Annotated in this window: 49 protein-coding genes and 1 pseudogene (1 of these 50 only partly in view); 27 read left to right on the top strand and 23 right to left on the bottom strand. The window is 55.8% G+C overall.

Features of this window, described 5'->3' with window-relative positions; all coding sequences use genetic code 11:
• The first annotated feature begins 262 nt into the window (after positions 1-262).
• Positions 263-2,299 (top strand): site-specific integrase, encoded by a 2,037-nt coding sequence (locus HPDFL43_RS21270; RefSeq protein WP_156970196.1) that lies wholly within the window; start codon positions 263-265, stop codon positions 2,297-2,299.
• A 302-nt stretch (positions 2,300-2,601) separates the two neighbouring features.
• On the opposite strand, the gene HPDFL43_RS04845 is transcribed toward HPDFL43_RS21270, so the two are convergent.
• From HPDFL43_RS04845 to HPDFL43_RS04825, 5 genes are all read right to left on the bottom strand, one after another.
• On the bottom strand, positions 2,602-2,946 hold the full coding sequence (locus HPDFL43_RS04845) for a hypothetical protein (RefSeq protein WP_040449662.1): 345 nt from the start codon (positions 2,944-2,946) through the stop codon (positions 2,602-2,604).
• Between the two features lie 685 nt (positions 2,947-3,631).
• On the bottom strand, positions 3,632-4,411 hold the full coding sequence (locus HPDFL43_RS04840; protein WP_007196147.1) for an ATP-dependent metallopeptidase FtsH/Yme1/Tma family protein: 780 nt from the start codon (positions 4,409-4,411) through the stop codon (positions 3,632-3,634).
• On the bottom strand, positions 4,404-6,512 hold the full coding sequence (locus HPDFL43_RS21265) for an ATP-binding protein (protein WP_169743226.1): 2,109 nt from the start codon (positions 6,510-6,512) through the stop codon (positions 4,404-4,406). Before HPDFL43_RS21265 ends, HPDFL43_RS04840 begins: the two co-directional genes overlap by 8 nt.
• A complete protein-coding gene (locus HPDFL43_RS21880; RefSeq protein ID WP_156970195.1) occupies positions 6,512-7,006 on the bottom strand; it encodes a hypothetical protein in 495 nt (164 codons plus the stop codon). Before HPDFL43_RS21880 ends, HPDFL43_RS21265 begins: the two co-directional genes overlap by 1 nt.
• A gap of 114 nt (positions 7,007-7,120) precedes the next feature.
• Positions 7,121-8,245, bottom strand: a complete 1,125-nt coding sequence (locus HPDFL43_RS04825) for a hypothetical protein (protein WP_156970194.1) — start codon at positions 8,243-8,245, stop codon at positions 7,121-7,123.
• Positions 8,246-8,743: 498 nt separating this feature from the next.
• Between HPDFL43_RS04825 and HPDFL43_RS04820 the strand changes: the two genes are divergently transcribed.
• The 8 genes from HPDFL43_RS04820 to HPDFL43_RS04785 all read left to right on the top strand — a co-directional run bounded on the left by HPDFL43_RS04820 (position 8,744) and on the right by HPDFL43_RS04785 (position 18,994).
• A complete protein-coding gene (locus HPDFL43_RS04820) occupies positions 8,744-10,078 on the top strand; it encodes an O-antigen ligase family protein (RefSeq protein WP_040449072.1) in 1,335 nt (444 codons plus the stop codon).
• Between the two features lie 234 nt (positions 10,079-10,312).
• Positions 10,313-11,575 (top strand): sugar transferase, encoded by a 1,263-nt coding sequence (locus HPDFL43_RS22365; protein WP_084594574.1) that lies wholly within the window; start codon positions 10,313-10,315, stop codon positions 11,573-11,575.
• Positions 11,576-11,743: 168 nt separating this feature from the next.
• Positions 11,744-13,684 (top strand): nucleoside-diphosphate sugar epimerase/dehydratase, encoded by a 1,941-nt coding sequence (locus HPDFL43_RS04810; RefSeq protein WP_007196141.1) that lies wholly within the window; start codon positions 11,744-11,746, stop codon positions 13,682-13,684.
• A gap of 718 nt (positions 13,685-14,402) precedes the next feature.
• The gene (locus tag HPDFL43_RS04805) at positions 14,403-14,675 is read left to right on the top strand and encodes a sugar transferase (RefSeq protein ID WP_084594573.1); all 273 of its coding nucleotides are present in this window, start codon (positions 14,403-14,405) and stop codon (positions 14,673-14,675) included.
• Between the two features lie 78 nt (positions 14,676-14,753).
• Positions 14,754-15,683: an SDR family NAD(P)-dependent oxidoreductase gene (locus HPDFL43_RS04800; RefSeq protein ID WP_040449652.1), complete on the top strand. Its 930-nt coding sequence runs from the start codon at positions 14,754-14,756 to the stop codon at positions 15,681-15,683.
• Positions 15,656-16,957 carry a glycosyltransferase family 4 protein gene (locus HPDFL43_RS04795; RefSeq protein WP_007196136.1) on the top strand — a complete coding sequence of 434 codons (1,302 nt, stop codon included), beginning with the start codon at positions 15,656-15,658 and terminating at the stop codon, positions 16,955-16,957. The genes HPDFL43_RS04800 and HPDFL43_RS04795 overlap by 28 nt, the downstream gene beginning before the upstream one ends.
• Positions 16,958-16,986: 29 nt before the next feature.
• A complete protein-coding gene (locus tag HPDFL43_RS04790; RefSeq protein WP_040449647.1) occupies positions 16,987-17,838 on the top strand; it encodes a dTDP-4-dehydrorhamnose reductase family protein in 852 nt (283 codons plus the stop codon).
• 121 nt (positions 17,839-17,959) lie between these two features.
• Positions 17,960-18,994, top strand: a complete 1,035-nt coding sequence (locus HPDFL43_RS04785) for a polysaccharide biosynthesis protein (RefSeq protein ID WP_007196134.1) — start codon at positions 17,960-17,962, stop codon at positions 18,992-18,994.
• A 108-nt stretch (positions 18,995-19,102) separates the two neighbouring features.
• Here the strand turns inward: HPDFL43_RS04785 and HPDFL43_RS04780 are convergent, their stop codons facing one another.
• The 17 genes from HPDFL43_RS04780 to neuC form a co-directional block, all read right to left on the bottom strand.
• Entirely contained in the window at positions 19,103-20,458 is a 1,356-nt protein-coding gene (locus HPDFL43_RS04780; protein WP_007196133.1) for a UDP-glucose dehydrogenase family protein, read from the bottom strand.
• A gap of 165 nt (positions 20,459-20,623) precedes the next feature.
• Positions 20,624-21,856 (bottom strand): glycosyltransferase family 4 protein, encoded by a 1,233-nt coding sequence (locus HPDFL43_RS04775; protein WP_040449643.1) that lies wholly within the window; start codon positions 21,854-21,856, stop codon positions 20,624-20,626.
• Between the two features lie 40 nt (positions 21,857-21,896).
• A complete protein-coding gene (locus HPDFL43_RS04770; protein ID WP_084594572.1) occupies positions 21,897-23,003 on the bottom strand; it encodes an N-acetyl sugar amidotransferase in 1,107 nt (368 codons plus the stop codon).
• Positions 23,000-24,259 carry a hypothetical protein gene (locus tag HPDFL43_RS04765; RefSeq protein WP_007196130.1) on the bottom strand — a complete coding sequence of 420 codons (1,260 nt, stop codon included), beginning with the start codon at positions 24,257-24,259 and terminating at the stop codon, positions 23,000-23,002. The genes HPDFL43_RS04770 and HPDFL43_RS04765 overlap by 4 nt, the downstream gene beginning before the upstream one ends.
• Entirely contained in the window at positions 24,259-25,014 is a 756-nt protein-coding gene (locus HPDFL43_RS04760; protein WP_007196129.1) for an AglZ/HisF2 family acetamidino modification protein, read from the bottom strand. The genes HPDFL43_RS04765 and HPDFL43_RS04760 overlap by 1 nt, the downstream gene beginning before the upstream one ends.
• Before the next feature lie 7 nt (positions 25,015-25,021).
• A complete protein-coding gene (gene hisH / locus HPDFL43_RS04755) occupies positions 25,022-25,645 on the bottom strand; it encodes an imidazole glycerol phosphate synthase subunit HisH (protein ID WP_007196128.1) in 624 nt (207 codons plus the stop codon).
• A complete protein-coding gene (locus tag HPDFL43_RS04750; RefSeq protein WP_007196127.1) occupies positions 25,642-27,102 on the bottom strand; it encodes a hypothetical protein in 1,461 nt (486 codons plus the stop codon). The genes hisH (HPDFL43_RS04755) and HPDFL43_RS04750 overlap by 4 nt, the downstream gene beginning before the upstream one ends.
• Complete coding sequence (locus tag HPDFL43_RS04745; RefSeq protein WP_007196126.1) at positions 27,103-28,377, bottom strand: lipopolysaccharide biosynthesis protein; 1,275 nt, start codon at positions 28,375-28,377, stop codon at positions 27,103-27,105.
• Between the two features lies 1 nt (position 28,378).
• Complete coding sequence (locus HPDFL43_RS04740; RefSeq protein WP_007196125.1) at positions 28,379-29,476, bottom strand: DegT/DnrJ/EryC1/StrS family aminotransferase; 1,098 nt, start codon at positions 29,474-29,476, stop codon at positions 28,379-28,381.
• Complete coding sequence (locus tag HPDFL43_RS04735) at positions 29,473-29,943, bottom strand: acyltransferase (RefSeq protein WP_007196124.1); 471 nt, start codon at positions 29,941-29,943, stop codon at positions 29,473-29,475. Before HPDFL43_RS04735 ends, HPDFL43_RS04740 begins: the two co-directional genes overlap by 4 nt.
• 4 nt (positions 29,944-29,947) lie before the next feature.
• The gene (locus HPDFL43_RS04730) at positions 29,948-31,003 is read right to left on the bottom strand and encodes a Gfo/Idh/MocA family protein (RefSeq protein ID WP_007196123.1); all 1,056 of its coding nucleotides are present in this window, start codon (positions 31,001-31,003) and stop codon (positions 29,948-29,950) included.
• Positions 31,004-31,099: 96 nt separating this feature from the next.
• A complete protein-coding gene (gene hisH / locus HPDFL43_RS04725) occupies positions 31,100-31,750 on the bottom strand; it encodes an imidazole glycerol phosphate synthase subunit HisH (RefSeq protein ID WP_007196122.1) in 651 nt (216 codons plus the stop codon).
• Positions 31,747-32,523, bottom strand: coding sequence for an imidazole glycerol phosphate synthase subunit HisF (hisF, locus tag HPDFL43_RS04720; RefSeq protein ID WP_007196121.1), 777 nt, complete (start codon positions 32,521-32,523; stop codon positions 31,747-31,749). Before hisF ends, hisH (HPDFL43_RS04725) begins: the two co-directional genes overlap by 4 nt.
• Before the next feature lie 20 nt (positions 32,524-32,543).
• Positions 32,544-33,830, bottom strand: a complete 1,287-nt coding sequence (locus HPDFL43_RS04715; RefSeq protein WP_245271099.1) for an N-acetyl sugar amidotransferase — start codon at positions 33,828-33,830, stop codon at positions 32,544-32,546.
• Positions 33,831-33,962: 132 nt separating this feature from the next.
• Positions 33,963-34,991: an N-acetylneuraminate synthase family protein gene (locus tag HPDFL43_RS04710; protein WP_007196119.1), complete on the bottom strand. Its 1,029-nt coding sequence runs from the start codon at positions 34,989-34,991 to the stop codon at positions 33,963-33,965.
• Positions 34,992-35,690: a NeuD/PglB/VioB family sugar acetyltransferase gene (locus HPDFL43_RS21260; protein ID WP_007196118.1), complete on the bottom strand. Its 699-nt coding sequence runs from the start codon at positions 35,688-35,690 to the stop codon at positions 34,992-34,994.
• Positions 35,691-35,700: 10 nt separating this feature from the next.
• Positions 35,701-36,885, bottom strand: a complete 1,185-nt coding sequence (neuC, locus tag HPDFL43_RS04700; protein ID WP_007196117.1) for a UDP-N-acetylglucosamine 2-epimerase — start codon at positions 36,883-36,885, stop codon at positions 35,701-35,703.
• 489 nt (positions 36,886-37,374) lie between these two features.
• On the opposite strand from neuC, the gene HPDFL43_RS04690 reads away from it, so the two are divergent.
• The 3 genes from HPDFL43_RS04690 (at position 37,375) to HPDFL43_RS04680 (ending at position 40,748) form a co-directional block, all read left to right on the top strand.
• Positions 37,375-38,088, top strand: a complete 714-nt coding sequence (locus HPDFL43_RS04690; protein WP_007196115.1) for an acylneuraminate cytidylyltransferase family protein — start codon at positions 37,375-37,377, stop codon at positions 38,086-38,088.
• A gap of 277 nt (positions 38,089-38,365) precedes the next feature.
• The gene (locus HPDFL43_RS04685) at positions 38,366-39,820 is read left to right on the top strand and encodes an MBOAT family O-acyltransferase (protein ID WP_007196114.1); all 1,455 of its coding nucleotides are present in this window, start codon (positions 38,366-38,368) and stop codon (positions 39,818-39,820) included.
• A gap of 1 nt (position 39,821) precedes the next feature.
• Positions 39,822-40,748 (top strand): hypothetical protein, encoded by a 927-nt coding sequence (locus HPDFL43_RS04680; protein WP_007196113.1) that lies wholly within the window; start codon positions 39,822-39,824, stop codon positions 40,746-40,748.
• A 159-nt stretch (positions 40,749-40,907) separates the two neighbouring features.
• On the opposite strand, the pseudogene HPDFL43_RS21875 reads toward HPDFL43_RS04680, so the two are convergent.
• Positions 40,908-41,048, bottom strand: a pseudogene (locus HPDFL43_RS21875) (transposase); the annotation flags it as partial.
• 302 nt (positions 41,049-41,350) lie between these two features.
• Here HPDFL43_RS21875 and HPDFL43_RS04670 point away from each other — a divergent pair.
• The 15 genes from HPDFL43_RS04670 to HPDFL43_RS04600 form a co-directional block, all read left to right on the top strand.
• Positions 41,351-42,673 (top strand): N-acetyl sugar amidotransferase, encoded by a 1,323-nt coding sequence (locus tag HPDFL43_RS04670; RefSeq protein WP_007196111.1) that lies wholly within the window; start codon positions 41,351-41,353, stop codon positions 42,671-42,673.
• 59 nt (positions 42,674-42,732) lie between these two features.
• Positions 42,733-44,580 (top strand): ABC transporter ATP-binding protein, encoded by a 1,848-nt coding sequence (locus tag HPDFL43_RS04665; RefSeq protein WP_156970193.1) that lies wholly within the window; start codon positions 42,733-42,735, stop codon positions 44,578-44,580.
• The gene (locus HPDFL43_RS04660; protein WP_007196109.1) at positions 44,577-45,290 is read left to right on the top strand and encodes an acylneuraminate cytidylyltransferase family protein; all 714 of its coding nucleotides are present in this window, start codon (positions 44,577-44,579) and stop codon (positions 45,288-45,290) included. The genes HPDFL43_RS04665 and HPDFL43_RS04660 overlap by 4 nt, the downstream gene beginning before the upstream one ends.
• Complete coding sequence (locus HPDFL43_RS04655; RefSeq protein ID WP_007196108.1) at positions 45,287-46,009, top strand: class I SAM-dependent methyltransferase; 723 nt, start codon at positions 45,287-45,289, stop codon at positions 46,007-46,009. Before HPDFL43_RS04660 ends, HPDFL43_RS04655 begins: the two co-directional genes overlap by 4 nt.
• Positions 45,969-47,429 carry a hypothetical protein gene (locus tag HPDFL43_RS04650; protein WP_156970192.1) on the top strand — a complete coding sequence of 487 codons (1,461 nt, stop codon included), beginning with the start codon at positions 45,969-45,971 and terminating at the stop codon, positions 47,427-47,429. The genes HPDFL43_RS04655 and HPDFL43_RS04650 overlap by 41 nt, the downstream gene beginning before the upstream one ends.
• A gap of 19 nt (positions 47,430-47,448) precedes the next feature.
• Complete coding sequence (locus HPDFL43_RS04645) at positions 47,449-48,534, top strand: N-acetylneuraminate synthase family protein (RefSeq protein ID WP_040449069.1); 1,086 nt, start codon at positions 47,449-47,451, stop codon at positions 48,532-48,534.
• Between the two features lie 82 nt (positions 48,535-48,616).
• A complete protein-coding gene (locus HPDFL43_RS04640; protein WP_007196105.1) occupies positions 48,617-49,594 on the top strand; it encodes a phosphotransferase enzyme family protein in 978 nt (325 codons plus the stop codon).
• 69 nt (positions 49,595-49,663) lie between these two features.
• Positions 49,664-50,785, top strand: coding sequence for a hypothetical protein (locus tag HPDFL43_RS04635; protein ID WP_007196104.1), 1,122 nt, complete (start codon positions 49,664-49,666; stop codon positions 50,783-50,785).
• Positions 50,786-51,103: 318 nt separating this feature from the next.
• Positions 51,104-52,549: a glycosyltransferase family protein gene (locus HPDFL43_RS21870; RefSeq protein ID WP_156970191.1), complete on the top strand. Its 1,446-nt coding sequence runs from the start codon at positions 51,104-51,106 to the stop codon at positions 52,547-52,549.
• A gap of 22 nt (positions 52,550-52,571) precedes the next feature.
• On the top strand, positions 52,572-53,519 hold the full coding sequence (locus HPDFL43_RS04625) for a Gfo/Idh/MocA family protein (RefSeq protein WP_007196100.1): 948 nt from the start codon (positions 52,572-52,574) through the stop codon (positions 53,517-53,519).
• 3 nt (positions 53,520-53,522) lie between these two features.
• Positions 53,523-54,446, top strand: a complete 924-nt coding sequence (locus HPDFL43_RS04620; protein WP_007196099.1) for an NHL repeat-containing protein — start codon at positions 53,523-53,525, stop codon at positions 54,444-54,446.
• A 93-nt stretch (positions 54,447-54,539) separates the two neighbouring features.
• The gene (locus HPDFL43_RS21255) at positions 54,540-55,577 is read left to right on the top strand and encodes a Gfo/Idh/MocA family protein (protein ID WP_084594568.1); all 1,038 of its coding nucleotides are present in this window, start codon (positions 54,540-54,542) and stop codon (positions 55,575-55,577) included.
• A gap of 360 nt (positions 55,578-55,937) precedes the next feature.
• On the top strand, positions 55,938-56,651 hold the full coding sequence (locus HPDFL43_RS04610; protein ID WP_040449068.1) for an acylneuraminate cytidylyltransferase family protein: 714 nt from the start codon (positions 55,938-55,940) through the stop codon (positions 56,649-56,651).
• Positions 56,605-57,435, top strand: a complete 831-nt coding sequence (locus HPDFL43_RS04605; protein ID WP_040449066.1) for an SDR family NAD(P)-dependent oxidoreductase — start codon at positions 56,605-56,607, stop codon at positions 57,433-57,435. The genes HPDFL43_RS04610 and HPDFL43_RS04605 overlap by 47 nt, the downstream gene beginning before the upstream one ends.
• On the top strand, positions 57,429-57,671 hold the start of the coding sequence (locus tag HPDFL43_RS04600) for a Gfo/Idh/MocA family oxidoreductase (RefSeq protein ID WP_156970190.1). 717 nt of this gene lie beyond the right edge of the window; the window shows 243 of its 960 coding nt (coding positions 1-243); it begins with the start codon at positions 57,429-57,431; the stop codon falls past the right edge of the window. The genes HPDFL43_RS04605 and HPDFL43_RS04600 overlap by 7 nt, the downstream gene beginning before the upstream one ends.

Below are 57,671 nucleotides of genomic sequence, written 5' to 3'. Positions count from 1 at the left end.
CCGACGTGATCCTGCGCCGCGGAAACTCTCCAGTTTCGGCACATGACACCAGAGACTGGTTCGCCAAAGAAAAAATGCACAGCCAATCTCCCTCTTCCAGCTCTGTTCATGATTGATTTTCCAGCGTTTTTCTGTTAGCTGGGGATCAATTTTGGCGTCTGATGGACAGTATTGTCCCCCACGAGTGTCCCTCACGGGTGTCTGACATTGCTGCCTGACGGCGCAAAATTGGGACAACGGTCACCTCCAAATGGAGGTTGGCATGAGACGTGTTCAATATGTGTTCCGGCGCGGAGCGGTCTATTGGTGGCGACGGCGAATGCCAGTTCAGCAACGGGCAGGTCAGGCGTCAAACATTGAGATCAGCCTGCGGACGAAGTCGCTGCACTGTGCCCGCTCAATCGCTGCCGAGGTTACCCGGTCCAGCGAGCACCTGCTCCACGAGATGAGACAAGTCATGATCTCTGCTGAAGACGCCCGACGCATCCTGACCAAAGTGGTCATCTCATGCAGCAGCAAGCTTGATAGTGTCGTCGCAGCAGAGATCGCCTATGGCGAAAGTGTTGCGAACGGACGGACCATGGACATCGTGGTCGGCTGGACATATCGCCTGTTCGCGGCTCAAGGCATCACTGCTCAGGTGGGCGAGATCGAGCGACAGGAGATGATGGCTGCAGGACTTGACGGGGAAACGATCATAATGATTGCGCGGGCGGTTGCGACTTTTCGTGAACGCGGGCCCATACCACCCAATCGCAACCGGATTGCAGGACTTTTAAAAGAGTTCAACATTCCCGAGACGAAGGTAAATATGCAACAGGCCGAGCAGCTCTATCTGCGCGGCATGGCGGCAGCACTTTTAAATCCCAGTCGCCGCTGGACAGGTCTGCGTGATGACGACGTGCTGCTCGCCCAAACTGCACTTCTTGAAGAAGCGCGAAATCCGGTTGCCCAATCACTTCCCTTTGATGACGGTGGTGCCCCGATCGCCCAAGTTCCCGCGGCCCAAATCGACGTTCCAGTTCAAGTGCGGCCGGAGACCCCTGCCCCAGTTATAGTACCAGAAACGGCTCCAGTTTTCGCTGAGGTCGAAGTCGACGACGAAGTCACAGATCTCGACAACATCGATGACATCGAAGATGAGAGCTCTCAAAGCCTGGTTGATATCGTCACAGCTGCCGGCAATGCGAAGGTGACCCTCGGCGAGTGGGAAAGCAAAACACTCAAGCAACACGTCCAGCTTGCCAAGCTCTTTGAGCGCTTCCTTGGCCACGGCAACCCGAACCGGGTCGGTCAAAACCATCTTGCGCAGTTTCGCGATGTCCTGCTCAAATTCCCCAAGAATTATGGAAAATCTCCACGCGACCATATCATTCCGGTCAAGGAAATCCTTGCTCGCGCAGAAAAACTTCCCAAGGATCAGGTTGGCCTGAGTAGGGCGACGATCAACCGCCACATGAACAACATGGCCAATATTGCGGGCATGTGCAAAGCTTATGGCCATTCGTGGGAGAGCTACGATGGCATCTCCAAACTTCGCGCGAAGGGACGCGGGAACTCGGAGAACGGACGCCCTGCCTTCACCACCGGTGATCTTCAGGCCCTGTTCGGTCTTCCGATCTGGACCGGTGCAGCCTCGGATGGTGATGACGGCCATGCGGGCGGAGAGATTGTTCATGACGCACGCTACTGGGTACCACTCATCGGCGCTTACCAGGGTGCAAGGCGTGAGGAAATCTGCGGTTTCCAGCTTGATGAAATCATCGAGTTCGAAGGAATTTGGGGGTTCAAGTTTGTCCCGACCGAGGTTCGCAGATTGAAGTCAGAAGCATCGAAACGACACATTCCAATCCACCCCGAACTTATTCGGTTGGGGTTCCTCGACTATGTTGCCGCATTGAAACAAGCAAAACACACGCTGCTGTTTCCGGAACTCGTGGCAGTCGCAGAAGCAACCCCGATGGGGGATGTGTTCAACGATGACTGGCAAAAGATGAAAGAGGCTGCGCTGCCACGGGCGAAGGAACAGCGAAAGGTTTTTCATTCGTTCCGCCACTGGTGCAACAATGAAATGAAACAGGCGGGAGTGGGATCAGAAATCCGCAAGGACATTCTTGGTCATTTGAATGATGACGTGAATGAAGGCACCTACTCACAGGTTGCACGCCTTCGCTTGATGGAGGCGGCTCTTGCGGAACTCCCGACACCGACATCGGGGATCAAGCCTGCCAAAATTCGGCTGCTGCAGCAGGTCGTTTCGCATACGCCACGGAAGACACGGAAAAAGACCAGCAGTTGAGGCCACGTGCGATGTTAGGGTCGATGGGTAACCAGCGAACCTGGACGTACCCGGTCAACGAAACTCGGGCAGCGGCACAAATAGGAATTTGTATTTAGGCGGCAGTTCAAATCAGCGATTCCTCTGCAAACGCCGTTTAATGAAGTAACGGGAGGAAGACAGCAAGAATCACCGTAACGCCGTTTGCATGGGTTCAGGCTTTGGCCGCTCAAATACGGTCGTGGAATGTGGCTGATGGGGGATCAATTAGGCAGCCAGCGCAGCAGCCTTCTCGCTCTCATGGTTCAGCATGCACGCCCGCCTTATTCGCCCTTATCAGTTCCAGGTTTGAGATGTAGCTTGCGGCGAAACGGGAAGATGCCATTGGCATATCGCTTTGTGAGCCCCTCGAACACGTCCTCGGATTCGCGTACGTCAAAGCCCTGAGCTTCCAACCCGTCGACAATCTGGTTGCGCAGCTTGTCGAGCATCTCGCGGCTGTCGCGCTTGTCTGCGCTCTTCTTTTGAACACTGGATATCATCTGCCAGAGCAGCATGCGCGCAATGTCATCCCGGTCCGGCCGCCTCGCTTTCTTCGCCGCGCTGCGCAGCTCAGCCTGACGGATACGCTGCTCTTCGGTTCGCTGCTTCTTTGGCTTCCTCCCCATCTTACTGTCTCCTCTTGGCTGGATATCTCTCCCTGTAGCATCATTCCTCAGAATCGGCCTCATACGCAAACACCGTTTGCAACAGAATCGTCGAACTCTGATTTTGAATCGATGTGGCAGGGTTCAGAATCGCGACAGGATAAATTGAGATGAGTTGTTTTAGGTTGTCCGCACGTCATCACGCATCGTCTTGATGCGACGGCAACTTGAGACAGCTTGCCCATGGTCTGTTGCAGAAGGGGCAGCACCATCCTGCCAACCAGGCCGTCCTGTTAACAACGGTGGCGGGTTCACGAATCGACGAACGTTGTAAGCCCTCCAGGCCGATACGTAGATATGCGGTTGGCGGCCACGTCTTTAGCCGGAGCTGACGACTGCCGCTTCGTAGGAGACGGCATAAACAAGGTTGCTGCAGGCTCCCGCTCTGGCAGATATCGGTGTTTGCCAAAGTGTATGCTGCCCAGACCGTCACGGCGTTTGCACAGGAATCGCAGGGACAGAGGTGTGAATCGCCTGGACCTGGTTCAGCAACACAAAGACGGAAGTCTGAATCGCCGGAACGCAACTTTGCAACGCGGGGGCAGGGTTCCGAATCGCCAAGGCTGACTTCAGCAACGTCGGGGCCGAGAACGGAATCGAGAGAGCCGGGTCTGGCAACGCAAAAACGGCATAGTGAATCGCGGTTTCATGGCGTGATGTTATCCGGATTCTCTGCTGCAGCGGTTGCTTCAGCGCTGAGCAAGGCCTTTACTTCAGAGCCGTCCAGCACCTTGGCCTGGGCAAGCCGGGTGGCCAGAGCCAGCAGCGCAACGCGGTTTCTCGACAAGAGTTCCGTAGCCCGGTGCTCAGCAGCCTCAAGACGAGCATGAACCTGCTGCGCCAGCTGTCGATCAATCGAGAGGATCGACGGCTGATCTTGCACTGAGCGATAGAGCAGCGGTTCGGTCTTGCCAAACCCGCAGGCGGCTTCTGCATCGGTTGCGAGCTTTGTTGCTCGGGCGAGATCAGACAGCTCGTTGCCGCCTGAGCCCATCACGGTGTCGCCAAAGACCAGCTTCTCGGCCGCCCGGCCTGCCAGGATGCAGGTGAGGAATTGGTCAAGCCAGGCTTCGTTCTCGATGATGCCCTCTTTGCGTCTGCTTTCGACAAAGCCGCCATTGCCGAAGCCGATAGACACGGTCTGAACGTCAGCGATGCCACTCAGCTCATAAGCAAGCGCATGCCCGCACTCGTGGATAGCAATACGCCAGACCAGATCAGGGGGCATTGCTGCCTGGCCAGCCGTGAGTGCGGTCTCGATGTCATCGTAGGACAGTGGCCGTCGTTCACGCCGGGCTTTTTGGCGAGCCTCACGGATGAGGCGCTCGATGTCTGCGCCCGTCCTTCCTGCCACTGCAAGGGCCAGCGTCTTGAGCTTCACGTTCATCACCTGAGCCGTGTCGATCGAGATATCGGAATTAGCCATGAGCGGGCACTCCCTTGTGATGTTTGGTTGTTGGTGTGCTGACATCATCGTTGGCGACGCTGTCTGGCAGGCCTGCTTTGGGTGCATCAGCCTCCGTCAGTTCGGCCATCCCATTGCCTGCATGGCTCCTGAGCACTGTATCGAGGTCCGAGCCCAGATGATGTGCGATGATCCCGATCAGGGCTTCGGTGTCCGGCGGTGGGATCATGATGTGCTTTTCCAGCCTGCCTGACCGGAGCAGGGCAGCATCGATCTTCTCGGGATTGTTCGTCGCCCCCACGACAATCACGCCCTCCGTTTTGGAAGCCCCGTCCAACAGCTCCAGCATGCGGTTTACGAGGGTTGACCAGTAATCGTCGTAATGACGCTCACTGCCGCCGCCGCGGTTCCCGATATTGTCGATTTCGTCGATAAAGAGAATGCACGGTGCTAACTGAGTGGCATGCTCAAAAGTTGTCGTCATGGCAGCAAGTACATCGCCCAAATGAGAGGTTTCGAGCCATCGCGCTACTGAGGTTGCAACAAGGGGCACCTGCAATGTGTTGCAAAGGGCTTTTGCAAACGTGGTCTTGCCTGTCCCGGGTGGGCCACTGAGCAACAGCCGTGAGCTCAGGTCCGACCAGTCCACCTGATTCTGTTCCCAGGCGTACAGATCGCGGCTGAGATCCAATGCCCACCCTTTTGCCTCACCATATCCCGAGAGGTTTTCAACGAGGAGATGGTCCTTGCCATTGCCCCTTGCCGATGCAGCCGCCGCATTTTTTGCTGAACCGGATGCCGTTTCTGACACTGCGGCCCGAGCTACAGCAGGTTCGATGACATCGAAGCATCCCGCAAACTTCTTGCGCTTTGACGCAAGCGCAGATTTGCTGGCTGGCCCCAACGAGCCTTTGCCATCCGAACTCTTGCCGTCGCCATCCTTGTCTTCTGCGTTAGATATATTCTCATCCTCAAGCGTCATCAGAACGCTGAGCATGCGGTTGAGCGACCGCCCAGGGCGGATGGCAACGGCAAGATCATCAATGCCCAGATGATCTGGCTCGAACCCCACCTCATTCATCAAAAACAGAGATTGTGAGGCGGAGACGCCGCAACAGAGTGCGAGCACTTCTGCGATCAGACTCGCATCGATACCTCTACCCCTGATCGTGATGTCCGCGACGGCGGTCAGCCGTGACGGCAATGGCTCGTCGACCTCATCGGCAATGATGACAGGTTTTTCCAGAGCAAGAATGTGCCTGGACACGACCTGCCTGATGTCTTCTTCATCAGTCCGACGCAGATAGGCCCCGCTCACCGTTCCGATTGACTTCCTGCGCCTTAGGTCCGCAAGCGGTTTGTGCCGACCCGACAGTGTGGGTCCAGAGCGGATAGAACTGAGCGATGTGTAGAATGGCAGCACAATCCCTTCTTCGAGCATCAGCCCGAACTGCCGGACAAAATCGTGTACCGGAACCTGAACCGCCACGATGGGCCATTTCCTCGCAATCGCCGAGGTCAAGCGTTCAAGCATGCGTTCGTCATCCCCCACCGCTCTTGCCAGCAGCAGTGCCGTTGCAACTTGCTCCGGCTTCAGGCCAGGGGCAAAGCCTCCAACAACAGACAGGACATGGCCCCGCAAAGCGGCAGCGAGTTTGGCCATGTTAGGCTCAATATGCGCAGTCTCGTTCGCAGTTGCCGCAGTCGCCTCGTCCAAATCAGCTTGATGTAAGGGATCGGTGCCATCGGTCTGGGCATGGCTGTGCTTGACCGCTGCGGCGACAGTGCCACACTCATCATCAGGCAGATCAAAATCATAAGCATCGCCAAACTCACCGAACTCGTCAGCCTGGTCTGCAAGTCCGGCAGTGTTGCTCTTGCGTCCTGAAGCCTCAAGTGCCGCCCGGATGACTTCCCGGTCGTGATCCGGATCGCCAGAGAACTGAGCAGCATGATCAGAACTCAGCTGCCAGACCATGGCGCTATCATCATTCTCGCCAAGAGGCACGCGTTCGAGAATCCCGGCGTCTGCTGCCCGTTCAAAGACTTCAATCCGAGCGGCTCGGCGCTGACGGGCGATGAGGTAGTGAAAGATTCGATCGGTAATCTTGCTCTTGCTCATCATTCTGACTCCGCGACACAGGTGGAATATTCAACAAGCGTCTGGAAGTTGGCAGGCAAGAGCCGCCTGTTGCCATCTAGCCAATCACGCAGGATCAGGCCAACCGGGTGACGGCAGGCGCACATGAGATCAAGGTTCCTGCGCACCAGAGGCGGCAGCCAGGTCTTTTCTGCCTCACCTTCGCCAGCACGGAGGAGAACCTGGCGGGCTGTCCAGGCGGCGACTTCATCAGCTTGCTCCGGGCTGCCCGGCTTGCGCTTGAACGCCATCGTCAAAATCGCACGCTGACGATGGACCTGATTTGGCGTGTTTTGTGCCGTAACGGTCTGTGTTGGTTGCTGGAAGCCAGAACCGGGCCCGTTATCAGAATGATTGAGAGTGGGCCCTGTACGCCGGGGCTGCCCGGGCGTATCAGCAATCGGTGTATGGGGCGTCTTCGGGAATGGAATGACATTGCTGCCGAAGGTCGGGGTGGTTGGTTTGGAGTAACGCATGACAAATCTTTCCTGTTGGCTGATCCCGCGGATCGGCCTGTGACATGAATAAAAGTTTGGAGGGTGGGGTGACACGCCCGTGGATCGACACGAGCCTGTCCTCATCAGAATGAGCTAGGTGCCAAACATTCCGAAGCGCCGCCGGACAGTCCGGCGATCCAGGGGAAACGGTATTATCGTCGCTTCATGCCGACGGGTATGATCGGCATCATGGTCCGACAGAGGTCGCTTCGCCGCATGATCTTCGGGATCGTCGGTGTTGGTGGCATCAGCATCAGCTGAATGGACAGGGGCTGAGACTTGGGCCATCTCTGCAGCCACTGCCAGCCTGGCCCTGGTAACCTCAGCCTCAATCATTGCTTGAGCGGATTGAAATGAGATGAACCTCTGCGATTCTGCCATCAGCTCCGCTTCACCGCGACGGAATTCGGCAGCCATGAACCCGCGGAACAGCCTGTACGCTTCGGCAACGCCTGAGGCACCTGTAATATCGTCCAGGCTATTTAGGCCAAAGACCCCGGCATCCCGGAAACGCGGCGGCAATTCCTGGTCCGAACAATCGATAATTGCCCAGTTTACCGCCTGAGGTTCGATCTTTAAGCGCCAATGCTGCTTGTAGAGAAAGTCGCAGACCTGCGCCTGCGCAATGGCTAGATTGTCCGCAATGCCATTGAGTTTTGTGGTTTCGATCGTGGCCGTCTGCCGTTTGAATTCGAGAAGGCATGCCTTGCCTGTGACCTGGTTGATGGCCAAAGCATCCGCACGATAGGACGGCCCGAGTTGCGCGGGATCGTAATTGGTTTGCAGGCCAGCAAAAATCACGGGATGATTGGACTGAAGGAGTTCAAGATGTTTGGGATCGATGCTGAACCTGAGCCCGTTCCTAATGACAGTCAGGCTCTCGACATGGCGGGCAACAATGTCCAGGACCTGTTCAAGCGCCTGCCCGTCATTCCTGGGAATCATCATGCAATAGGTCGCAAGCGTACTTGAGCAGCCGAGCACGGGATCGGCCCGTGTGTTCCGAGCTTGGTGTAGCGTCCTGTCGACGGTTGCCTTGGCAAGAGCCTGAAGATCTGGCCTGATCGCGTCGATATCAAGCACCGGGAGTTCGGTTGAGGTGCTGCTGTCATTCTGGTTTGTCTGTGTCATTGGGAAAATCCCTTCGTCTTGGCGCAACCTGTGCATAGCTTTACCGCTTCCTCGGCCCGCAACGCTGCCAGAACTGGCAGACATCATGGCTCAAGGACCGATCGGCGCCGCTTACGTTCCGGGGATAGCAACCGACAGGCTCACGCGTCTTCAACGCGTCAACACATCAGCAGTCAGCCCCAAAAGGTTGCCTGGATCAAAATTCAAATGTGGAAATGATTTCCGCGATCGGGCGCCGGGGCGATGACCGGATGACAGGTTACATGCGGCTCACAGCCAGACATGGACAAGACACAATCACATCACCGCAATGACGTCGAAACGGAAATTTGGGATGTTCCCTAAGGGGAAACTAGCGTAATAAATCGCATAGCCGTGCTCCTATGTGAGTAGGGGTTTCGGTCAGGCCTTCGTTGGGTGTTGACGCACCCGCGGAGGCCGCTTAAATCGGTAGTGTGTATGCAACACCGATCAATTGCTAGATATTCTAAAAAACGCATCAACTCAATGCCAAAAGAACACTCCAGGAACAAATCCATCAATTATGGTTAATTTGCACATTTTTATTTGCAAGAATTTTCGAAAATGTCTCCTTTTGAATTTGCACTGGAACAACCGATAGTTATTAATTTTCAATTTGGTTTCTGTAGAAACAAGGGCCAATTTCATAAAGTGAACAATGCACAGCCAAATAGAATCAGCGCAATGAACATCCTTATGATGTTTTCACTCGCTGCAAGCCTCTCTATGCCAGATGCTTACACGATTGCTGGCGCGCTATTTGCCATCATAGGACTTTTCTATCTCTTGAAGCGGATGCATGCGCGCGCGTCTTTGTTTGAGCCGCATCTGTCTGGAAAATTGTGTTTGATCTTCATGGCTTATGCTTTCATTTGCGCTTTAATTCAACTCTGGCATCGCGCACCAATCAGCCACTATGAGATGTATATGCCATTTTTGTGGGCACCGCTGATCGTCTTGGCTGTGTTGGACGGACGTATCGATAGACGGTTCATATGGCTAGGATGTTTGCTAGGTGCCGTATTAGCTTGCTTCCTCGCCTTATTTCAATCGATCTACCTTGGCGCTGAACGACCTTTTGGTTTTCTTGGCAGCCCAATAACATTTGGCAACAATGCACTCCTGCTGGGCTGTATTGCTCTTGCAGGTCGACATGATTCACCATTGAATTTGCGCAAACCCATTTGGCTTGCATTGGCGTATATGGGTTTTTTCTTTGGAGTTGTGGCCAGTCTCACTACTCAGTCCAAAGGTGGATGGCCCCTTATCCCTCTCGTTCTGATTTGGGTAATTGTAGAGGACTTCTGGCGCGCATCCAGACAGGGAAGACGTTCGTTCTTTGTCGCCGCATTCACGTTTGCTTGCCTCCTGCCTTTCATGCCGCTCGATACACCTTTATCGCGAGTTAAAAGCGCTGCAATTGGAACCATGGCCTGGTTCCAAACAGGAGAGGTTGTCGAAGGTTCTGCCGACGCGCGATTGGAGCTTTGGAGATTTGGCCTATCAATATGGCCTGAGAAACCTTGGTTGGGTCACAGTCGAGAGGGCGTTGTGCAGAGAATGCACGAAAAGATTGCACAGAATGAGGTTGATCCCTGGATAAAGAGCCTTACCGGCCTGCACAATGAACCAATTCAGTTGTTGGCTGAACAAGGGCTAGTAGGTCTACTAAGCTGGGTGATGATGTTTGCTGCATCCATTCTGGTGTTTGGTCGCGCATACACGGAGCACAGTCGAGTTCAAAAAGTGCTCGGCCAGGCGGGCCTCATAACAGTGGCCGCATCGCTTACATTCGGCTTATCGGATATGAACCTCATGCTGAACGTCAACCGCCAGATTTTCGTTTTCTTGGTGATGGCGTTAGCTGCATTGGTCGTTGCGGAGCGACGCCGGACATAATTAGACCCCGGGACAACGTCGTTTATGGACTAAAAGCAGTGCACTTATTCGGCTGTGTGGATGGGATTGGATTGGACGCGCGGGTTGGATGAATTTAGTATTCATAATTGTCCAATTTAGGCTCCCCCACAGTCGATCCTTTCTCAAACCAATTCTACGGGCTGTTAATCAATTGAGTGGTAGCAGTAGAATAGGATATCAACACTCGTAGTCGTAAGATGGAAAGAACGTGCCTTGAGAATCGTTGTAACCGGCGCATCCGGTTTTGTAGGACGCTGTTTAGTTCCTCTGCTTGCTGCCGCTGGCCGCGAATTGCTGTTGGTAGGCCGCAATACTGAGGCTTTAGAGCATCTGTTTCCGGATCAAGCGGTCTGCACCTATGCATCCCTCGCGCAAGAGGCCAAAGGCTTCGACATGCTCGTGCATCTGGCTGTGTCAAATTCCAATTCCGCCGCCAGCCTTGCTACATACCGGGCTATCAATGTGGGGTTTACCTACGATATAGCGCAGATAGCGCGCGATGCGGGTGTTGCATGTTTCGTTCACGTTTCGTCCAGCCATGCGCTTGATGGGCAAAATCAATCCGGTTACGCCATAAGCAAGCGCGAGGCAGCAGAGCGTCTCAAATCTGTTACCGGATTGAGGATCATCAATGTCTATCTACCGCTGGTGTACGGGCGCGAATGGCGCGGAAAACTTGCCTGGCTGAATCGACTGCCTAGCGGCCCTGCCAACCGACTATTCCAAATATCTGCCGCCCTAAAGCCAACAGTCCACATCCAGCGCTTTGCAGAATTTCTTCTCCAACAGCCACAAGCTCCGGACGAGAGCGAGAGCGAGAGCGAGAGCGAGAGCGAGAGCGAGAGCGAGAGCGAGAGCGAGAGCGAGAGCGAAATAATCTTGTCAGACCCGCAATGGCAAAACCCCTTCTTCTATATCCCAAAGCGACTGATCGACCTCGGTTTCGCATTATCAGTTATCGTGGTATTGTGTTGGCTGCTTATTTTGATCTGGGTCGCCGTCAGGGTGCAGTCCCCAGGGCCGGGCTTTATTGCGCAAACTCGTGTCGGACGAAACGGCGTGGAGTTTACGTGCTACAAATATCGCACCATGCTGGTCGGGACTATCCAAGCTGGCACGCACGAGGTATCGGATGCCGCGGTTACCGCTCTGGGCAGGTTCTTGCGCCGGACGAAGCTTGATGAACTACCACAAATCATAAATATCATGCGCAACGAGGTAAGCTTGATTGGGCCCCGCCCCTGTCTTCCAGTCCAGGTAGAATTGATCGAGGCGCGACGCCGATGCGGTGTTTTGGACATAAAGCCCGGGATAAGTGGCTTGGCGCAGATCAACGGAATCGATATGAGCGATCCGCATCGTCTAGCGGTGTGGGATTATCGCTACATGCGCCTACAATCCCTTCTTCTTGATTTTCGCATCATTATATCAACACTGGCTGGAAGGGGCCAAGGTGACCGTGTGATTTATGAATAGATATTTTCGCAGCCCTAATTATGTTTTTTTCATTTTTTTCATTTATTAAATACAATATTCGGACTTTTTACATGACCTATTTACATATATATATTAATATCCCTGTTGCTATATTTTAGATTGATAATATGTGGTAATATTGGAATTGTTAGAGATGGGAACTCTCCAATGAAACAAAGTGAATTCGCAGATCATTTTATCATTCGAAGGCTGCGTGAGCGCATCATACTTACGCCACGGCGCTGGAAACGGATGATGATGCTGTTAATGGATATCGTTTTGTTGCTGGCGGCTCTCTGGGGTGCTTACGCACTTCGCCTCTCAGACTGGTTCCCCGCAGTTACCAAAGAACGACTAATTCTTGCGGTTTTTGCGCTCGTTGTTGCAATTCCTATCTTCATTCGCCTCGGTTTGTATCGATCAGTTATTCGTTATTTGCCTGAAGCTGCCATTTGGACGATCATCCGCGCGATGATGATTGCAACGATGTGTTGGGTAATTATCATATTCCTGATGGAAATGGCAGGCCAGGGAATTGTGCCCAGATCAGTCCCATTCATCTATTTTTTCCTTGGCACTTTCTTTGTCGGAAGTTCACGATTCGCTGCAAAGTGGATATTAAGCGCAGGCACCGGCATGCGCCGTGACGAGGAACCCGTCTTTATCTATGGTGCGGGCGCTTCAGCCGCCCAGCTTGCTCGAGCATTGCGCGGGCATGGAAATCGTTATGTCATGGGTCTAATCGACGACGACCCGTCCAATCACGGCCGTGATATTGGCGGATATAGAGTTTTCCCACCGAGTGATTTAGCTGGGCTGATCGACCGATACGGCATCAAGGAAATTATCCTAAGCATGTCTTCAATCCCTCAAGATACGCGACAGGCCGTAATTGCGCGGGTAACCGGACTCGGCGCTAAGATCAGGAGTGTCCCGGACATCTCTGACATTGTCGACGGCCGATATATCGTCAATCAAATCCGCGAGATCGAAATTGACGAGATTTTAGGACGCTCCTTTGTTCCGGCGGACAAGAATTTACTCACTCGGGCTATAACCGACAATGTCGTGCTGGTTACGGGCGCTGGCGGCTCAATCGGTTCAGAACTCTGTCGTCTTATCGCCACATGGCGCCCAAACAAGATCATTCTAATGGAAGCCAACGAGTACGCGCTTTATCAAATTGAACAAGAACTGGCTCAAAGAGATGGCCCATCAATAGTTGCCGTTCTTGGTTCAGTTACAAATGAACGACTGATCCGCCGAACGATACGAGAGCATGGAGTGCAAGTCATATACCATGCTGCAGCGCATAAACATGTGCCACTACTCGAGGAGAACATTCTGGAAGGAATTCAAAATAATGTTTTCGGTACGTTAACCGTTGCGAGGATTGCCGCCGCTGAGAAGGTCAAAAAATTCGTGCTTATTTCCTCCGACAAAGCAGTTCGTCCAACAAATATCATGGGCGCCACTAAGCGCTGGGCAGAGCTAATTGTTCAACAGGTTGCTTTAGAAACTCGATCAACGCCAATGCATCAAACATTTTGCGCAGTACGATTCGGAAACGTTCTAGGATCAAATGGTTCAGTGGTCCCCCTTTTCAAACGGCAGATTTCAAAGGGTGGCCCAATAACAGTGACCGATCCCGATATGACACGTTACTTTATGTCGATTCCTGAGGCTGCCGAACTGATTGTCCAAGCTGGAGCTCTTGCAGAAGGTGGTGACGTTTTCCTACTTGATATGGGTGAACCTGTCCGTATCGGTGATCTTGCTGCGAATATGATCCGCCTTGCTGGCTTCAAAGTGCGCGACGATGCAAATCCGGACAGCGGCATTGCGATCAACGTCATCGGAAAAAGACCTGGAGAAAAGCTTTTTGAGGAACTGTTCTACGACCGAGAAAACGCGAAACCTACCCTTCATCCCAAGATCATGATGGCTGACTCAGTCCCCATTGTAACATCTGACCTAACTCTTCACTTGAACGATATGCGCCAGGCTCTTGATGAAGAAAACCATGAGGGTGCAAGAGCTCTGCTTTTTAGTTTGATTGGTACGTGGGATAATGACGAGTCACAATCAATGCAATCAGAAGCAATTTAATGCCTCGCAATGCTGCGGTAATGTCTCAAAGCCGCAGTAGAGAAGACGGACGCCGTCACCGCAGATCTGCGTGCATTGAAACTGGCGAAGACGACTGAGTTATCGGAAGAGTACGGACAGGAGACATTGACCTACTTAGGCTTCCCGGACAGCCATTTGATCAAGCTGAGAACCAACACCACTTGGAACGGATCATGCGTGAGATCCAGCGACGAGCGCGGGGCGTCGAAGCGTACCCTACTGGCAAATCCTGCCTGAACCTCGCCGCTGAACGTGTGCGTCACATCGCTAGCACGAATGGTCAACGCGAGAATACATGGACATGAAGCGCTCTTCGAAAAGCGGGAAACTCAAACCAAGGTCGTCGAATGAGAAATTTACGAAAATTTCTGCACACTACCGCCGACGTCGCGGAGGTATGCGCCGTCGTGACGACCTCCCATGCGATGATCAACATAGAACGGGTGGCGCGAAAGATCGCGCAAGTCTCGTCCTTCGAGGGCGGTCGGCCAGCCCGCAAATCATATCCCCAGCACCTACCGCACGAACGTGTAGTCATTGAGGCTTGCGCGCAACGTACCTGCTGCGGCTCTGCCCAGATCATCAATATGGGCGGAGACTGCACCGATACGCCGAACGCGATTCCATCCCAGGGGAAATTAATCCAGACGCTGCGCGAGAAGATCACTTGCCGAGATTGCAATAAGATCAGCCAGCCATTGGCTCCCACAACGAGATCAGTCCCATCGGGTCACGCCCTTGCCTGCCGCTGCGGCAGAAACTCGTCGAAGCCAGACGCTATTTGGGTGTCCTTGCGCTCAAGCCGGAGATCAGCGGCATGGCGCAGGTCAATGGTATCAAAATGGTCGCCCCCGAGAAGCCGGCACACTGGAATGCATGCTACCTGGCGCTCCAATCACTGCTGCTGGATCTCAAGTTCATCATTGCAACGGCACTGGAAAGCGGCAATGGAGACCGGGTTGAAAAGTAGGCCGATTTCCAATTCATTCAAACCTGTATGCTGCAAGCGCGGCGGGACCATAGAGAACTGCAAAAGGACATCAACATCATGAAAGCACTCGTCACCGGAGGCGCCGGCTTTATCGGATCAAATCTGTGCCGGCTTCTTCGGTCCCACGGACACGACGTAGTGGTGATCGATTCGCTGCTGAGTGGTTATCGCCGCAACCTGGATTTCGATCCGGATATCACCTTCATGGAAGCCGACATACGCGATGCCAAGGCAGTGGAGGCCGCTGTCGACGGTTGCGATGTTGTGTTCCATCTTGCCGCCGCGGTCGGCAACAAGCGGTCCATCGACGACCCGCGGCTCGATGCGGATATCAACGTGATGGGGACGGTCACTTTGATGGAGGCAGCCCGCAAGGCCGGTGTCGGCCGCGTTGTTGTCTCTTCATCCGCGGGTATTTTCGGCGAGCTCAAGAAGCTGCCGATATCGGAAGACCATCCCATCGACCCGGACAGCCCCTATGGCGCCTCAAAGCTGTTCAAGGAAAAGTTCTCGTTGAGCTATTCGAAACTCTACGACATCGGCGTGGTGGCCCTGCGCTACTTCAATGTCTACGGGATCAACCAGCGGTTTGACGCCTATGGCAACGTCATCCCGATCTTTGCCTACAAAATGCTGCGTGGCGAGCCGATCACGGTGTTCGGCGACGGTGAGCAGACCCGCGACTTCGTCAATGTCCAGGATGTCGCCCAGGCGAACTACCAGGCCGGGCTGGCGGAGGGGGTCTCGGGCGCCTTCAACCTGGGCAGCGGAACCCGCATCACCATCAATAAGCTCATCGAGATGATGCAGGAGGTTTCCGGCATCAAGGCGACCGTCGAGTACGGTCCGCCGCGCCCCGGCGACGTGCGCGATTCACTGGCCGACATCTCGGCGGCGCGCGCCTCACTCGGCTTTTCGCCTTCCGCCGACTTCGAAGCCGGGCTGCGGGACTACATGGCATGGCTCAAGACGGACATGGCGAGCTGACCATGAATGCCGGACCGCCCGCCCGGGACAAACTCGACATCCTGATCGTCAGCCAGTATTTCTGGCCCGAGGATATCAGACTGAACGAGCTTGCCGTGGGGCTTGTCGAGCGCGGTCATGCCGTCACGGTGCTGACCGGGCTGCCAAACTATCCCACCGGCAGGATCTTTCCCTCACATGGCTGGCGCGGCCCGTGGACCGAAACGCACGAGGGCGTGCGGGTCATCCGCGCACCGCTCATTCCGCGCGGGCGGAAAAGCAAGATCGGACTTGTGCTCAACTATTTCAGCTTCGCGCTGACGGCGAGCGTGGTGTCGCTGTTTCGCCTGGCAAATCGCTACGACGCCGTGTTCGTTTACGAGATCTCGCCGGTGACCGTGGGCTTCCCCGGCATGGTGGCTGCCTGGAAAGCCAAAGCCCCGATGTTCCTGTGGGTGCTCGACCTCTGGCCGGAAAGCCTTTCGGCCTCGGGCATGCTGAACTCACCGCTCGCCGACAGGGTGGCGAGCTGGCTCGCACGAAGGGTCTATGCCGGCAGCGACGTGATCCTGGCCACGTCGCAGGGGTTCGAGACCTCGATCCGCCGCGTTGCGGGTGAGCCGCGCGAGGTCCGCTGGTTCCCGCAATGGGAGGACCTGCGAAAGGATGCGGCGCCGATCGACGACACCGGCCTTCCCGTGCTGCCGCAAGGCTTCAAGGTGGTGTTCACCGGTAATGTCGGCGCATCCCAGGATTTCGAGACGGTGGTGGGCGCGGCGGAGATGCTCAGGGACCGCAAGGACATCCAGTTCGTCATCGTCGGGGACGGCCACAAGCTCGACTGGGTGCGCGAACAATCGGCCAAACGCGGGTTGTCGGAGACCTTCCATTGCCTCGGCAGGTTTCCGTCCACCACGATGCCGGCTTTCTACCGGCAGGCCGACGCGCTACTCATCTCGCTGCGCGACGAACCCGCCTTCGCGGTGACCGTGCCGGCCAAGCTGCAATCCTATCTCGCCGCAGGCAGGCCCATCGTCTCCTGTGTCAGCGGTGATGTGAAAAGGATCGTCAGCGACAGCGGCGCCGGCATCGGCGTCGATGCGGGCTCGCCCCGGGCGCTGGCTTCCGCGATTGCAGAGCTTGCCACCAAGAGCCCGGACGAGCGGGCGGAGATGGGTCGGCGCGGCCGTGCCTACATGGAAAAGAACTACAACATGGACACGCTTTTTGATCAGCTGGTTGAATGGTTCCGCGCGGAAAAGCGCGCCCGTGCGGCCGGCCACCGTACGCGGTGATGATTTTTCGGACAGGAATGGAGAGGGACATGCGAATACTTGTACTGGGCGGCGACGGCATGCTGGGACACCAGCTTCTCAAGCAATTGTCCCCGCGCCACCAGGTGGCGGTGACCTTGCGCCAGGACAAATCCAGCTACGACAGCTACGGGCTGTTTACCGAGGACAATTCGTTCTTCGGCATCGACGTTCGCAGCATCGACCGGGTCAGCGAAGTGATGGCGCAGTTTCAGCCCGATGCCGTGATAAACTGCGTCGGAATCATCAAGCAGCGGCCTTCCGCCAAGCAGTCGATCCTCAGCCTTGAAATCAATGCGCTGCTGCCGCACCGCTTGGCCGTGCTGTGCCGCGTTGCGGGCGCCCGACTGGTGCACATGAGCACGGATTGCGTTTTCTCTGGGCGCAAGGGGAATTACCTGGAATCCGACGTCTCGGATGCGGAAGATCTCTACGGGCGGTCGAAATTCCTCGGCGAGGTGGACGACGAAGGCTGCATCACGCTGCGCACCTCGATCATCGGCCATGAACTCAGCCGCAAATCCAGCCTGCTCGAATGGGTGCTGGCGCAGCGGGGAACCGTCAAGGGATTTCAGAATGCGATCTTTTCCGGGTTTACCACGATCGAGATGGCGCGGATCATCGAGACAGTTCTGACAAACAGGACCGAGGCGCATGGAATGTTTCAGGTGTCCAGCGAGCCCATCGACAAGCATGCCCTGCTTCTCCTGATCAAGCAGCACCTGCATCCTTCGATCAAGGTGGTTCCCGACACCGCCTTGAAGATCGACCGCAGCCTCGATTCAACCCGGTTTCGCGATTGCTTCGGCTACACACCTCCTTCATGGCCCGAGATGATCGCGGAACTGGCAAACGCCAGGTGACCTGAGGCTTTGCCGGGCTGCACCGAACCACATATCATGCTGCACGGGTTGACGGTTTTCCGTCGACCGGGCATCACACGGCCCAGACAAGTCCGACCAGTCAAATTCAAGGAAGTAACGGATGTTTGCAGACAAGGTGCTGTTGATTACCGGAGGAACCGGATCCTTCGGTCGCGCGACGGTCAAGCGCTTTCTTGACACGGACATCCGCGAAATCCGGATCCTGAGCCGGGACGAGAAGAAGCAGGATGACATGCGCAAGCATTTCAACCATCCCAAGCTCAGGTTCTACCTGGGCGACGTGCGCGATCTGGCAAGCGTCGAGCGCGCCATGCGCGGGGTCGACTACTGCTTTCACGCCGCCGCCCTGAAACAGGTCCCATCCTGCGAATTTCATCCGATGGAAGCCGTCCGGACCAATGTGATTGGCACCGAGAACGTGCTCGAAGCGGCCATTACCCACCGGTTGAAACGGGTGGTCTGCCTTTCCACCGACAAGGCGGTTTATCCGATCAATGCCATGGGCATTTCCAAGGCGATGATGGAGAAGGTCATGGTTGCCGCCTCCCGCAACCTGGATCCTGCACAGACTGTGATCTGCGGAACCCGCTACGGCAACGTCATGGCGTCACGCGGCTCTGTCATCCCGCTCTTCATCGAGCAGATCCGCGCCGGCAAGCCGATCACCATCACCAACCCCGACATGACCCGGTTCATGATGACGCTGGAAGAGGCGGTGGAGCTGGTGATCTATGCCTTCACTCATGGCCGCAACGGCGACATCTTCGTGCAGAAGGCTCCTGCAAGCACGGTTGCGGTGCTGGCGAGGGCGATCACCGGCCTGTTCAAGCAGCCCGACCATCCGATCAAGGAAATCGGGACGAGGCATGGCGAGAAAATCTTCGAAGTGCTGCTGAGCCGCGAGGAATTCGCCATCGCCGATGACCTGGGTGGTTACTACCGGATCCCTGCCGATGGCAGGGACCTGAACTACTCGATTTTCGTTGAAGAAGGCGAGGCGCGCCTCAACCAGCTGGAAGAGTACAATTCGCACAACACAACGCGTCTGAACGAAGCGGAACTGAGCGAGTTGCTCATGAAAGTCAGCTATGTGCAGCATGCGCTCAACGGAACGCAGGCGGACATGCTGGACTGAGGCTGCAGCGCTTCGACGTTGTTGTCACCGCCCAAAACAGGAAACACGCATGATCTGCATTGCGTCCTGGCCGACGACACGCGCGCACTCAATTCCGGGACTGGGTGATCACAGCGTTTCTGGCTGCATCCGGCTGGAGCGGCCGATACCAACGATCTCCAGCCCGTAGCCGGCGGCCATGGCGGGATCGAAGATGTTCCTGCCGTCGAAAATGACCGGCTGCTTCAATTTCGCGGCAATCTCCGCCATGTCGGGAGAACGGAAGCTCTTCCATTCCGTTACCAGCACCAGGGCATCGGCTCCCTCCAGCGCCTGTTCTTGAGACTGCGCCAGGAACAGATCGGGGCGATCGCCATAGGCTTCCTGGCAAGCCTTCATGGCCTTTGGATCATAGGCCCGGACGTGAGCCCCCGCGGCCCACAGCGCCTCCATCAGCGTGCGGGACGGCGCTTCGCGGATATCGTCGGTGTTGGGTTTGAAGGACAGGCCCCAGAGGGCAAATGTCCGCCCTCTCAGATCGCTTCCGAAACGGGCACGGATCTTGTCGAACAGCAGGGTTTTTTGGTGATTGTTGCGGTTGTTGACCGCCTCCATCACCATGGGATCGATGCCATGCTCCCGGGCTGTGCTGATCAGCGCCCTGACATCCTTAGGAAAGCAGGATCCGCCATACCCGACGCCGGGATAGATGAAGTGATAGCCGATCCGCGGGTCCGATCCGATGCCCAGCCGCACTTTCTCGATGTCGGCACCGATCTTGTCAGCCAGATGCGCCATCTCGTTCATGAAACTAATCTTGGCTGCAAGCATGCAGTTTGCGGCGTATTTCGTCAGTTCGGCGCTGCGAACATCCATCACGAGGATCTTGTCGTGATTGCGGTTGAACGGTCCATAGAGCTCGCGGAGCAACTGTTCGGAGCGACCGCCGGCGGTCTCCACCCCGAGAATGATCCTGTCAGGCTTCATGCAGTCCGCCACCGCAGCGCCTTCCTTGAGGAACTCCGGATTGGAGACAACATCGAATTCAAGACCGGTCAGACCCCGTTCCGCGAGCCGGGCCGTTACCGTGGCCTTGACCCGGTCGGCCGTGCCCACCGGCACAGTCGACTTGTTGATGATGATCTTCGGCTCCTGCATCAAGGTCCCGACCATTTCGCCGACCGAAAGCACGTGCCGGAGATCGGCTGAACCATCCTCTTCCGGCGGGGTTCCCACCGCAATGAAGATGATTGAGGCGGAAGCCACGCCGACTGCGGGATCGGTAGTGAAGGTCAGGCGCCCTGCGGCCTGGTTGTCGCGGACAAGGGCTTCCAGACCGGGCTCGTAGATCGGCACCTCGCCCCGCTTGAGACCGGCGATCTTCTCCACATCCACATCCACACAGGTAACATCTTGACCGACGTCAGACATCGTGGCCGCAAGGACCAATCCGACATACCCGGTTCCGAAAATCGCAATCTGCATGGGAAAAACTCTCTGCTCTTCGATGTTGGTCCGGTTGACGGACCGGTGACTTCGTAAACCGCGCTGACGCCACAAAGTCAAGCAGAGCGGCCCTGGCGAAGTCCCGGTCTCGAGACGACGGCCACTTGCCCCGGCTCGGGAAGCGCGCTGAGAAAACCGGTTTGGTTATACCTGCTTGATCTGACGCTCGTCGCCAGCAGCGGCAACGCACCTTTGAAACACGGCAAAAAGCTCTGCGGCATTGCGCTCGACGCTGAAATTCCGTTCGGCCAGCGCTTTGGCTTCCTGACCCATGGATTTCGTTTTCTCGCGGTCAGCAGCGCAGGCGAGGATTGCCCCCGCCAGACGCTCCGGCGCGTGGGGCGGGATTGCCAGCCCGGTTACTCCGTCAATGATGGTATCGTCCGTCGGATTGGTTACCGCCACGATGCTGGGAACTGCGGAAAACGCAGCCTCGAACACCGGGCGGCCGGGGGCGTTGAAGTGGGACGGAAAACACAGAACGTCGAAATGCCGGTAAGCCTGCGCGATATCGCTCATGAAACCCAGCATGTGAAAATCGTTTTCAAGACCATATTCGGCGATCTTTGCCTGGACTTGAGCCTTGATGTTCTGATTGAGCCCGAATGCATGAAGCAGGCGGGCCTTGAGTGACGTGGAGGGGCGGGCGTCATCGCCGACGATGACGTATTCAACATCGCCACCGCGCTGCTTGACGAGGCGGGCCGCCTCGACGAGATCGAGGATCCCCTTGACCTTCAGCAGATTGCCGACAAAGCCGAGACGCAGGGCGCCGGGCCGCAACTGCGCGATCCTGTCGGACAATGCCGGGTCGGGCACGCCCGCGGGCTTTGGCGTAAAGGCATTGTGGATAACCTCGACCGGCAAGTCATCCGGCAGGCTCTGGCGGACCGTCTCGTCGATTGCAATCACCGCATCGGCGTTGGCGCGCAAGACCCGGTTGACGAAGCGGCTGCGCAGCGCCTTGCGGTCGAGGCGAGCGACGGAACGGACATGGACCACTACCGGTACGCCATAGCGCCGTTTGGCAAGCCACATCGGCAAGAGCCCGGTAAATTCGTTGAGGTGAATAAGGTCGATATCGGGCCAGAGCCGCTTTGCTTCGCGTATGGCGGCAAATGTGGAAGGCAGGTTTGCAATTTCCCGCAGCAGCACCAACCACCGGAAGCCGCGATAGTGGCTGTACTGGGTGTTGTCGAACTGGCTCAGTCCGGACACAGCCATCACCTTTCCGAGCTTTTCAAAAAAACCTTCGACGGTCCCGCGCGGCGTCAGAAAATGCGCTTCAACGCCTTCGGGAAAGGCCCGGACAGCTTCGGCAAGACTGCGCGACGAGCCGCCAAATGCGCCGGTAACGTGGATGAATAGGACTTTCATGGAAGATGTGCCGCCCCGTCTGATCCGGTCGTCCGCCGGCTCAGCCGACATAGCGCCGCGTCGCATTGACCATCTTCTTGGCCGTTTCGAAGATCTTGTGGCTGGTCTTGTAATCCTCGAAGGTCCTGGTGGGCGCGGACATCATGGCGTCAAACTCCGCCTCGGAAAAACCAAGCTTCTTGATCGTGTATTCGCGGTCTTCCTCAAGCAGGTCTTCGGGGTAGACCGGCAGTTTCATCTGCTCCAGGGCCTCTTCCCGGGTCATCTGGCCTGAAAGAACAAGATTGGAGTAATGCGCCTTGCGCTTGTCGATGTCGAACTTCCGCGGCAGGATATAGGCTTGGTAGAAGCGGGTGTAGATGGACTCGTAGTGCTTGCCGCCATAATAGACCCAGTCGAGCTGGTTCTGCAGCACATCCATGGCCTCCGCCTTGTCGTAGTTGACATAGTTGAGGATGGAGACCATGCGAATGCGCCGTATGAAGACGAAATAGGCAAGCTTGATCAGCGAAAAATGCGGATAGGTGGACAATCGTGACGTGCCGAACCGCTTGTGAACATCCTTGACGTACCGCCAGTCGAAATATCCGTAGCCCCATTTCTCCGGCAAAATGGCTTCCGAGACCACATTTGTGCCGGTAATGACGTGCTTGAGCCCATGCTTCGCCGCCAGTTCGTAGAGCAGCGCGAAAATGGCATGGTCGGTCGGGACTTCGCCATCCGGCGTCGATGCCTTGAGGAAGGACGACTGCAGGTTCCTGAATTCCTCCCAGTTGAGAACATGGGTGTAGAGATCGATGCCCAGCGTGTTGAGCGTCTTCTCGATATTGGCGACGGCGAGCTCCGAGTTCCAGCCATTGTCCAGATGCACCGCGAGCGGGCGCAAACCGAGCTTCTTCACCAGCCAGGCGACATAGGTGCTGTCAACTCCGCCACTCACGCCGATGACGCAGTCATAGGGCTTTCCGTTGCCCACCGCCTTGATCTCGTCGATCAGCGCCTTGAGCCGCTCATCCCGCTCCTCGGCAGGGATCAGGCGGGTTCTGGATACCAGGTCATAACGATGGCAATGATTGCAGACACCTTCGGCATCGAACCTGATGTCGGGATCGGTCGTATCCATGATGCAACGTGTGCAGACTGTCATGCGGAATTACTCTCACGAATATGCGGGTCAGCAGCTCTCGCGGAGGTCATATCCTCTCTGACATTATCAGCAAAGGTTTTTCGCCCGTGAATCAGGAGCTGGAAGTAGAGCACGAAAAGGAAGCTCGACGGGTGCAGCACGCTGCCATAGTTCATGGCCAGGATCACAACACCGGGGAAGATGGCGCAGACCAGATAGTCGCCGGCTCTTGCATGCTGGTAGAGCCGGGCGACCATGAAGTAGATCAGAAAGAATGCGGGCCAGCCGTACGTGGCAAGAAGGCGGGTAACCAGGGCTTCCGAACCAGACAGAACCGGTTGGTTCGGCTCGGGAACGGGTACGGCCAGAGAGAAGAAATCGAAATTGCCAAGGCCCATCAGGTAGGGGCTGCTAAGGAAAAACTCGAAGTGCTTCTGCCATATCCACGGACGCGAAATCTGGTCGTAAACATCCTTTACGTCGAGCCCCGTCTTGCCGCGCAGCAACAGCCGGGAAACGATTTCATTGTCTTGAAAAAGCACAAGGAAATGGGGGGCGACCAGAATGGAGCCATGAATGAGCAGAACCAGAATCACTGGAACGAAGAACAAGATGCGCCAGTTCTCCCGAACCCTGGAGAACCAGACTGCCAAAGGCGCATAAATCGCACCGGCCAGCATGGCGGTCCTGACGAAGGAGAATATCAGGAAATAGAACCCCGCCATGTTTGACACCAGGCGGAGCCGAAAGCTCTCCCGGCTCTCGGCAACTGCAATCAACAGAAAAAGCGAGAACAATCCAGTCAACACGACGCTTGGGAAGAATGAGAGCCGCCAGATCGTGAAGTCGGAGGAGGTCATTCGCGGCAGGAACCCCCACGGATTGTTGTGCAGGACGAAGTAGCCCACACAGCCAGCGACAATCGATCCCGCAAACAGGACCATGTAGGCCCTGGTGCTCAGACGCACATCAAGCGCGCATACCCACAACAGCACCCAGACGAATAGAAAAAGCTGGATGACGGCACGGTAGTCTCCCATCGCAAGCTGCCAGCCGCCGGCAAGAAGCGCGAGAACCACGAGCGGCCAGCCGATGCCCATTGCAGCCGCCGCAATGCCTCTCCACCACAAGAGCGGCACGACCAGTGCCGGAAGCACGATGGCAAAATAGACCGGCGAGTAGGGTCTCACCGATGCGTCCTGCCCCACAAGCATCGACATCATTATCGAGAGGGCGATGAACCCGACATAGAAATTGCGTTTCAGATCAGCCATCATCAGAGCGCAGCCTCCAGTTGATCCCTTGGCGGATAGGTGATCAGCACAGCCCTGTGCGGCCCCTGAAAGACGAACATCGCACCAGCAGCCACAGCTGACGCGCCTGTCTGTTTTGCCGCCTTGAAATCCTCAAGGCTTCCGGCGCCACCCGATGCTATGACGGGAACGCTGACGGCGGCGCACACGGTCTCGACGAGATCGAGCTTGTAGCCGCTCATGGTTCCCTCCTGGTCTACCGAGGTGAGATAGATCTCGCCGGCGCCCAAAGCCTCGACCTGCCGGGCCCACTTGACCGGATCCTTCTCGCTCACCCGGGCTCCGCTCGCGGAGTAAACCTGAAAGCCGCCAAAGAGGGACTTTTTCACGTCGATCGACACAATGATTGCCTGGCTTCCGAATTCGGCGGCGGCAGCCCGCACCAGGTCCGGCGTGGCAAGTGCCGCATGATTGAGAACTACCTTTTCAACGCCAGCCTTCAGAATGGCACGGATGTTCTCAATCGTTCGAATCCCCCCGCCATAGGCGAGTGGCATGAAGCATTCCGCAGTGATGTTGCTGATCGTCTCGAATGCCGGCGGCCGCCCGTCACGTGAGGCAGAGATGTCGAGAATGATCAATTCATCGACTTCCTTGGTATTAAAGATCTTGATGGCGTTGATCGGGTCGCCGATGTAGACCGGCTTCGAAAACTTGGTGGTCTTTACCAGACCGCCCTGCTTGAGGAGCAATGTCGGAATAACCCGCGTGGTCAACATGGCAGCTCTAGGCCCTCGAAGCGAAATTGTTGAGAAACCACATACCATAGCGGTGGCTCTTTTCCGGGTGAAATTGCGCACCACGTATGTGGCCTTTTTCAATGGCAGAGGTGAAATGAAACCCAGCATACTCCGTCTCGAGCAGGACGTCTGCCGGATTGGCGCAAACCACATGGTACGAATTGGCGAAATAGAAACGCAAGCGCTCCGGCGGCTCGGAAAGAACCGGTGACGGCTTCACCCCGCGGGCCTCGTTCCATCCCATGTGCGGTACGCGCATGCCCGGATGGTCCTGACTGCGAAACTGAATTGCCCGCGCATCTATCCAGCCAAGACCTGCCTCGCTTCCCTCTTCGCTGGCAAGGCCCATCATCTGCATGCCGAGACACACGCCCATGATCGGAACCCGCTCTTCGAGAACCTTGAAATTGAGCGCATCAACCATGCCGCTGGCCTTCAGCGTGCGCATTCCGGCGTCAAACGCTCCGACGCCCGGCAGGATGATCTTCTCGGCCGCCATCACCTCCTCGGCCGTTGTCGCAAAACGCGACGCGACCCCCAGTTTCTTCAGCATATTCTTCATCGAGCCAAGATTACTGGTGCCGTAGTCGATGATGGTAATGGGTGTCATGCCGCAACCGTGTCCTTGTCCGACGTCCCCGGTGCCACGGACATGCTGGCAAGAACAGCTTCGACGCGCCCGGGGAAATCACGCTCGAAGAAGTACCGGCTAGTTTCATCGGGCACAACTCCGAAGGAACGAGCCCGAACCAGCCCAGCGAGATCAGCCGGCGTCTCGATCAGGTGTACGCCCGAAACATCGAGAAGATCTGCCACCGATTCATGGGTCTCCAAGGCGAGAATGCCGGTTGGTGTTCCAATGCCCAGCGCATCGTAGTGACATGTCGACGAGATGCTGATGTGGAAATCGGACCGGGCTATGAAGGTATGCGTGCTGTTGGCGGACGCTCCCGAATCGATCACGACCCTTGGATCGGCGCCAAATCGTTGCTCATAGAAATCCTGGTCATGATCATAGGCCGGGTGCAGCTTGATCACCAACTCGAACTGTTCGTCGCAGAGGCGGAGAAACTCGGCGATGAAGTCCCCCAACGCCCTGCGGGCAATGCCCTGGGTGCTCAAAGTGATGCGCGGGATGGCGCCGGGTTTGTATTGCGAAGCGCGAACAGCCCTTGCCCTTTCGAGGAAAGGCGCTCCAACCGGATGCACCCGGTTGTTCATGTAGAGCCAAGAATCATGCAGGACGTCGGCAGAAAACTTGCCATAGACGGCGAATGATGACGGCATGAGCAATCCGCTTGCCTCATCTTCCGGCAGATCCGGCGGCAGGGCATTGGGATGGACGTGGGTAAAAACGCCATGCTGCATTTCGATGTAGGGGACACCAAAATGCTGTGCCGCGCTCATCAGGCCGAACTGACCATTGTCGGGACAGAGCACGGCCTTCGGACGGACGCGCCAGAGCACAAGGCGGTAAAGCATGACGCGCCACCAGAACACATTGTACACCCGGCGGATCCGCGCCGGTGTGTAGTCCTCAAAGCTCAGTTCGCTGGTGATTGCCCGCGAAATCGCCTCAAAGGCAGGATTGCTCACCACCACCGGGAACACGCGTCCCAGAATGGCGCTCAACGCGATCACCGACGTATCATCGAAAACCGGCGGCGTGGAAGCCTTGGCTATTCGTTGCTCATACCCGGCAGCATCACAGGACGAGACCTTTATCATGTCCGGTATGACCGACTTCAGGTCGTCAAAATAGATGTCCTCAAAACCTTCCGAGGTCTCACGGCGATAGGCCGAATCGAAAGTCTTGCAGAAATAGGACGAGCGCGGCAGCCGGAAAAACTGAACAAGACCACGCAAGAGACTGCCAACTAGCCTGCGCCGTCCCGCTGGCGCGCGCTCGAGGCCCAGCCCCTGGATCCTGACCGAAATCTCAAACCGGATGAGTTGCCAGACCGCGGAACCGTTTACCCGCTCCGCGAACACGCCGGTCCGGCGTTCGAAGTCCCTGACAAACGTCGAGACTTCGGCTTCCGTCATTTTCTGCTGTGATTCATTCATCTATGACTCGCGTTTATGCACTTCAAGAACTGCTCTCCAGGGCAGCGGCCTGAGGCGCTGGGAGAGGATAAACGCGGAAATGAACAGGAAAATCTGTGCAACCAGATAGGCCTGAGCCGCTCCCACCAGGCCGACTACTTGTAGCAGCACAAATGACAAACCCGCGTTGATGAGTCCACAGGAAATGGTGATGGCGGAAAGAGAAAGCGTCTTGTTCCTGTAGAAAATAATGTTGGAGACAAAGAAATACATCCCGCCGAACGCCTGTCCAAGCGCAATCAGCCAAATCAGGGAAGCCGATTCGGCAAATGCGGGACCGACCAGCACGGGGAGAACCCAGGGGGCAGCCGCTCCGACGGCAAGGGCAACCCCGAAGAGACCGAGGAAATACAGCAAGCCGTACCGGACAATACGAACGTCGACACTGCGGTCATTTCGTTTGAGCGCCTCGAGCTGCCACGGTGAAATGGCCCTGTTGCACGCATCTGCCAGCAGATAGATGCCGAGACCAATCTGCACCGCGACCATGTAAATCCCGGTTTCGGCCACCCCCAGAAGGTTGGCAATCAATACGCGGTCGACCGTTGCAAGCAACATTCCCCCCAAAACATGCGGGATGAGTGGCAGTCCAAACTTCAGCGCATTGAGAATGTAGGACCTGCTCGGGACCAGCTTGAAGTAGCCCCCGGCCATCAGCGAAACGGCAGCGGCAAAGCCCAGGAGCAGGATGCCAGCGGACATTCCGATCAGCCGGCCTTCCCAGGCCAGCGCAAACGCCAGCACGAGCACCATCGAGACCGTTGCGTCCACCACGGCCTGCCCGACCCGGAAGACGGCAAAATAGCCCGCGTTCTTGGCAGACTGGAAAATGGCGAGACGGATGAGAAGCACGAACTGCACGGCCGATACACCCACGGCAATCATCAGCCATTTGCGCGGCAGCTTGGTCAATTGTTCAAGCGGTTCATGGAACACCGCCACCAGGGCAAGCAGGGTCACGCTGGTCACGGCAAGAATGATGAAGCTGTTTCCGACATAGCGGGGGAAGTCGTACTCGGCCCGGTCGAAATACCGCATGCCGACGGCACCGTGGACGGAAAGCCCGGTCAAGGATCCGAACGCGGTAATGACGATCGAGAACATGGCAACAATGCCATAATCGGCCGGCGTCAGGACCCTGGTCAGAACAGGCAGGAGAAGCAGCGGCATCGCCGCTGCGAGCGCATTGGTGGCCGTAAACAGGAAAACCGATCGCAGGATCCTTGCATTCAGCATATCAGCTAAAGAAGGATTTCAGGGCCTTGCTGACGGTTACAACGTCGGCCTGGCTCATGTGCTCGCCGATAGGCAGGCTGAGAAGAGTGCCGGCTGCCTTGTTGACAAACAGGTCTTCGCCACCCTGGTTCAGATAGTCATAGGCGCGCAACTGGGTCAGTGCGACAGGGTAATGAATGCCCGTTTCGATCCCCTGATCCGCCAACCAGCGCTTGAGTTCGTCGCGACGATCGGTGCGAATGACAAACAGATGATAGACCTGCCTGGCCCAATTGGCGCGGCGTGGAAGCGCTATCCCCTCGATGCCGGCCAGTTCCGTCATGTAGAGTTCCGCAATGGCAATGCGGCGCTGCGTCCAGTCATTCAGGTGCGGCAGCTTGGCTGACAGCACCGCAGCCTGGATCCCGTCCAGCCGGGAGTTTCGTCCCTCAAAGTCATGATCATATTTAGCAATGCGGCCATGGTTGGCGATTTTGCGGGCCTTTTCGGCAAGGTCCGCATCGTTGGTGACAATCGCTCCGGCATCACCATAGGCACCGAGATTCTTGCCCGGGTAGAAGCTGAAGGTTGCGATATCGCCGATCGTACCGACTGTCTTGCCATGGCTGGTCGCACCATGGGCCTGGGCGCAATCCTCGATGATCTTCAGATCATGTTCGTCGGCCAGCGCCTTGAGCTCGGCCATATCACAGGGGTGGCCGTACAGATGCACCGCCATGATGGCCGATGTCCGGGACGTCAGCTTTGCCCGCACGGTGTCCGCCGTGAGGGTGTAATGCCCCGGATCCACGTCGGCAAAAACCACTTTCAGACCGGTGCGGGTCACCGCCTCGGAACTGGCTATGAAACTGTTGCCCGGCACGATCACCTCGGAACCCGGCGGGAGATCAAGCGCTTCAAGCGCAATCTCGATCGCATCGGTTCCGTTGCCAACCCCGATGCACCAGTCCGCTCCAAGCCACGAGGCGAATTCTTCCTCGAACTTCTTCGCGTAGGGACCGCTCACAAAGGCCGTATCGGCGATGACGGCGGCAATGGCCGCATCGATTTCAGGCTGAATGGATTGATACTGCGACTTGAGGTCGAGGAACTTGATCATGGCAGGTTTCTGAGTTTGCGGCAGGGATTTCCGGCATAGATCCCCGGCTCTGTAATGTCGCGTGTGACAACGCTTCCAGCCCCTATCACAGCACCATCACAAATGCGAACGGGAAGTATGGTGGCATTGCTGCCGATGGAGACGTTGTTGCCGATCACGGTGCTGCGCCATTTTGTCTTGTCACCGCGGGCGGGGCCACCCCCTTCAAACAGGTCGTTGATAAAGACGACCCCGTGGGCAATGACGCTGTCCGCTCCGATGTCGACGAATTCACAGATGAAGCTGTGGGACTGTATCCGTGTTCGCGGGCCGATGCTGACATCGCGCTGTATCTCGACGAACGGGCCAATGAAAACATCATCGCCGATGGAGCAGCCATACAGGTTGACCGGCGCAATGACGGTCACGCCCTCGCCGAAAGTCACGTCGGCGGCTATGCCGCTGCTTCGGATGACGGGGGCCGCCAAGACCCTACCGCCCAAGCCTGGAATGAACCGGCTTGACCGGCAGAAAGATCTCCTTGCCGGTTTCAACGGATTCATAGATCGCGTTGATGAGCTGGATGCTCTTGCGTCCTTCGCGTCCATCGACGGTCTGGGACGCGCCGTTGGCAAGGCAATCGACGACGTGCTCGTAATACATCTGGTGGCCGAAACCGTAGACGTTCGGCGGGTTCACCGAGTACTTCTCCATGAAGCCGTCTTCTTCCTGACGGCCATCGGCAAAGTTCCATGTCTTGAGCTTGTTGACGGCAAAGCCGCCAACCTCGACGGTGCCGGTGGCACCAAGCAGCGAAATCGAACCTTCCAGATCTTTCGGGCGCGCGGCGGTGGTCGCCTCGATCAGCCCAAGCGCGCCATTCTTGAACTTCAGCAGGACAACGGCCGTATCTTCGGCCTCGATGTCGACCAGCGCCGTGATGCTCTTGGCGAAGACGCTCTCGACCTCCCCCATCATCCATTCGAGAAGATCAACGTGATGGCTCGCCTGGTTGGTCAAGACGCCACCGTCCATGGCCCAGGTTCCCCGCCAGGCATCCTGATCATAGTAGGACTGATCGCGGCACCAGCGAACCCGTATCGTTCCCATGATCAGGTTGCCGAAACGGCCTTCGTCAAGAGCCTCGCGCAGTTTGACAACCGGAACGTTGAAACGGTTCTGCTTGACCACGAAAAGGCGCGAGCCCGAGGCCTCGCAGGCCGAGATCATCGCATCGGCATCTTCGAGCGTCAGTGCCATCGGCTTTTCTACGACGATCGCCTTGCCATACTTCGCAAGTTCGATGACATGCCTGGCGTGATTGCCGCTCTCGGTGAGAACAACAACAACGTCGATCTCGCTGCCCGACATCATTTCGTGCATATCGGTGAACGCGGGAACATCGAACTGCCGGCCAATTGCCGCAGCCTTGGCTTCCACGATGTCACAAACGGCAACAAGACGTGCGCCATCGATCTGATTGTGACCGAGAAGTTCGGAATGTCGTTTTGCGATCCGGCCGCAACCCACGAGGGCGAAGTTAAGCATTGTGCGCCATCCAGCCTGTTTTGGTCCAAGTTCAGAGCTTTATCACATTCCGCTGTGACGGAGACGGTTGCCACAGGCGCGCAATGGATGAAGGGCTCAGAGGTTTATGAAGCGCTCCAGAAAGCCCAGACCCGCCGGCCCGCTGCGTTCGGGATGGAACTGCACACCCATCAGGTTGTCACGCCGGACAGCCGCTGTGATGGCGTTGCCGCCGTAGTCGACAACCGCGAGGCGGTGTGCCGGGTCAGAGGGAGTGCAGTGAAATGAATGCACGAAGTAGAAGGAATCGTGTTCACCGCCATTGGCCAGCGGCGTGGCGTTCCAGCCATCCTCGGAAACCTGCTCGGCGGGGCGCACCTCTCCCCAGCTGATATGCGGGACACGCAGCGTTGAGCCATCCGTCGCCGTGCCGGGTATGCGGTCCACAATCCCGGGAATAAATCCCAATCCGGTATTCTCGCCGAACTCGGTGGACTGGTCCATCAGCAGCTGCATGCCAATGCAGATTCCAAGGAACGGACGTTCGGTTTCGACAAAGCGGCGAAGCGTTTCATCCAGACCCAGGTCGCGGAGCGCTGCAATTGCCCTTCCGAATGCGCCGACACCGGGCAGGATGACCTTGTCAGCCGACAGAATATCGGAGGCGCTCCGGGTCAGGTTCGGTTCACAACCGGCTTGCTTGAGGGCGTTGCAAACGGAAAACACATTGCCGATGCCATAATCGACCACAACGATGGATTTGCTCATACCTGCACCATTTCCGACTTGTGCGCCCGCACCGGTATCGACGCCTTGGCAAGATCCTCGCGCAGAGCCCCGAAGGTTACCGCATCGGTGTGCAACGCCTTGGCGAGGGAAACCGCAGTCGCACCCGCTCCCACGGCCTGGGCAACATGCGCACTGCCTGCGGCACCGCCCGAGGCGATGACCGGAATATCAACTTCGCGGGTCACGGCAGCGATCAGATCGAGATCCATGCCTTTCATGGTGCCGTCACGATCAATGGAGGTGATGAAAATTTCGCCCGCACCGAGGCGCGCGCCTTCCACGGCCCATGCAATCACGTCACGCTCGGTGTGATTGCGGCCGTTGTCGGTCATCGCCTCCCACCCGCCTTGCGGCAAGCGCTTGGCTTCGATCGAGAGTACCGTCGCCTGGGACCCGTAGGTGTCGGAGATCTCACGCAGGATATCAGGCCGCTTGGTTGCGGCGGTGTTGATCGCCACCTTGTCGGCACCGACGTCAAGCAGTTGCTTGACGGACTTGAGGTCCCCGATCCCGCCACCGACGGTGATCGGCACAAACGCCTCCTGAGCCACCTCCCGAACAATGTCGGAGAGATTGTTGCGCTCATAGAGACTGGCGACCACATCCATGTACAGCAGTTCGTCGGCACCCTGCTGGTAGTACAGCTTTGCACGCTCGGCAGGGTTGCCCATTTTCCGCCAGCCTTCCATCTGAACACCCTTGATCAGGTGCTGGAGCTTGACGTCAAGACGGGCAATAAGACGGATGTTCATGGTAGATCCTGACTGCGCGATCAGTTCTCGTCGAAGACACGACGGCGAAGTTTCCACTCGCCGTTTTCATAAGCCCAGAGATGCGGCGAGCGGAAGCGGTTGGCCAGCGCATCGAAATAGTCACGGTCCATGACCGGCGCTTCGAACTGCTTGGACGCTTCCGGGAACTCCTTCTCGGGCAGGCTGAGATATTCCATCAGTTCGTCGGCAAAACGATCAGGGAATTCCCCATCGTAGCGACGCACAAGGGCCACACCCTCTTCGCGCTCGATATCGTTCGAGCGGATTTCCTGGGCAGCATCGTAGGTGGTGCGTCCGATGCCGAACTTGATGAAGGTCGTGTAGTAGTGCAGGTCGTCGATGCGGTCATCGATTGAATTGTACTTCGAATAGGTTCCGGGCGTGCGCTCGGGCGAGGCCTCGAAGCCGCCGTTCTCGACAGCAAAATAATAGGCCGCCTGAGGATGCCACTTGAGATAGTAGCCGAGGTAGTGCACCTCGATGCCCTTCTTGTTGAGCTCTTCCGGGTTGGACGGTCGATACACTTCGAGATCGACCGGGCGCACCTTGTAATCGTCAAGCAACGACTGGATGGAAGTTCCACCCAGAAAGATCTCGCTGTCGGCGGAATTCGAGAAGTAGGAAAAATTCCGCTTGGCGGAGGTATTGTCTGCAATAGGATTGCCGTACTCGGCTTCGTTCTCACCGTAGAAGATCAGCGGGATGTCCATGAGAGCCGCCATCTTGGGCGCATAGGACTTCTGTCCAAAGATGAACGGTTGGAACGGATGGAACAGGTTTTCCACTGCCAGGCGTGTGATCAGGCGCTTGACGCGGCCATTCGGAGTCAGAAGATAATTGTCAAACCCGGAATGAATCCAGCGCTGGAAGTTGCGCCAGCCCCATTCCGTGTAGACGTGCGGCGCCCAGGTTACCGTCAGCGGGTTCATGCCGAATTCGTATTTCAGCATCCATGACTGGTAGAAGCTGTCCTTACCGCCGGATCCGGGAACCAGGCAGTCGTAATGGCCGTTGCGCGAGCGGTACTTATCACACAGGACCTGCAATTCGCGGCGGCGCTCTTCCCAGTCGATGTCCCCATGCTTGCGCTCGGCCATGCGGCAGGCATCGCAAACACCCTCGGCATCGAAATTGATGGTCTGCTTCTTGCTGTCCTTGGTGTGCTTGTGCTCGATCGTCGAGTTGGGTCGCTGGTTCGAGATCACGCACTTCGAGCAAAAGGCCACACTCTGAGGCAGGCCATAATAGGTTTCTGGATCATCCTGACTGGACGCATACCTGTTCAAATCGATTTTATCTTTGCGTGGATCCGAATGGACAAAGCCCATGGAAAGTCCTGCCTTAAGTATGATCTCGTTTGGCGGTGGTTAACCGCAATCACGCGCGAGTGCAAGGCCAAAGCCCGCAGCTTCGCAGGTTCAATCTATATCCGCGTCTTCCACCGGCGAGAAGGCAACAACGTCCCGCGCAAGCGACTGGCCGACCAGCCCTCTGAGGCGGGCCGGCGGCAATCCTGTTTCCGGCCTTAGCGGTACCAGATCATCGATCGTGACAACATGGCCTCGAGGCAGATCGCGCAAGAATTTCAGGCCTTTTCTGACCAGCGACCGGGCTTCCATCTCGACCGGCCGCGGTGTCTTGACGCCGTCACCCCGAATGAGCTCGGCGCGGCGGATGTCGTCGACCATGGCCTTGAGTTCATCCGGTTCCAGGGAAGCTGCATGATCGGGCCCTTGCATGGTGCGATCAAGGGTGATGTGCTTCTCGATCAGCTGCGCACCGGCCGCGACCGCCATTGGCGCAACCAAGATGCCGGTGGTGTGATCCGAATAGCCGACGGCTTCACCGAGCTCGCTGGCCATCGTCCCCATCGCAGCCAAATTCACCTCTTCAAGCGGCGTTGGGTAGGCGGATGTGCAATGCAGCACGATCAGGTCACCATCATGATTGAGCCTGTCCCAGACGGTCCTGATCGTACGCACACATTCAGCAACCTCCTCAAGGGTGGCCATGCCGGTTGACAATACTATCGGCAGGCATGCTTCCGAGGAGGCTTCAACCAGCGGCGTGTTGGTGATCTCACCCGAAGCAATCTTGATCCGCTTGATCCCGAGATCGAGGAGCAGTTGCAGGGAGCCCTTGTCAAACCCGGTCGACATGAACTCGATCCCGCGAGCCGCGCAATGGGCCACCAATTCTTCGTGGTCCTCGAAGCTGAGTTCCAGAGCTTTGAGAAGCTTGTACTGGTCCAGATCAGCATCATTCTTTTTCTGATAGGCAACCGCCTGTGTTCCCTCAACGATCAGATCGTCGGCGCGGAACGTTTGAAACTTGGCGGCATCCGCCCCAGCATCCGCAGCAACATCTATGAGCCGCCGGGCGATGTCCATGTCGCCGTTGTGGTTGACTCCGATTTCGGCGATGACAAAGCATCTGTTCGAGCTCATTCAGCCCTCCTTGGGCAGTGTGGTAGTTTTCAACAGTCTCGCGGGCGTCCCGCCATAGATCCCCGGCTCAGAAATGTCGGTTGCCACCGAAGCCCCATTTCCGATGACGATACCGGTGCCGACACTCTTTCCATGGCGAATGCTCGCATTCGACCCGAGGAAAGAGTTTTCTCCAAGTCTGGCACCGCCCGCAAGAACAGACCCCGGTGCGAGATGCGCAAAGGCGGCCGCCTCGCTGTCATGCTCGACCACTGCATTGTGATTGACGATAACGCCATCGCCGATCCTAGCGAGAGTTGCTACCACCGCTCCGGCGCACACGGCAACCCCTCTGCCAATCAGCGCCGAAGGGCTTATAATGGCAGCGGGATGAAGGACGTTTGCGGGAACAAACCCCTTCTGCACGAATTCTTCAAAGAGCCGCCGCCGCAGGACGGGTTCGCCGACCGCGGCAATGAACTGCCAGTCCGCGGGCCGCGCATCCGCATTGGCTTCGCTTGCCACACAGGAGCAAAGCGGAAAGGCCCAATCAGCGGCCGCATGGGGGTCGATCACCAGCAACTGCGAAAACCGACCGCTCAGAAAGGCCGCCTCGGCAACCACCCTGCCGTGACTGCCGCCGCCAACGATCAGAAGACCCGGCAGGGAGCCACGACCCGCTGTCTTCGAGGTTTCGGCACTGTCACGGGTTCCTGACATGGTCTGGCAACTATCCTTTCCGGCACAAGCCTGGCAAATCGCAAAACGGCTTTCTTCCCAGCGAACCAAACTGCGCCTTCTCCAGCACCGAAACAATCCGGCCCGTCGCATTGCCCGGTCTGCCATAGGGAGGGGTTGTATCTTTCAAGCCGTTGCGGAAATCCGGGTCGAGCGCCCTGGCGATACCTGCCTTCATGTCCGCGGCGGTTTCAGCGACGTCGATGATGCTCTGCGCGCGCAGCCGCCCCTCCTGCCGTGTTCCGATATTGACCGTGGGAACATCAACCGCAGGGGCTTCGATGATGCCCGAGGATGAGTTGCCGATCACCATCGTCGCAGTCTTCATGGCCGCAAGATAACGCACCTGGCCAAGAGATGTAACCAGCCGCACCCGGTCTGGCCATTGCGCCGCGAAGCTTTCCAGCAGCTCGTTGATGCGGCGCCCACCCGGATCGGCATTGGCCTTGGTGATCACCAGCCTGAGCTCCGGAAAGGCTTCGAGCGCCTCCATAAGGGCTTCGAGACCGGCCAACGGGCCGGCTTTTTCCATGGTTGCCGGGTGATAGGTGACAAGTGCGTAGTCAGAGTCTTCGGGAAGATCGAGGTCAGCCATCAGATCGGCCTTCGACGGCAGATCCAGCCGAAGGAAATTGTCCAGCCCTACCGTCCCCACATTGAAAGTCCGGTCCGGCGCCTCGCCCATCTGGATGACCCGCTGCCGGTATTCTTCGGCAGCGGTGAAATGAAGGTGCGCCATTTTCGTGATGGCGTGCCGGAACACCTCGTCGATTGCGCCGAGGGTTACTTCCCCGCCATGGATGTGGCCGACAGGTATGTGCAGGAAAGTGGCCGCTGTCGCCGCCGCCAACGCCTCAAACCGGTCACCGAGCAGGATGAGGCAGTCCGGCCTGATTCCATCGAGCACCGACAGGAAGCCTTGTGTCGCGCGGACATAGGCCCGGCCCATGCCGGCATCGCTATCGTCCTCGTCCAGACAGGGCACCGTGGCATCGATTTCGAACCCGTCCTGCCTGATGAACCGAATGGTTTCGCCGAACTGCGGCGCCAGGTGCATGGCGGAGGCGATGATGCTGAGCTCGAACCGGGGGTGATCGCGGAGATCACGCATCAACCAGTAGAGGAGACCGTAGTCCGCTCTGGTTCCGGTCGCGATGCAGATGCGTGATCGGGTCATGGCCTCAACGATCGGCAATACAGTAGGTATGGGCAACTAAATCCGTGCACGTGAGTGCTCTATTTGTGGCTACTCTAGCGGGTTCCCTTGCCTGACAGACAAAGAGAATCCGGTCCGCTGGAGTTCCGAATTCGGGTTTGTATTCCTGACTGGTATCAAGGACAGCCACCTCATTGAGATCACGTTTTCGCACATCCTCAAATATGGTAAATTCAATCGGCCGCCTTTTCCAGCAGCGACACACCGCAGTGAACTCAACACCCGCGATCCATTCAAGCGCCTCGACGTATTGTGCTATCATCTCGCCAGCGCCGGTGAAAACTATTCGACATATCGTCGTTCCTTCATAGCAATACTCTCGGTAAAAACTGGGTATGTCTGGGGGTCCCGCCTAAAGTAGCCTACCCCGCGTGTCAATCGTATGTCTCGCATTCTGCGTCCGATTGATACATACAGGAGTGATTCGCCATAGCCTACGAGGAATAGGATATGAAAATATGCGTCGTCGCCGCGCGGTCAGGATCCAAAGAACTGCCCGACAAGAACATCAAGATGTTTGCGGGCAAACCATTGCTTGCGCACACGGTCGAGCAGGCGAAAGACTCCGGCATCTTCGACATCATCGCCGTGAGCAGCGACAGTGCGCACTATCTCGATATTGGGCGCGAGGCCGGGGCGAACCTGCTGATCAAACGTCCTGCCGAACTGGCGACTGATACAACTAGAAAGCCGCCGGTGCTGCGCCACGCTCTCACGCTGGCGGAAGCAGAAGCAGGTAGGAAAATGGAGCGGCTGTTTGATCTGCAGCCGACATCGCCACTGCGCGCACCCGGCGACATTCTGGGCGCTGCAAAGACTCTGGATTCGAGGCCGGATTTGTACAATGTCGTCTCGGTCTGCCGCGCCAAGGCCTCGCCTTACCAAACGCTTGTGGAGGAAGCCGAAAACGGGCGTGTGGAACTTTCCAAGCCACGCGACGCGCGCTACGGTCGCCGCCAGGACCTGCCAACGTGTTACGAACTCAACGGTTCCATCTACGCTTGGAGACGTCAACCAATTCTCGAAGAAATGCCTGCTCTCACAGAAAAGACCGGTTTTTGGCTGATGGCCGACGAATGTAATATTGACATCGACACATCACTCGATTTTGCCATTGCAGGGTTTATCGCGCGACACCATTTTGGATGGCCGGAAACGCGTTGAAATTCACTTAATGAAACCACGATGTAACGGTGCTGCACCCCGGAGTTGAGAGACCCATACCCTAGCCAAGAGCTTGAATTCAGTCTTTTCATAGCAGCATGGAGCCTAAAGTATATTACCCGCTGACGCCATTGCATTGGTTGCCTCTTTTGCTGTGTCATTTTGCCCGGCCAGTAGCTTTCCCCATTTCCGCTGTGACAAGATCAGGTTGCCAAAGACCGCACCCAGTTGTAGGAGGGCAGTGGATCGAACGGTGCCGACAGGGCAATGAGGCGCGATGCTATTCAATTCTTACGTGTTCTTGGGCCTTTTTCTGCCGCTGACCCTCATAGGATATTACAGTCTGCTTTCGGTCCACCGCCGCTCCGCTCTGGCTTGGGTCGTGGCCGCATCTCTTGTCTTCTACGGCTACTGGGATTGGCGCTTTCTGCCGCTAATATGTGGTTCGATCGCGTTCAACTACCTGCTAAGCCGCGTCATTGCGCGCTCATCATCCAGCCGGCCGCTTGCACTCGGCGTAGCCGTTAATCTGGCCGTCCTTGGCTTCTTCAAATACGCTTTGTTCCTGCTGGAGGTTGCCGGCCTAGCTGAGAACGCTCCACAAGTGCTGCGCAACGTGATCCTTCCGCTCGGCATATCCTTCTGGACATTCCAGCAGATCGCCTATCTGGTCGACGTTCACCGGCGACGCGTTACTCCCGCACCGATCGACGCCCACGCCTTCTCGATGCTGTTTTTCCCGCATCTGATCGCGGGGCCGATACTTCTCTATGTGAACATCTCCCGTCAGTATCTCCGGCCGGCCTGGCCGTCTGGCTTTCTGGCCCGGTCATTCGAAGTGGGCGTTTTGATCTTTGCGATTGGGCTGTTCAAGAAGGTGGGGATAGCCGACAGTCTGGCACCCTTCGCTGAACCTGTCTTCGCTCGCGCCGCAACCGACATTGTCTCCCCGTCTGACGCATGGATCGGCGCCATTGCCTACAGCCTTCAGCTCTACTTCGACTTTTCAGGCTATTCCGACATGGCCTATGGCCTTGCCCGGATGTTTGGCTTCCGCATCCCGATCAACTTCCTGTCACCCTACAAGGCCGTCAGCATCCTCGATTTCTGGCAGCGCTGGCACCGGTCGCTGACGGATTTTTTCAGAAGCTACGTCTACATCCCGCTCGGAGGCAATCGCGTCCGTCTTCCTCGACAGATTGGAAATGTCCTCTTTGTCTTTCTGCTCACTGGCTTTTGGCACGGCGCTGGCTGGACGTTCATCGCCTGGGGCGCGGGGCACGGAATTCTTGTTGCGGCAGCGCATCTTTGGCGCAGGATGCGCCCCGTCTGGACAGCCAGTATTCCCGCCTTCATCAGGCTCACAGCCTCACGGATCACAACCATCCTCGCTATACTGCTCCTCTGGGTGCTGTTCCGTGCCGAAGGATTCGATGATGCAATGCGCGTGTATTCGGGGATGGCGTTCCAGACCGAGGAATGGACTAGCGTCGTGTTCCCCGACCTGGGCATGTATCGAGACATCCCACTCATACTAGGCGTCGTCGGAGCCGGCGCACTGCTGCTGCCTAACACGTTCGAGATCAGTCGCATGGTCCGCCGGTTGGTTGCAAACCGGGGACCGCTCGCGCCTGGCGTAGCGGCAGGATCCGCACTCGTTGGGTTATCGCTCTATGTGGCAATCGCCTCGCTCACACGCGAGGAAGCCACGTTCCTCTACTACAACTTCTGATATGCTGATCGCACGCATCCTTTTTTCGACTTTCATCGCCGCCGCAACGGCCGGTGTCGCACACGTTGCCTTCAGCGCAGCGGCGACCTACATGATGACGAGTTACGACAAACGGATGTTTGATGTTCGTGAGTTTCCCGATGGCGGAGACTATGCGGCCCTCGTTGGAGGGTACCTTCAATCCCGCAACATACGCGACAAAACGGTCGTGGCCGGTTCCTCGTTCTCGTTCGGCTATCCCTTCGCAGCGGAACTTTCTACCGCCACGTTGATGGGTGCAGGCACAGTCAATGCAAGCGTAATAGGATTCGGACTCGAGGGCATTGGCAAGATCGTTCTGTGCGAAATGCGGAAACGCAGTCTTCGAGCGTCTCGGCTGGTTGTAGAGGTGCCTCTCATTAATGAGGTTGCGGCGATTAAAGCATACACGCGGCCATACGCTGATTGCCCGCCCGTTAGCCCCACGCTTCTTCAATTTGCGCTCGAGGCCCCAATCGGCCTTCAATGGGTAGACTTGCTGACCGACCGTTATCGAAGCGCGATACCAAACGAAAAGATATCCATAGCTCCGGTCCCCGACGACTACTTTGCCACTGCGGAGCAGTTTGCCGCCATCAAGGATGAGCTTCACGCGCGAATGGCAGATACCTACGCGTTGGCCCGCGAGGTTTCCGACGAAGCCTATCTCTTCGTCACCCCGGTCTACATTCCCGGCGTTGCGGAAGCTGGGCGAGACGCTGAAAACGTGCGGCGACAGTTCGACTTTGCCCAATCTGCTTGCATCGACATCGCCGGTGATCGATGCATTCGAACAGACACGATGTTGGAAGAACCGGCCTACTACAGCAATTTGACTCACCTCGGCTCGGAAGGTGCCACCTATCTGGCGCACTTAGTAAATAGTCGCATGAGAGTCCCCGACTTCTGACTACGTGATCGGCGTACATGACGCGAAACCCAAAATACACTATGGCTCCGCCAATGAAGGCTTGCGGTCAATGGAAGCTCATCGAAATCGGATTTGGCAGTCGTATGCCCCCTGGAAAATCCCCCAGCCGGGTGGTCCAAAACCGGGTCCTACGTCAAACGCAGCCTTGATGCCCACTTGTGCATCGGAGACAGCAAGATTCTCGCTGCGCAGGCCTCGCCTGGTCAGCTTGCGAAGGAACTCGGCCCAGATCGGCTCGGCCTGGGACGTGCCGATCTCCATACCACGCATTCTTGTACGGTATATTACATGCTGACGGATATGCGCTTTTTAATTGGATCAGCATAAGAAATCTCAGGCCTCCCATAACCCTTGTTTCGAGGTCTCTGTAAACATCCATCGGCATTGACTCTGCGTTCAGGTGTTCGTATCAGCTTCACGCTGCGCCTAGACGCTTCTAGGAAAGTGCCAACGTATTTAGGGGGTCGTATGCGGGCCAGGCGTTGAATGACACTGACCAATGATCCATTTCGCCGCCTATATGGTGACGTTCCGTGCGGAGGGAAGTCCTGCTGCACAGTACCAAGATTTTGGAGTTTTCGATGAAAATGGTTGGATATCCGGCCCTAGTGGACCAAAGAAATTATAGTCCTGATCTAGCGGATCCGGAAGCCTACTACGGGCTTCCTCAGGACATAATCTTCTGTGCAAATTGCGGTTACAGCAACCAGAAGCCGAATTCGGATAAAGAATACAAACATACTCGGCAATCGAAAAAGCCAACAGTCGCTTTCGATGAACAGGGCGTATGTTCTGCGTGCCGCGTCGCGGAAAAAAAAGCTGCTATCGATTGGGCAGAGCGGCAGCAGCAGTTGCGGGAACTGTGCGACCGTTATCGTCGTACCGATGGTGGTTATGACTGCATTGTGCCAGGGTCGGGTGGCAAAGATAGTTTTTATGCGGCCCACAAGCTGAAGTACGAGTATGGGATGAACCCTTTAACCGTGACATGGTCCCCGCATATTTACACGGACTGGGGGTGGCGCAACTTCCAAGCTTGGATTCATGCCGGATTTGACAACTACCTATTTACACCGAATGGACGAGTGCATCGACTGCTGACTCGCTTGGCGCTTGAGCAGATGTTTCACCCCTTTCAACCATTCATTATGGGACAGATGTATTTCCCGCCGAAAATTGCAGCTCAGCTGAATATTCCATTGGTGTTCTACGGTGAAAATCCAACCGAATACGGAAATGCCGCTGCCGCGGACAGCAAGGCCACGAAGGACTGGGACTATTTTACCTCGCAGGACAAATCTGCCATCCACCTGGCAGGGACGCCAATTTTAGATCTGCGAGAGAGTTTCGGCCTAACTGATCATGATCTGGCACCATACATGCCACCGAACCCCGAAGACCTGAAGGCCGCGAACATTGACGTACACTATCTGGGCTACTATTTGCCTTGGCACCCGCAAGAATGCTACTATTATTCGGTAGAGCATGGCGGATTTCAGGCTGCGCCGGAGCGCACTGCAGGTACTTACAGCAAGTACAGCTCGATAGACGACAAGATCGATGATCTTCATTACTATACGACCTTTATTAAATTTGGCATAGGTCGCGCTACCTACGATTCTTCGCAAGAAGTCCGTAATGGCGAACTTGATCGCGATGAGGCGATTCGTCTCATTCGTCGCTTTGATGGCGAGTATTCCACCCGGTTCGAGAAGGAAAATTTCGAATATCTCTCGCTCCCAGAAACTCAATTTCCGGTCGCTTCGAAGATTTTCGAGCAGCCCATTATGGATAGGGTCTATTTCGAGCGATTGACTGATAGTTTCCGATCGCCTCACCTTTGGAAGATTGAGGGCAACAAATGGAAATTACGCAGGACAGTTTATGACGGTCTTGACGACTGATACGAGGAGCTTCAGGCGCCAGATAGAAAACTACGAATTCGGTTAGTGAGGTATTGGACTTGGGTTTTCTGGTGAAGCGCTTGCTTTCAAATTCATTGAGCCCAGAAGGCTTGTCCTTCATCAAGGATCAGCTCTGGCCTCGACGGTTCAAGGTAGCTGGACTTCTGACATTAAGCTTGTTTGCAGCTATTATCGAGATGACAGGCTTGGGCCTTGTGTTCCCGCTGTTGATTCTGATTGTCGAGCCGCACCAGATAGAACGTTTTCAGTTTCTTGTTTGGTTAACAGGCACCTTAGGTATTGACGCTGGAACAAGTACATCCATTTTTCTGATTGCTTTAATTGGCGGGATTATGGTTGCCAAAAATGCCTACATGCTAATCTTCAATCGCTTGCAATATTCATTGTTGGCTCAGTGGAAAACCGAGCTTAGCTATCGTTTGATGAGGGTTTATATATTTTCAGATTTTGAATTGCATCTATCTAAATCCAGCTCGGAAATCATTCGCAACATATCCTTAACGGCAGCCGTGTTTGATCAATACATAACCGCAATAATTAGTTTGACCACAAACGGCATAATGCTAACAGCCCTTGGTCTGCTCTTGTTTGCCTTCCTTCCTGGGGAAAGCATCTACGGATTGATTGCAATTTTTGTTATAGCTGTGATGATTTACTATTTTATGCGTCGTCGATTTGAGGATATTGGCAGGGAAATGAACTCAATCTTCCAACGTCGTCAGTCCATCCTACGTCAATCAATCGGTATGATTAAAGAAACAAAGCTTCTCGCGCGCGAAAGCTTTTTTCTGGAAAGCTTCAAGACAGTAGAAGGCCGAAACTTCAATCGTCAGGCACATTACAACTTCTTGTCCAGCTTCCCACCTCTTGCAATAGAGGGTGCAGTGATTTTAGCAATTCTCTCGCTTGTTGGATACATTTTGATATTGTCGGGTAGTCAACCGGTCGGTTTCGCAATCTTGGGCGTGATGGCGGCCACGCTGTTCCGCGTAGCACCCCTTGTCAATCGCATCCTGACCGGCTTGCAGATGATGAATCTGAGCAAAAACTCGGTTGAAATTGTCGCCAAGGAGTTGTCGGACCAAGAGGGAAAGGTTTATCAACCCACTGTCGAACCCAAAGCCCTGAGTTTCAAGCACCAACTGCGACTTGAGGGAGTTAGTTATTCTTACCCAACCGGGAACGCGCCAGCGGTCAGAAACGTATCGGTGGAAATTCCGCGCAATGGCATTATCGGCATTACGGGGACCTCTGGGTCGGGCAAGAGTACGCTGGTGACATTGATGATGGGTCTGTTGCGGCCCCAATGTGGCTCCATCAAGGTGGACGGCGATATGCTCAATTCACAGGAAGCATTGCGCGCCTGGCATCGACATATTGGTTACGTGCCGCAAAGCGTCTTCTTGATCGAAGACAGCATAGCCCGCAACGTGGCATTTGCAGCAGGAGCGGAAGAGCTAGACGAAGGACGTATTCGTTCCACGCTTGAGGTCGTTCAGTTGTGGGATTTCGTGCAATCGCTTCCCAACGGCATGCATGAATTTGTCGGCGAGGATGGCAACCGTTTGTCTGGCGGACAGAGGCAGCGCCTTGGAATTGCCAGGGCGCTCTACGCTGATCCGGAGGTGCTTGTTCTCGACGAGGCAACATCGGCATTGGACGCAGCGATTGAAAAGGCGTTTACCGACAGCCTGATGCGACTTCGCGGGTCGCGTACGATCATCATCATTGCACACAGGTTGAGCACTCTGCGGGAATGTGATCAGGTCATCATGATGGAGAAGGGCGAGGTGATTGACATGGCGTCCTTTGAGACACTGGAAAGTCGGTGCCCCTCGTTCAAGCAACTTGTAGATCTGTCCCGCCTCGATAAGTTGCCGTCATGAGCAACGCGTCAGCGGCCAGAGTCATTGCGGTCATACCCGCACGCGGCGGCTCAAAGGGATTGCTCCGAAAAAACCTGAGAATGCTGGGCGGCATCCCTCTCGTCGTCCATTCGATCCGCGCCGCACAGGAAGCCGAGCTGGTCGATCTCGTGATCGTGTCGACCGAGGATGCCGAGATCGCCGACGTCGCGGAGGCCCATGGTGCGCAGGTCGTACAGCGCCCCCCGGAACTTGCCACGGATACGGCCCAGAACGACGCGGTCTTCCGTCATGCCCTGGAAACAGTCCGCGTTCCGGCTCATGTCCGCGATATCGCCGTACTCCTCCAGCCGACGTCACCTCTTCGCCGGGCTCGGGACATCGACGCCTGCGTCGCCCTTTTCAGGCAGGGGGGCGTCGAAACGGTCCTCTCCGTGTGTGAGGTCGATGTGCATCCCGGAAAATGCGTTTATATCAGGGATGGAAGGATCGAGCCTTTCACGAACGACTGGGACATGGAGGCGCGTCGTCAGGACATGCAGGCGGTTTATCGGCAGAATGGCGCGGTTTACGTCGTTGAAGCCGATAATTTCATGACGAACGGACGATTTTACAGAAAACCGTGTGGTGCCTATGAAATGGACCGGCGTGACAGTATCGATATAGATGACGAGTTGGATCTGCAGTTGGCCGAGAACCTGCTGAAGCTGAGAGGCGTGGATAAGAGATGACGACTTCCGCAAAATACAGCAATCATGGCCATTACATCAAGGAAGGCTGGAGTCGGGAGCCAAAAGAGAGTTTCAAGGCCGCCTGGAACATCATCTCTTCGTCAATCGACAAGGACGTTGCAAAGGTTCTGGACGTGGGATGTGCTACCGGCGAGTTCGTTGGCTTTCTCTCGAAATGCATGCCGGAGGCTCATTTTGTCGGCGTTGATGTGACTGAAGATCTTCTGGAAGAGGGGCGCAGGCTGCTGCCGCAGGCTGAGTTCGTCAATGCTTCTGCCTTGGCGCTCCCGAGCGAGCTCAAGGATTTTGATATCGTCTGTGCCATTGGCTGCATGTCGATCTTTGACGAGACACAGATTGAAGCGTTCTGGGACAATCTGCTCGGTGCAGTCAGGCCGGGTGGGCTTATTCTGGTCCTTTCACCGCTAAACGAGTTCGGTGTCGATGCCATGATCAGGCATCGCAAGAGACCCAACGGCGCGGCAGGAGATTGGGAAAGCGGCTGGAACATTTTCTCTCAGGATACCATCCGTGAGATCCTTCAGGCCCGCGGCATTGATCTTGTGCTGGAGCGCTTTGAATTGCCAATCGATTTGCCGCCAAGCGCCGATCCAATTCGAACCTGGACGATGGCGACGGAAAAACGCGAACGCCAGCTCACCAATGGACTGAAGCTTCTTGTCGACCATTACTTCATGGTTTGCAAGGTCAAGGACTGATCTGGCCATCATGGATAGTCGAGGCCGGCCACTCGCTTTTTTTGTTGGAAACATCGGAAGCTTCCGGCTGCAACGGTATCTGTTGAAGTATTGCCTTCATCAGGGACGAAAGGTCGTCGTCCTATTTAACGGTCCCGAGAATCCGGTATTTCAGGAAATCAAGTCCGAAGCGGCTTGCTTGAATATCGAGTGCATCGCCACCGAACAGTTCTCCGGTAGCTGGAAAAACCTGAAATCCTTCAGGACAACAGGTGTCCCACTGATAACCCGCTTACTGAGCGCGTTTCCATTCAACAGGTGGGTGAACGGGCGCTGGCCTCAGGTCGGGCTTTCCCTTGACAGCTTCATGCTGCTGGACTCTGTTTCCCCCTGCGCGCTCGTTGTGTCCGAGGACGGCGTCTCGACCTCCCAGTTTGTTTTGAATGCGGCGAAACGTATGGGCATTCCAGTTGTGGATGTGCCTTATGGCAACGCGACACGCCAGGATTTTGATATCGATATCGAGCGAAAGGTGTCCGAGGGGAATTGCATCACGACCGAGGGCGTAAAAGGTTGGCTCTTAAGTAAGTTCGCCCCTCAGTGGCTCAAGACCGGCAAGCATGCAGGGCAGCTTATGTTTCCCCAGTCATATATTCTGAAACAGGAATTGCTGGGAATATCGATCAGAGACCCCTGGATCGTGCACGGAGGAGCGTCCGACAGGCTTTGTGCAGAAAATTCCTTGGCTTTGCAGCAGTATCTCGAAGAGGGAATCCCGCGGGAGAAAATTTCTCTGACCGGCTCTCCCTATAGTGATTGTATGTTGGAGGGGCTGGCCGAGGACAGCCAGGCTTCCAGCGCCTTCCTCAAATCCCGCTACATTGTGTCTGGCCGGCCCAGAGTGCTGGTTTCCTGGCCGCCAAGCTATCATTCGATCTTCCCGGGCAGAAACGAATTTTCGACCTATGAGGAAATGACGGTCGATATTCTGGACTTTGTCAGCACATTGCGGGATTGCGACCTTACGGTTTCGGTTCATCCCGCAGCCGATGCAAAAGTCCACGAGTTGCTGAATGGTATTGGTATCAGCACATCTGCGGACGATGTGATCAGGCTCCTTCCCTGCAACGATATCTTCATTACCTATTTTTCGAGCAGTATCCGCTGGGCACTGGGCGCAGGAAAAGTCGTGCTGAACTACGATGCCTATCGAATTGGCCTGGACAATTACAGCTCTGCACCAGGCTTTTGGACCACGGCGGAGAGTGCGCAGTTGAAAACAAGGCTTGCAGAGCTGGTGGCGAACGAAGCGGAGTTCGCGCGTCTGGCCGGCGCGCAGGCGGCCGACGCTCCGAACTGGGGCTTCCTTGACGGAAAGTGCAACGAACGAATTCTGGCAGAAATAGACCAACTGATGGAAAAGCACATTGGTGGGCACTGAACCGAATACAGGAGTATTCATGCGACGTTTTCATTTGGGTCCTTTTGAACTTTCCCACGAGAATCCCCCGGTCTTCCTGGCAGAGATCGGTGGCTTTTTCGGACAGGACTACAATCTGGCGCGAGCGATGATTCTTCGCATTATCGCTGCTGGCCGCGAGGTGCCGCATCAACCGCTCATCCTCAAGACCGAAATTCTGCACGATGCGGAAATCTGTCTACCGGGCGATACGCTTGAGACCTATTCCTCCAAGGATGGAAGGGTTCAACAGGAGAATTATCGTGCTCTGATCGAGCGCAAGGTATTCCCGCTCGAACATTACGCCAAGCTGTTTGGACTGTGCAGGGCGGAAAACACCCCGTTCATCGTTTCGGTATATGACTTTGCAGGTGCCGATTTCGCGGTGCAGTCTGGAGCTGCTGCGCTCAAGATCGCCTCCGGCAATCTTGTCCATGTGCCGCTGATCCGCCATTGCGCGAGCAAGGGTATTCCACTGCTGCTGGATACCGGGCGTTCCAATATTGCAGAGGTTCATCGGGCGGTGGCGGTTGCGCGCGCGGCGGGCTGCGTGGATATCGTCCTGCAACACAGCCCTGACGGACACCCGGCCTTGCCAAAGGCCCACAATCTACGGATCCTGCAGACCTACAATAATGTCTTCAGCCTGCCGTCCAGCATATCCGATCACCATGTGGGTGTTGAGATGCTCTATCTGTCCGTTGCCCTCGGTGCGACGGTGTTGGAGAAGGGTGTTCACGTTGCGCCCGATGATCTCGACATCGACATTTCGCATACATTCAGCATGGATAGCTTGCCTGAGGTTTTGCGGACCGTCTATAACTGCTGGCAGGCGTTGGGCAAGCCTGTTCGCGATGCGAACATGAAGATCGACGGTGTGATCGGCACCTCCCAACGTCAGTGCCTGGTCGCTAAAAGGGACCTCGTTCCCGGTGACACAATCGGCCTTGATACCGTGCGGTTCGCCTTTCCTTGCCGCGGCATTCCGGTCGAACAGTGGGATTTGGTAGATGGATGGAAAATTACGGCCTCGATCCAAGCCGGGACGCCAATCCGCTGGTCGGACGCAAAGTGCGACGCTCGTTAGAAGTCCGTCCTGGAGCGGACTGACACCTGCGCTTCCGCGCGCGGACGTTCTGGATGAGCAGAGTGCGACGCATATACTTGGGATGATTGGCCTGGAGCCCGCGCAGATCTCGCGGGTCGCTGCTCTCCTGTTTGGCGACGCCCCAAGCCATATGTATCGCGTGGATACGACGGCAGGTCAGTCCTTTCTGCTGAAGCTTATCGATGTCGAACGGCAGGAAGGCGTCTTGCGTGCAGAAGGCGTTGCTGCGTGGTTGGCGGAGCAGGGGCTAGATCTTCCCGCCCCGTTGCCTGGTTTTCCGCGTGAGACGCCGGAGGGCGACGTCGCGATATTGCTTCCCTTCATGAGCGGGCGGCGGGTAGAAGCATCAATCTCCGACATGCGCGCGCTCGGGAAGGCTCTCGGTGCGTTTCACCACAATCTTGTCCGGCATCCGGACCTTGGTTCCTGGCGTGACTTCACCGATGACAGGTTGAGCGAACTCAACGCTGTTCGTGAGCGCCTGGTTAAAAAACAGGGCGCCAGGCCCCAATATGCGGACCGTCTGTCCGAACTCGCCGCAGACCGATCGCTTGACTTCCGGTTTGATGCGCTTCCACGGCGTCCGCTGCATGGCGACCTGAACCCGGGCAATATCCTCATCGCTGGGGACAAGGCCGTCTTGATGGACTTCGAGGACGTCTTCCACAGTGTCTTGCCGATTGCTTTTGATCTGGCGCTGGTCCTAGAAAGATTGGTCCTGGTAAGGGTAGGGGAAGAACAGCTTGCGATAGATCTTGGCCAAGCCTTTATGTTCGAGTATTCACGAAGCGGGGGGAGTTTCGTTGACGTGGCGCCACTGTCTGGACAGGAATGGACATCCGTTCTTCGGTCCCTGGCACTTCGGTCTCTTTGTACTCTCGCATTGGGAGAAGAAAGCGGTATCCGGGTCGAAACCGGAGAATGGGAGAAGTTTTTTTATCTCGAGCAATTGGCGACAGATAAGGGACATCTGATTGAACGCATGACTAGAGCAATTCCAGCAGAAGCGGGAGCCGGCTTTGCGTCCGGAATTGCGTAGAAGCAAAGAGCATAGAGCGGTGAAGGCGATCTGTTTTCGCCGGAAATCCTCTGGAGAAATCGAGCATCTGTGAAAAAACGCCTTCTGATTACAGCGCGAGACGCCGCCGCTGCCCTGCATCTGATCGAAGTGGCCAAGGTTGCTCGGGCAAGGGATGATCTTGTTCTTGAGATTGTGACCCAATTTCCGGCGGCTAAATTTTTTCAATCAGCGGATATCCCGGTTACGACTATCGATCTTCCCGCCGGCAAGCATGCAGACACCGAGGAGGCGAAGGCCCTTCTGGCGGAAGCTGATCGTTTGCTGTCCAAATTCCAGCCCGACAGCATTCTTTGCGGACTATCTACTCCCTTTGATGCCGGCATAGACGAGGCCATCCTTGCCAGCTTCAAGGGGCCGAGTTTCGTCATGCAGGATTTCTGGGGCGAGGCCAATCTCATCCTGGGACGTCCTGCGGACATCTACCTGTCGCTCGACGAAGAGGGGGTACGCCTGAGCCGGGAACGTCACGGCTTGGAGGCGGAAATTGTAGGTTCGCCGCGCCATTCGGCATATAGAAAGCTGGACCTGCAACGAGAGCGCATCTTCACTCGTGCGAGGTTGGGCGCCGACGACGGCCAGACGGTGATTGGCTTTTTTGGCCAGGGACTCCACCATCTGGACGGGTATCGGCGAACCGTCCGGGAATGGGCAAGCGCCGTCAATCAATTTGGTTCGTCCTGCATTCCGGTCTATCGACCGCACCCGAGAGAAAGCGACGATGACTGTCAGTGGACCTGCAACACCCTTCGGGAAATGGGGCTCGATGTCCGCATGTCCGAGGAAAAGGACGTCGAGCACGCATTACTGGGTTGCGACGTGGTGTGTAGCGCTTTTTCCAACTGTACCTACGATGTGGCCTATCTCAACTACTTCTCCGGGCAACCCCTTATCACTCCGCTCTCCTTGTTTTTCGATGAGGAAATCATCGCTTATTTCCGCAAGATGGTTAGGCTCAGCGAGTTTCCGTATCTCAAGGCTGGTCTGGTCGAAGAGGTCAAGAAGGTGGGCGACCTCGCCGAAAGTCTCCGCAGCGCGGCGCAGCCTCAGACCAAGCTGCGATACTGGCAGGCGGCGCAACGCCTGCACAGTCCAATTGCGGCCCCAGGAAAGGTGTTAGAGCGTGTGCTCCAGGGCCATACGTCATGCTGATGTATGCAGAGGCCAAACGACGATTTCATTTGCTCGACTGCAGCCGGGAACCGCTGGCTCTAATCAAAGACAGTTGGTTGGCCTGGCCACCAGTTAATGAACGTGTAAGGTTGTTTTGCCTGCCCAAATCTACGCTCAAAAGCGAGCAAATGAGAACCTTACAGATCTCGGAAACCCCTCCGTGCACCAAGGTGGAACACTTGAAGGTTTTGCCATGAATGTGTCCAAATGCGTTGAAGGTATTCGCGTTGTAATCAGACTCGACCCTGTAATCAAAATACATCGGTTGGATGAGCCATCTTGGGAGAGAATTCTATTGTGAGCAAAGGGAAAATCCTCCTCGTCGCGCAGCGGCCGTCGGACTATGTAGAAATGCGTCGTGGTGCAGATGCGCTTCATCTATGCGACTACACGATTCAAATCATGTATCATCCTTGCGAAGGCCCTAATTCTGCATCCGAAGCATTGGTTCTCCAGGATGGCAAACAGGCTGAACAAGATGAAAAATTGGAGCGATTTGAGATCTTTGATTTCTTTCATATAATGGAGAAGACACCGTCAAAAAAGTCTAGAGATAGAAAATCTAGACTGGGTCCAAGATTTGTTAAATACATTGTTCTTATCCATGAAATCTTAGGTGGCATTGTAAATATTGTTAGGTATACGCGAATGTGCCGTATCTATGAAAAAAAAATCAAGGGCATTAATCCTGATTTGATAATTTTGCCGGAAGATGTTGTGGGCATAGTTTCACCGCAGATCATCAAAGCGGCGCATCGGCTGGGAATACCAAGCTTGATATTGCCTTACACGATCGCGAATCAGGAGGAGGCGTTTCGCAGCCTGAGCGCTCAACCAGCGTACCAGCGGACACATCCGGCAAACTGGGTGATTTCGTTGCTTTATCCTCGATGGGTTATGGAACGGGACGGCATTTCTCTCGTCCGTCTACCCGGTCCCCACTTATTGGGACATGAGTTCACGGGCACGACACCGCCTGACCCATGGATGATGAACAGCGGATTTGCCAATGCCATAGCGGTCGAAAACCGGGCGATGCTGGATTACTATAGGGACGCTGGCTTGCCAGATTCCAAACTGCGTCTGGTCGGTGCCGTATATGATGACTATCTTGCCAAATATCGCCTGAACAAAGAAGCTGAACTCGCCAACCTGCGACAAGAGTTGGGCTTGGCTGAGGGCAAGCCGGTCTTAACAATCGTGGGTTGCCCTGATCAGTCCAGCGGCCACCATCCCGGCGGGTTTGAGTACGAGGATATGGCGGACATGTGCAAGCATATCGCCGAGGCGCTTCAACCACTGAAAGTGCACTACGAAATCGTAGTGCGACCTCACCCCAACTTCCTCAAAATGGGCGACTTGCTCGAAGAAGCCGGTTTCAGAAAGACCACAGTGGATACGGCGCGCCTAATTGCACTGTCTGACGCCATAGTTGCCTTCGCCTCCGCAACCATTCGCTGGGCGATTGCTTGTGGCGTTCCAGTCGTCAACTATGATGTTTTTCAATTTAACTATGACGATTACAAGGGATTTGAAGGGGTCGTTCATGCAAATTCCTTGAAGGAATTCGATGATGCCTTGCGCAGATTGGTCCCGCATCAGGAGGATTTTGCATTGCTGAAGCGCAAGCAGGCAGAAATTTGCGAAGACTGGGGGCGGCTCGATGGCCGTTCGGTCGAACGGATAGTGGGGCTGATCGAAGAGTTGCGATCTGAGAAACCGGTTTCGCGTCGTTCGGCTTGAATTTGGATACATGAGAGTGACAATGGGTATGACAGGAATTGCAATAGTTGGCGCCGGGAACATGGCGCGTGAACATATCAGGGCTTTCCAATCGCTGGACGGCGTGGAAATTACGGGCATCCATAGCCGCACGACCGAGCGGGCTCAGAAACTAGCTGAGGAATTCGGCATTGCTCATATCTGCGACAGCATCCCGCAGCTTCGTGAGCAAAGCGGGGCTGATCTCGTGATAGTCACAGTCCCCGAATTGTCCGCGAACGCCGTGGCGAAACAGTGCTTCGCTCGCGATTGGGCGGTCTTGTTGGAAAAGCCGGCAGGGTATGATCTGGCCGACGCGGAAGATATAGCCGCTGCTGCTCGGGGACGATCGAAGCCGGTTCTTGTGGGGTTCAATCGCCGGTTCTATTCCAGCACCCAGGCGGTTCGCGCCGATCTGGAGAGCCGCCCGACGGAGCTCCGCTATGTCCATGTTCAGGATCAGCAAAGCTATGAAGAGGCTCGGCGCTATAACCATCCGGAAAAGGTGGTTGAGAAGTTCATGTATGCGAATTCGATCCATAACATCGACCTGATCATGGCCCTGTGCCGCGGCGAACCGGTCGAAGTTTTGCCTATCATGCCCTGGAAAGGGGAGGAAACGGAAGTCGTTCTAGTGCATATCAGGTTTGACAGCGGTGATACGGCGCTTTACGAGGGCATCTGGAAAGGCCCTGGCCCTTGGGCATGCGCCGTCAGCACGCCAAGCCGTCGTTGGACGATGCAACCGCTTGAGCGAGCGACATTTCAGAACCGCAACAGTCGCGCGCAGACACAGGTCGAGCCTGAAGCCCGGGATATCGATTTCAAGGCTGGCTTCGTCAGTCAGGCGCAGGCGGTGCTGGATGCAGTATGCGGCAAACCGAGCAACGCGATCGATATCAACGAAAGCCTGCGTACGATGCGGATGATCCACCAGATGTTTGGCGTATAAGCTGTGCAGATCGGCCTGCATGAGGAAAATGGCATGCTATGCCTGACTGGCTTCGGTCGCCCATTTGGATTGCTGAAGGACAGTTCGGGCCGCCTGCTGGTAACTGACATGAATCTTCATGGCGTGTTTCGTTTTTCCAACAATCTTGGGCAAATCGAATGGCTTGGCGGTTCAAACGACAATTGGGTCTCTTTGGGTGCGGTTCAGCGCGACCAGACCTTTGCCCAAAAGACAGCCGTTGCGCCGGGCCGCTTCAACGGCCCGCATTCGGTCTGCGAACTGGAAAGCGGTCTGCTTGCAGTGCTCACCTACTATACTCCCAGATTGTTTCTTCTCGATCGTTCAGGGGCGGCCCGTAGCGAAATCGGGCGTGGCCACTTGAAAGGGCCCGCCACCATTACCCTGGACAGCCGGGGCCGGCTTCTGGTGGCAGAGTATGCCAGCAACAGCATTCTGGCATTTGAAGGTCGTGGGGCTGCTATTGGATGCTTCTTGGGAGGCCTTGGAGGCGGTAGGGACGGTTTTCTATCCGACGCCAGCTTCTCGGCAGACCAAAAACAGGGTGCTTTTGATCGTCCTCATATGTGTCGAGAGGTGCCCGGTGGCGATCTTCTCGTTGCCGACACCTGGAACCATCGAATTCAAAGGTTCAACTCCGACGGTAAGTGGCTTGGTTACTTCGGCAAGTCGGCAGGCGGACAGCCTGGAGAATACTGTGGCCCGGTCGCCATCTCCGTCTCTCCTGACGGCTCAGTACTGATCACTGATTGGGGGAACAACAGGTTGCAGTGGTTTGACAATATCGGGAATCTGCTGTCAATGGAAGAAGGGCGGGGGCTTTCGAAACCCTATGATGCGCTTGCATTCGAGGATCAGGTGGTCGCAGCAGATTCCGAAAATGGTAGAGTCCTGCTTTGGGCGAGGTAGCTGGCATGCCCTCCGATTTTCATGCCAACTTAACCTATCATTTCCGGGACGCTAGAAAAATCATGACAACATTCATCGGAAAGGACCGGCTGGATGCGGACGACTAAATGGAAGTCAGCAGCGCTTATTGGAGCTGGACGCATGGGACGTGCTCACGCAACCGCACTTCGCGAATTGGGAGTCGAACTGACGGCCATTTGCGATTCCAACCTCAATGCGCTCGGCGAACTTGGGGACGCGTTTGGCGTTCCCAACGAAATGCGTTTCGATTCTGCAAGTAGGCTGTTTGAGCGGCTAGGTAGTGTTGACATAGTATCAATCGCAACAACAGCTGAAAGTCACAAAAACTTTACCTGTTTGGCAGCCGAAGCAAAATGCGGCGCTATTCTTTGCGAAAAACCAATGGCAACAAGCGTCAAAGATTGTGAATCGATGATCGCCGCCTGCGCGGCATCTGGAACCAAGCTGGCAATCAATCACCAGATGCGCTTTATGGATCAGTATCTGGTGGTCAAAGAGGCCATAAAAAACGGGGGCCTCGGGAAGATGGCGAGCATGACCGTCGTAGGAGGATGCTTCGGTTTTGCAATGAACGGTTCTCATTACATCGAAGCATTCAGATACCTTACTGGCTCAGAGCCGGAGTATGCGACCGCGTGGTTCAGCGACGCTACCGTGCCCAATCCGCGTGGTCCGCATTTTTTCGACCAAGCCGGCGAGATACGCATCGTGGGGACAGATGGTCAACGGCTTAATCTAATCATCGGTCCAGATCAGGGGCACGGCATGACGGTTACCTACGCCGGCGCCTACGGCCACATATTTGTGGACGAACTTCAGGGCGAAGCGATAATAACAACTCGCAAACCTGAGCACCGCGCAATGCCTGCGACACGCTACGGCATGCCGTGGGACAGAGAGACCATACACTTTCCACAAAGCGATAATGTGCAGCCGACCAAAGCAGTGCTGGCCGCTCTTGCGGCAGGTCGTAATTATCCTACCGGTGAAGATGCACGTCTGGTTGTGGCCGCACTCGCCGCCTGTTATAAGTCAGCCGAGACCGGAAATGTGGCAGTTGGCTTGCAAACATTGGATGATTTTGGTTCACGTACTTTTCCGTGGGCCTGAACTCGTATGGTAGGAGTGCCGTCATTTGAAAATATGTACATCTGGCTCAGATGAATGCTAATGTCCGTGACACTGAAAAAGCAATCGGGCATTGGGTGGCAACTCCCACGGAAGACCGATTTTGCAAAAGCTTCGCTGCAAGTATATCTGCCATAACGGCTACGATCCTCACTGTGGCTGGCTGCACCGAAACTTCGCCCAATTTCGGCGCTTGGCCCCGACGAATTAGGAAATTGAGATTCAGACTAACTTGCTTTTTGGTGGTATTTTCAATGAAATTTGAGTTTCGGATATAAGCCGCTAGAACTTGGGTGATATTGAAAATTTGCTTTCGGAACAGGCGTCCCCTTGGAGAGATCTTTGTATAATAAATTGAGGGTAGCTGCACTGATACCGGCGCGAGGGGGCAGCAAATCTGTTCCCTACAAGAATCTTTATCCGGTTGGTGGAAAGCCGTTGGTGGCCTGGCCAATCGAAACCGCGATTGCTACGCCTGAAATCGACGATATTTATGTTTCGACCGACGATGACCGCATCTCTTCCTGCGCACTTAAATACGGCGTGAGAATCCACCATCGCCCGGCTGAGCTCGCCAGTGACACGGCTTTGGTCGCCGATACCGTTCGGCATCTCTATGCAATGCTTGTCGAACAATCTGAGCAGATCGATGTTTTTGTCCTACTAGAGGCCACCTCACCTTTCAGAACACCTGAGATGATACGCCGATGCTTGAAACGCATGGTAGATGAAGATTTGGATTCAATTGCCACCTTCCACCGCGCCGAGATAAACCCTTGGCGCACGTGGCGAATCACAGACGGCGAACCCAGTCCGTTCATTCCGGATGCAATCCCCTGGCTCCCGCGTCAGCAGCTCCCTGACGCCTATCAACTCAATGGGGCGGTATACGCATTCCGACCCGGCCGATTACCTGCGGACAGTCCTCGACTTCTCTTTGGCAAGATCGGCGCCGAGATAGTAGACTCCAACGATGTAATTGACATCGACGAACAGAAGGATTTCGCCATTGCAAACGCCATACTCCTCACCCAAGACAGCGCTAAGTCTAACTAATTTATTATCTTTAGAAGGCCGTAAGGCGCTGGTCATCGGAGGCGCAGGTCTGCTCGGTGGGGAAATAACATCTGTTCTTGTCGAACTCGGCGCGGATGTAACTATTGCAAGCCGTGACGTCGATAAATGTGAAGCTTTCGCAGACGACATTCGAAGCCGATTTCCTGAACGGACCATTCATGCTGCCAGTGTCGATATTACCGATCCTTCGTCTATCAAAGGATTGATGACAACGGTTTCCGCTCTAAATGACGGTTGCCTCGATGTTTTGGTGAACTCGGGGTGGTCTGGCAGAAAAAACACGTTTGAATCCATTAATGACGAAGATTGGGATCTCGATATTGAAGTCTGCCTGAACGGCGTTTTTCGCACTATTAAGTCCTCAGTGCCAATGCTTAAGCCGACGCGGGGCTGTATTCTCAATATCGCGTCGATGTATGGTCACGTAGCTCCTGATTACAGATTATATGATAGTGAACGCTTCGCCAATCCTCCGAGCTATGGCGCCGCAAAGGCAGGAGTGATCCAACTAACGAAATATCTCGCAAGTTTCCTATCCCCCCACGGCATCCGGGCCAATTGCATTAGCCCGGGCCCCTTCCCGTTCGAGTCAACCCAGAAAGAAAATCCGGATTTCATCGATCGTCTAAAGGCGAGAAACCCGATGAACCGGATTGGACACCCACAGGACCTCAAGGGCGCGGCCGCTCTCCTCTGCACCGATGCGGGTGCTTATATCACCGGCCAGAACATCTGTGTCGATGGCGGGTGGGCCGTATGGTAACGTCGTCAGAAAGGGTGACATCGTCGTCCAATATCAGGGTGGGGATCGTTGGTCTGAGCGAAGGGAACGGACATCCGTTTTCCTTCTCAGCCATAGTTAACGGATACGACGATGACCTTTTTTCCCAGGCTGGATGGCCGGTCATTCAGAAATACTTACGGATTCAGCCAGCAGAGGCATTTGGCTTTCCAAACGTTAGAGTAACCCATGCTTGGACGCAGTTTCCTGAGACCACG

Origin of the sequence: Hoeflea phototrophica DFL-43 (assembly GCF_000154705.2) — a bacterium.
In the GTDB taxonomy this organism is placed as follows: domain Bacteria; phylum Pseudomonadota; class Alphaproteobacteria; order Rhizobiales; family Rhizobiaceae; genus Hoeflea; species Hoeflea phototrophica.
Note: the sequence above shows the minus strand (reverse complement) of the source record. Positions and strands in the feature narration are given on the sequence as shown.

What these genes read in the sequence shown, in the direction of transcription:
- HPDFL43_RS21270 (WP_156970196.1), top strand. Translation starts at nt 263, where the DNA reads ATGAGACGTGTTCAATATGTGTTCCGGCGCGGAGCGGTCTATTGGTGG.
- HPDFL43_RS04845 (WP_040449662.1), bottom strand. Translation starts at nt 2,946, where the DNA reads ATGGGGAGGAAGCCAAAGAAGCAGCGAACCGAAGAGCAGCGTATCCGT.
- HPDFL43_RS04840 (WP_007196147.1), bottom strand. Translation starts at nt 4,411, where the DNA reads ATGGCTAATTCCGATATCTCGATCGACACGGCTCAGGTGATGAACGTG.
- HPDFL43_RS21265 (WP_169743226.1), bottom strand. Translation starts at nt 6,512, where the DNA reads ATGAGCAAGAGCAAGATTACCGATCGAATCTTTCACTACCTCATCGCC.
- HPDFL43_RS21880 (WP_156970195.1), bottom strand. Translation starts at nt 7,006, where the DNA reads ATGCGTTACTCCAAACCAACCACCCCGACCTTCGGCAGCAATGTCATT.
- HPDFL43_RS04825 (WP_156970194.1), bottom strand. Translation starts at nt 8,245, where the DNA reads ATGATGTCTGCCAGTTCTGGCAGCGTTGCGGGCCGAGGAAGCGGTAAA.
- HPDFL43_RS04820 (WP_040449072.1), top strand. Translation starts at nt 8,744, where the DNA reads ATGTCTCCTTTTGAATTTGCACTGGAACAACCGATAGTTATTAATTTT.
- HPDFL43_RS04810 (WP_007196141.1), top strand. Translation starts at nt 11,744, where the DNA reads ATGAAACAAAGTGAATTCGCAGATCATTTTATCATTCGAAGGCTGCGT.
- HPDFL43_RS04800 (WP_040449652.1), top strand. Translation starts at nt 14,754, where the DNA reads ATGAAAGCACTCGTCACCGGAGGCGCCGGCTTTATCGGATCAAATCTG.
- HPDFL43_RS04795 (WP_007196136.1), top strand. Translation starts at nt 15,656, where the DNA reads ATGGCTCAAGACGGACATGGCGAGCTGACCATGAATGCCGGACCGCCC.
- HPDFL43_RS04790 (WP_040449647.1), top strand. Translation starts at nt 16,987, where the DNA reads ATGCGAATACTTGTACTGGGCGGCGACGGCATGCTGGGACACCAGCTT.
- HPDFL43_RS04785 (WP_007196134.1), top strand. Translation starts at nt 17,960, where the DNA reads ATGTTTGCAGACAAGGTGCTGTTGATTACCGGAGGAACCGGATCCTTC.
- HPDFL43_RS04780 (WP_007196133.1), bottom strand. Translation starts at nt 20,458, where the DNA reads ATGCAGATTGCGATTTTCGGAACCGGGTATGTCGGATTGGTCCTTGCG.
- HPDFL43_RS04775 (WP_040449643.1), bottom strand. Translation starts at nt 21,856, where the DNA reads ATGAAAGTCCTATTCATCCACGTTACCGGCGCATTTGGCGGCTCGTCG.
- HPDFL43_RS04770 (WP_084594572.1), bottom strand. Translation starts at nt 23,003, where the DNA reads ATGACAGTCTGCACACGTTGCATCATGGATACGACCGATCCCGACATC.
- HPDFL43_RS04765 (WP_007196130.1), bottom strand. Translation starts at nt 24,259, where the DNA reads ATGATGGCTGATCTGAAACGCAATTTCTATGTCGGGTTCATCGCCCTC.
- HPDFL43_RS04760 (WP_007196129.1), bottom strand. Translation starts at nt 25,014, where the DNA reads ATGTTGACCACGCGGGTTATTCCGACATTGCTCCTCAAGCAGGGCGGT.
- hisH (WP_007196128.1), bottom strand. Translation starts at nt 25,645, where the DNA reads ATGACACCCATTACCATCATCGACTACGGCACCAGTAATCTTGGCTCG.
- HPDFL43_RS04750 (WP_007196127.1), bottom strand. Translation starts at nt 27,102, where the DNA reads ATGAATGAATCACAGCAGAAAATGACGGAAGCCGAAGTCTCGACGTTT.
- HPDFL43_RS04745 (WP_007196126.1), bottom strand. Translation starts at nt 28,377, where the DNA reads ATGCTGAATGCAAGGATCCTGCGATCGGTTTTCCTGTTTACGGCCACC.
- HPDFL43_RS04740 (WP_007196125.1), bottom strand. Translation starts at nt 29,476, where the DNA reads ATGATCAAGTTCCTCGACCTCAAGTCGCAGTATCAATCCATTCAGCCT.
- HPDFL43_RS04730 (WP_007196123.1), bottom strand. Translation starts at nt 31,003, where the DNA reads ATGCTTAACTTCGCCCTCGTGGGTTGCGGCCGGATCGCAAAACGACAT.
- hisH (WP_007196122.1), bottom strand. Translation starts at nt 31,750, where the DNA reads ATGAGCAAATCCATCGTTGTGGTCGATTATGGCATCGGCAATGTGTTT.
- hisF (WP_007196121.1), bottom strand. Translation starts at nt 32,523, where the DNA reads ATGAACATCCGTCTTATTGCCCGTCTTGACGTCAAGCTCCAGCACCTG.
- HPDFL43_RS04710 (WP_007196119.1), bottom strand. Translation starts at nt 34,991, where the DNA reads ATGAGCTCGAACAGATGCTTTGTCATCGCCGAAATCGGAGTCAACCAC.
- HPDFL43_RS21260 (WP_007196118.1), bottom strand. Translation starts at nt 35,690, where the DNA reads ATGTCAGGAACCCGTGACAGTGCCGAAACCTCGAAGACAGCGGGTCGT.
- neuC (WP_007196117.1), bottom strand. Translation starts at nt 36,885, where the DNA reads ATGACCCGATCACGCATCTGCATCGCGACCGGAACCAGAGCGGACTAC.
- HPDFL43_RS04690 (WP_007196115.1), top strand. Translation starts at nt 37,375, where the DNA reads ATGAAAATATGCGTCGTCGCCGCGCGGTCAGGATCCAAAGAACTGCCC.
- HPDFL43_RS04685 (WP_007196114.1), top strand. Translation starts at nt 38,366, where the DNA reads ATGCTATTCAATTCTTACGTGTTCTTGGGCCTTTTTCTGCCGCTGACC.
- HPDFL43_RS04680 (WP_007196113.1), top strand. Translation starts at nt 39,822, where the DNA reads ATGCTGATCGCACGCATCCTTTTTTCGACTTTCATCGCCGCCGCAACG.
- HPDFL43_RS04670 (WP_007196111.1), top strand. Translation starts at nt 41,351, where the DNA reads ATGAAAATGGTTGGATATCCGGCCCTAGTGGACCAAAGAAATTATAGT.
- HPDFL43_RS04660 (WP_007196109.1), top strand. Translation starts at nt 44,577, where the DNA reads ATGAGCAACGCGTCAGCGGCCAGAGTCATTGCGGTCATACCCGCACGC.
- HPDFL43_RS04655 (WP_007196108.1), top strand. Translation starts at nt 45,287, where the DNA reads ATGACGACTTCCGCAAAATACAGCAATCATGGCCATTACATCAAGGAA.
- HPDFL43_RS04645 (WP_040449069.1), top strand. Translation starts at nt 47,449, where the DNA reads ATGCGACGTTTTCATTTGGGTCCTTTTGAACTTTCCCACGAGAATCCC.
- HPDFL43_RS04640 (WP_007196105.1), top strand. Translation starts at nt 48,617, where the DNA reads ATGATTGGCCTGGAGCCCGCGCAGATCTCGCGGGTCGCTGCTCTCCTG.
- HPDFL43_RS04625 (WP_007196100.1), top strand. Translation starts at nt 52,572, where the DNA reads ATGGGTATGACAGGAATTGCAATAGTTGGCGCCGGGAACATGGCGCGT.
- HPDFL43_RS21255 (WP_084594568.1), top strand. Translation starts at nt 54,540, where the DNA reads ATGCGGACGACTAAATGGAAGTCAGCAGCGCTTATTGGAGCTGGACGC.